Origin of the sequence: Rhodanobacter sp. C01, assembly GCF_002001045.1 — a bacterium.
Classification (GTDB): Bacteria; Pseudomonadota; Gammaproteobacteria; order Xanthomonadales; family Rhodanobacteraceae; genus Rhodanobacter.
The window spans coordinates 228,294-284,461 of the sequence record NZ_MUNR01000009.1; the positions used below are offsets into that span (position 1 = coordinate 228,294).

At 64.2% G+C, this 56,168-nt stretch carries 57 protein-coding genes, 1 tRNA gene and 1 pseudogene (2 of these 59 cut by a window edge); 32 read left to right on the forward strand and 27 right to left on the reverse strand.

Annotated elements, in window-relative coordinates; translation table 11 throughout:
* The 6 genes and pseudogenes from B0E50_RS07110 to B0E50_RS07135 all read right to left on the reverse strand — a co-directional run.
* Window positions 1-10, reverse strand: the start of a protein-coding gene (locus B0E50_RS07110) for an MFS transporter (RefSeq protein WP_077440488.1). Its footprint begins 1,241 nt before the window's first position; 10 of the gene's 1,251 nt are visible here — the first part of the coding sequence; the start codon lies at window positions 8-10; the stop codon falls past the left edge of the window.
* A 38-nt stretch (window positions 11-48) separates the two neighbouring features.
* Window positions 49-501, reverse strand: coding sequence for a hypothetical protein (locus tag B0E50_RS07115; RefSeq protein ID WP_139350787.1), 453 nt, complete (start codon window positions 499-501; stop codon window positions 49-51).
* Between the two features lie 314 nt (window positions 502-815).
* Window positions 816-1,862 (reverse strand): annotated as a pseudogene (locus B0E50_RS18375) (TOBE-like domain-containing protein); the annotation flags it as partial.
* An 8-nt stretch (window positions 1,863-1,870) separates the two neighbouring features.
* Window positions 1,871-2,728 (reverse strand): sulfate ABC transporter permease subunit CysW, encoded by an 858-nt coding sequence (gene cysW, locus B0E50_RS07125; RefSeq protein ID WP_077440491.1) that lies wholly within the window; start codon window positions 2,726-2,728, stop codon window positions 1,871-1,873.
* Complete coding sequence (cysT, locus tag B0E50_RS07130) at window positions 2,725-3,594, reverse strand: sulfate ABC transporter permease subunit CysT (protein ID WP_077440492.1); 870 nt, start codon at window positions 3,592-3,594, stop codon at window positions 2,725-2,727. Before cysT ends, cysW begins: the two co-directional genes overlap by 4 nt.
* Entirely contained in the window at window positions 3,557-4,555 is a 999-nt protein-coding gene (locus B0E50_RS07135; protein WP_077440493.1) for a sulfate ABC transporter substrate-binding protein, read from the reverse strand. The genes cysT and B0E50_RS07135 overlap by 38 nt, the downstream gene beginning before the upstream one ends.
* A 351-nt stretch (window positions 4,556-4,906) precedes the next feature.
* Here B0E50_RS07135 and B0E50_RS07140 point away from each other — a divergent pair, with 351 nt between their 5' ends.
* Window positions 4,907-6,121, forward strand: coding sequence for an alginate export family protein (locus B0E50_RS07140; RefSeq protein ID WP_168170836.1), 1,215 nt, complete (start codon window positions 4,907-4,909; stop codon window positions 6,119-6,121).
* Between the two features lie 60 nt (window positions 6,122-6,181).
* Here B0E50_RS07140 and B0E50_RS07145 read toward each other — a convergent pair whose 3' ends face one another.
* On the reverse strand, window positions 6,182-7,168 hold the full coding sequence (locus B0E50_RS07145; RefSeq protein ID WP_077440495.1) for a multidrug resistance efflux transporter family protein: 987 nt from the start codon (window positions 7,166-7,168) through the stop codon (window positions 6,182-6,184).
* Window positions 7,169-7,327: 159 nt separating this feature from the next.
* Between B0E50_RS07145 and B0E50_RS07150 the strand changes: the two genes are divergently transcribed.
* Window positions 7,328-8,077, forward strand: coding sequence for a nuclear transport factor 2 family protein (locus B0E50_RS07150; RefSeq protein WP_168170837.1), 750 nt, complete (start codon window positions 7,328-7,330; stop codon window positions 8,075-8,077).
* 78 nt (window positions 8,078-8,155) lie between these two features.
* Here the strand turns inward: B0E50_RS07150 and B0E50_RS07155 are convergent, their stop codons facing one another.
* Window positions 8,156-9,526 (reverse strand): HAMP domain-containing sensor histidine kinase, encoded by a 1,371-nt coding sequence (locus tag B0E50_RS07155; RefSeq protein ID WP_077440496.1) that lies wholly within the window; start codon window positions 9,524-9,526, stop codon window positions 8,156-8,158.
* On the reverse strand, window positions 9,523-10,209 hold the full coding sequence (locus B0E50_RS07160) for a response regulator transcription factor (protein WP_077440497.1): 687 nt from the start codon (window positions 10,207-10,209) through the stop codon (window positions 9,523-9,525). The genes B0E50_RS07155 and B0E50_RS07160 overlap by 4 nt, the downstream gene beginning before the upstream one ends.
* Before the next feature lie 153 nt (window positions 10,210-10,362).
* Here B0E50_RS07160 and B0E50_RS07165 point away from each other — a divergent pair, with 153 nt between their 5' ends.
* Window positions 10,363-10,857 carry a Spy/CpxP family protein refolding chaperone gene (locus B0E50_RS07165; RefSeq protein ID WP_077440498.1) on the forward strand — a complete coding sequence of 165 codons (495 nt, stop codon included), beginning with the start codon at window positions 10,363-10,365 and terminating at the stop codon, window positions 10,855-10,857.
* A 78-nt stretch (window positions 10,858-10,935) separates the two neighbouring features.
* Here the strand turns inward: B0E50_RS07165 and B0E50_RS18165 are convergent, their stop codons facing one another.
* Both B0E50_RS18165 and B0E50_RS07170 read right to left on the reverse strand, forming a co-directional pair.
* Window positions 10,936-11,106: a hypothetical protein gene (locus B0E50_RS18165; RefSeq protein WP_168170838.1), complete on the reverse strand. Its 171-nt coding sequence runs from the start codon at window positions 11,104-11,106 to the stop codon at window positions 10,936-10,938.
* A 161-nt stretch (window positions 11,107-11,267) separates the two neighbouring features.
* Window positions 11,268-12,638 (reverse strand): formimidoylglutamate deiminase, encoded by a 1,371-nt coding sequence (locus B0E50_RS07170; RefSeq protein ID WP_077440499.1) that lies wholly within the window; start codon window positions 12,636-12,638, stop codon window positions 11,268-11,270.
* Window positions 12,639-12,729: 91 nt separating this feature from the next.
* On the opposite strand from B0E50_RS07170, the gene B0E50_RS07175 reads away from it, so the two are divergent.
* Genes B0E50_RS07175 through hutI form a run of 3 tightly spaced genes read left to right on the forward strand, consistent with a single transcriptional unit; the run spans window position 12,730 to window position 17,040 of the window.
* A complete protein-coding gene (locus B0E50_RS07175) occupies window positions 12,730-14,289 on the forward strand; it encodes a bifunctional GNAT family N-acetyltransferase/carbon-nitrogen hydrolase family protein (protein WP_077440584.1) in 1,560 nt (519 codons plus the stop codon).
* Window positions 14,290-14,338: 49 nt separating this feature from the next.
* Window positions 14,339-15,814 (forward strand): chloride channel protein, encoded by a 1,476-nt coding sequence (locus tag B0E50_RS07180; RefSeq protein ID WP_077440500.1) that lies wholly within the window; start codon window positions 14,339-14,341, stop codon window positions 15,812-15,814.
* Window positions 15,811-17,040 (forward strand): imidazolonepropionase, encoded by a 1,230-nt coding sequence (gene hutI, locus B0E50_RS07185; RefSeq protein WP_077440501.1) that lies wholly within the window; start codon window positions 15,811-15,813, stop codon window positions 17,038-17,040. The genes B0E50_RS07180 and hutI overlap by 4 nt, the downstream gene beginning before the upstream one ends.
* Here the strand turns inward: hutI and lpxK are convergent.
* The 14 genes from lpxK to B0E50_RS18380 form a co-directional block, all read right to left on the reverse strand.
* Window positions 17,026-18,009: a tetraacyldisaccharide 4'-kinase gene (lpxK, locus tag B0E50_RS07190; protein ID WP_077440502.1), complete on the reverse strand. Its 984-nt coding sequence runs from the start codon at window positions 18,007-18,009 to the stop codon at window positions 17,026-17,028. The genes hutI and lpxK overlap by 15 nt on opposite strands.
* A 9-nt stretch (window positions 18,010-18,018) precedes the next feature.
* On the reverse strand, window positions 18,019-19,803 hold the full coding sequence (gene msbA / locus B0E50_RS07195) for a lipid A export permease/ATP-binding protein MsbA (RefSeq protein ID WP_077440503.1): 1,785 nt from the start codon (window positions 19,801-19,803) through the stop codon (window positions 18,019-18,021).
* Window positions 19,800-20,231 carry a biopolymer transporter ExbD gene (locus tag B0E50_RS07200; protein ID WP_077440504.1) on the reverse strand — a complete coding sequence of 144 codons (432 nt, stop codon included), beginning with the start codon at window positions 20,229-20,231 and terminating at the stop codon, window positions 19,800-19,802. Before B0E50_RS07200 ends, msbA begins: the two co-directional genes overlap by 4 nt.
* A 10-nt stretch (window positions 20,232-20,241) precedes the next feature.
* Window positions 20,242-20,889, reverse strand: coding sequence for a MotA/TolQ/ExbB proton channel family protein (locus B0E50_RS07205; RefSeq protein WP_077440585.1), 648 nt, complete (start codon window positions 20,887-20,889; stop codon window positions 20,242-20,244).
* A 128-nt stretch (window positions 20,890-21,017) separates the two neighbouring features.
* The gene (locus B0E50_RS07210; protein ID WP_077440505.1) at window positions 21,018-23,327 is read right to left on the reverse strand and encodes a DNA internalization-related competence protein ComEC/Rec2; all 2,310 of its coding nucleotides are present in this window, start codon (window positions 23,325-23,327) and stop codon (window positions 21,018-21,020) included.
* A 117-nt stretch (window positions 23,328-23,444) separates the two neighbouring features.
* Window positions 23,445-24,143, reverse strand: a complete 699-nt coding sequence (lolD, locus tag B0E50_RS07215) for a lipoprotein-releasing ABC transporter ATP-binding protein LolD (RefSeq protein ID WP_077440506.1) — start codon at window positions 24,141-24,143, stop codon at window positions 23,445-23,447.
* A gap of 7 nt (window positions 24,144-24,150) precedes the next feature.
* The gene (locus tag B0E50_RS07220) at window positions 24,151-25,392 is read right to left on the reverse strand and encodes a lipoprotein-releasing ABC transporter permease subunit (protein ID WP_077440586.1); all 1,242 of its coding nucleotides are present in this window, start codon (window positions 25,390-25,392) and stop codon (window positions 24,151-24,153) included.
* 97 nt (window positions 25,393-25,489) lie between these two features.
* A complete protein-coding gene (locus B0E50_RS07225; RefSeq protein WP_077440507.1) occupies window positions 25,490-25,927 on the reverse strand; it encodes a protein YgfX in 438 nt (145 codons plus the stop codon).
* Window positions 25,899-26,150: a succinate dehydrogenase assembly factor 2 gene (locus B0E50_RS07230; RefSeq protein WP_077440587.1), complete on the reverse strand. Its 252-nt coding sequence runs from the start codon at window positions 26,148-26,150 to the stop codon at window positions 25,899-25,901. The genes B0E50_RS07225 and B0E50_RS07230 overlap by 29 nt, the downstream gene beginning before the upstream one ends.
* Before the next feature lie 100 nt (window positions 26,151-26,250).
* Window positions 26,251-27,033: a succinate dehydrogenase iron-sulfur subunit gene (locus B0E50_RS07235; RefSeq protein ID WP_077440508.1), complete on the reverse strand. Its 783-nt coding sequence runs from the start codon at window positions 27,031-27,033 to the stop codon at window positions 26,251-26,253.
* A 23-nt stretch (window positions 27,034-27,056) separates the two neighbouring features.
* Window positions 27,057-28,844: a succinate dehydrogenase flavoprotein subunit gene (gene sdhA / locus B0E50_RS07240; RefSeq protein ID WP_077440509.1), complete on the reverse strand. Its 1,788-nt coding sequence runs from the start codon at window positions 28,842-28,844 to the stop codon at window positions 27,057-27,059.
* A gap of 19 nt (window positions 28,845-28,863) precedes the next feature.
* Window positions 28,864-29,247 (reverse strand): succinate dehydrogenase, hydrophobic membrane anchor protein, encoded by a 384-nt coding sequence (gene sdhD, locus B0E50_RS07245; protein ID WP_139350449.1) that lies wholly within the window; start codon window positions 29,245-29,247, stop codon window positions 28,864-28,866.
* A 17-nt stretch (window positions 29,248-29,264) separates the two neighbouring features.
* Entirely contained in the window at window positions 29,265-29,660 is a 396-nt protein-coding gene (gene sdhC, locus B0E50_RS07250) for a succinate dehydrogenase, cytochrome b556 subunit (RefSeq protein WP_077440511.1), read from the reverse strand.
* Between the two features lie 87 nt (window positions 29,661-29,747).
* Window positions 29,748-29,852 carry a DUF1674 domain-containing protein gene (locus tag B0E50_RS18380; protein ID WP_254427202.1) on the reverse strand — a complete coding sequence of 35 codons (105 nt, stop codon included), beginning with the start codon at window positions 29,850-29,852 and terminating at the stop codon, window positions 29,748-29,750.
* A 113-nt stretch (window positions 29,853-29,965) separates the two neighbouring features.
* Here B0E50_RS18380 and B0E50_RS07260 point away from each other — a divergent pair, with 113 nt between their 5' ends.
* Both B0E50_RS07260 and B0E50_RS07265 read left to right on the forward strand, forming a co-directional pair.
* Entirely contained in the window at window positions 29,966-30,826 is an 861-nt protein-coding gene (locus B0E50_RS07260) for a folate-binding protein (RefSeq protein WP_254427203.1), read from the forward strand.
* 478 nt (window positions 30,827-31,304) lie between these two features.
* Window positions 31,305-31,739, forward strand: a complete 435-nt coding sequence (locus B0E50_RS07265) for a cell wall hydrolase (RefSeq protein ID WP_254427204.1) — start codon at window positions 31,305-31,307, stop codon at window positions 31,737-31,739.
* 90 nt (window positions 31,740-31,829) lie between these two features.
* Here B0E50_RS07265 and B0E50_RS07270 read toward each other — a convergent pair whose 3' ends face one another.
* Together B0E50_RS07270 and B0E50_RS07275 are read right to left on the reverse strand one after the other, a co-directional pair.
* Complete coding sequence (locus tag B0E50_RS07270; protein WP_077440515.1) at window positions 31,830-32,315, reverse strand: glycine zipper 2TM domain-containing protein; 486 nt, start codon at window positions 32,313-32,315, stop codon at window positions 31,830-31,832.
* Between the two features lie 26 nt (window positions 32,316-32,341).
* Window positions 32,342-32,947, reverse strand: a complete 606-nt coding sequence (locus B0E50_RS07275) for a glycine zipper 2TM domain-containing protein (protein ID WP_077440516.1) — start codon at window positions 32,945-32,947, stop codon at window positions 32,342-32,344.
* 176 nt (window positions 32,948-33,123) lie between these two features.
* On the opposite strand from B0E50_RS07275, the gene B0E50_RS07280 reads away from it, so the two are divergent.
* The 24 genes from B0E50_RS07280 to B0E50_RS07395 form a co-directional block, all read left to right on the forward strand.
* Window positions 33,124-33,903: a TatD family hydrolase gene (locus B0E50_RS07280; protein ID WP_077440588.1), complete on the forward strand. Its 780-nt coding sequence runs from the start codon at window positions 33,124-33,126 to the stop codon at window positions 33,901-33,903.
* An 88-nt stretch (window positions 33,904-33,991) separates the two neighbouring features.
* A complete protein-coding gene (locus B0E50_RS07285) occupies window positions 33,992-34,516 on the forward strand; it encodes a MarR family transcriptional regulator (protein WP_077440517.1) in 525 nt (174 codons plus the stop codon).
* A 26-nt stretch (window positions 34,517-34,542) separates the two neighbouring features.
* Window positions 34,543-36,039: an efflux transporter outer membrane subunit gene (locus tag B0E50_RS07290; protein WP_077440589.1), complete on the forward strand. Its 1,497-nt coding sequence runs from the start codon at window positions 34,543-34,545 to the stop codon at window positions 36,037-36,039.
* Window positions 36,026-37,261, forward strand: a complete 1,236-nt coding sequence (locus tag B0E50_RS07295; RefSeq protein WP_077440518.1) for an efflux RND transporter periplasmic adaptor subunit — start codon at window positions 36,026-36,028, stop codon at window positions 37,259-37,261. Before B0E50_RS07290 ends, B0E50_RS07295 begins: the two co-directional genes overlap by 14 nt.
* A gap of 15 nt (window positions 37,262-37,276) precedes the next feature.
* Entirely contained in the window at window positions 37,277-38,845 is a 1,569-nt protein-coding gene (locus B0E50_RS07300; protein WP_077440519.1) for a DHA2 family efflux MFS transporter permease subunit, read from the forward strand.
* Between the two features lie 92 nt (window positions 38,846-38,937).
* Complete coding sequence (gene phaR / locus B0E50_RS07305; protein WP_077440520.1) at window positions 38,938-39,438, forward strand: polyhydroxyalkanoate synthesis repressor PhaR; 501 nt, start codon at window positions 38,938-38,940, stop codon at window positions 39,436-39,438.
* Between the two features lie 115 nt (window positions 39,439-39,553).
* Window positions 39,554-40,315, forward strand: coding sequence for an acetoacetyl-CoA reductase (phbB, locus tag B0E50_RS07310; RefSeq protein ID WP_077440521.1), 762 nt, complete (start codon window positions 39,554-39,556; stop codon window positions 40,313-40,315).
* An 88-nt stretch (window positions 40,316-40,403) separates the two neighbouring features.
* Window positions 40,404-41,807, forward strand: coding sequence for an NAD(P)/FAD-dependent oxidoreductase (locus B0E50_RS07315; protein WP_077440522.1), 1,404 nt, complete (start codon window positions 40,404-40,406; stop codon window positions 41,805-41,807).
* Window positions 41,800-42,207: a DUF3293 domain-containing protein gene (locus tag B0E50_RS07320; RefSeq protein ID WP_077440523.1), complete on the forward strand. Its 408-nt coding sequence runs from the start codon at window positions 41,800-41,802 to the stop codon at window positions 42,205-42,207. The genes B0E50_RS07315 and B0E50_RS07320 overlap by 8 nt, the downstream gene beginning before the upstream one ends.
* Window positions 42,208-42,267: 60 nt before the next feature.
* Complete coding sequence (gene ccmA / locus B0E50_RS07325) at window positions 42,268-42,903, forward strand: cytochrome c biogenesis heme-transporting ATPase CcmA (protein WP_077440524.1); 636 nt, start codon at window positions 42,268-42,270, stop codon at window positions 42,901-42,903.
* Window positions 42,900-43,586 (forward strand): heme exporter protein CcmB, encoded by a 687-nt coding sequence (gene ccmB / locus B0E50_RS07330; protein ID WP_077440525.1) that lies wholly within the window; start codon window positions 42,900-42,902, stop codon window positions 43,584-43,586. Before ccmA ends, ccmB begins: the two co-directional genes overlap by 4 nt.
* Window positions 43,587-43,592: 6 nt before the next feature.
* On the forward strand, window positions 43,593-44,351 hold the full coding sequence (locus tag B0E50_RS07335; RefSeq protein ID WP_077440526.1) for a heme ABC transporter permease: 759 nt from the start codon (window positions 43,593-43,595) through the stop codon (window positions 44,349-44,351).
* On the forward strand, window positions 44,348-44,551 hold the full coding sequence (gene ccmD / locus B0E50_RS07340; protein WP_077440527.1) for a heme exporter protein CcmD: 204 nt from the start codon (window positions 44,348-44,350) through the stop codon (window positions 44,549-44,551). Before B0E50_RS07335 ends, ccmD begins: the two co-directional genes overlap by 4 nt.
* Window positions 44,552-44,575: 24 nt before the next feature.
* Window positions 44,576-45,043: a cytochrome c maturation protein CcmE gene (gene ccmE, locus B0E50_RS07345; RefSeq protein ID WP_174575029.1), complete on the forward strand. Its 468-nt coding sequence runs from the start codon at window positions 44,576-44,578 to the stop codon at window positions 45,041-45,043.
* On the forward strand, window positions 45,040-47,016 hold the full coding sequence (locus tag B0E50_RS07350; protein WP_077440529.1) for a heme lyase CcmF/NrfE family subunit: 1,977 nt from the start codon (window positions 45,040-45,042) through the stop codon (window positions 47,014-47,016). Before ccmE ends, B0E50_RS07350 begins: the two co-directional genes overlap by 4 nt.
* Complete coding sequence (locus B0E50_RS07355) at window positions 47,013-47,558, forward strand: DsbE family thiol:disulfide interchange protein (protein WP_077440530.1); 546 nt, start codon at window positions 47,013-47,015, stop codon at window positions 47,556-47,558. Before B0E50_RS07350 ends, B0E50_RS07355 begins: the two co-directional genes overlap by 4 nt.
* A 170-nt stretch (window positions 47,559-47,728) precedes the next feature.
* Window positions 47,729-48,124: a cytochrome c-type biogenesis protein gene (locus tag B0E50_RS07360; RefSeq protein ID WP_254427207.1), complete on the forward strand. Its 396-nt coding sequence runs from the start codon at window positions 47,729-47,731 to the stop codon at window positions 48,122-48,124.
* Window positions 48,121-49,173, forward strand: a complete 1,053-nt coding sequence (locus B0E50_RS07365; RefSeq protein WP_077440531.1) for a tetratricopeptide repeat protein — start codon at window positions 48,121-48,123, stop codon at window positions 49,171-49,173. Before B0E50_RS07360 ends, B0E50_RS07365 begins: the two co-directional genes overlap by 4 nt.
* On the forward strand, window positions 49,173-50,300 hold the full coding sequence (locus B0E50_RS07370) for a homoserine O-acetyltransferase (RefSeq protein ID WP_077440532.1): 1,128 nt from the start codon (window positions 49,173-49,175) through the stop codon (window positions 50,298-50,300). The genes B0E50_RS07365 and B0E50_RS07370 overlap by 1 nt, the downstream gene beginning before the upstream one ends.
* Window positions 50,301-50,348: 48 nt before the next feature.
* Window positions 50,349-50,930: a cysteine dioxygenase family protein gene (locus tag B0E50_RS07375; RefSeq protein WP_077440533.1), complete on the forward strand. Its 582-nt coding sequence runs from the start codon at window positions 50,349-50,351 to the stop codon at window positions 50,928-50,930.
* 25 nt (window positions 50,931-50,955) lie between these two features.
* Window positions 50,956-51,041, forward strand: a tRNA-Leu gene (locus B0E50_RS07380).
* Window positions 51,042-51,252: 211 nt separating this feature from the next.
* Window positions 51,253-52,320: a glucokinase gene (locus tag B0E50_RS07385; protein ID WP_077440534.1), complete on the forward strand. Its 1,068-nt coding sequence runs from the start codon at window positions 51,253-51,255 to the stop codon at window positions 52,318-52,320.
* Window positions 52,317-54,662 (forward strand): family 20 glycosylhydrolase, encoded by a 2,346-nt coding sequence (locus tag B0E50_RS07390; RefSeq protein ID WP_077440535.1) that lies wholly within the window; start codon window positions 52,317-52,319, stop codon window positions 54,660-54,662. Before B0E50_RS07385 ends, B0E50_RS07390 begins: the two co-directional genes overlap by 4 nt.
* Before the next feature lie 190 nt (window positions 54,663-54,852).
* Window positions 54,853-56,168: the 5' portion of a TonB-dependent receptor gene (locus B0E50_RS07395; protein ID WP_077440536.1), read on the forward strand. Its footprint extends 1,888 nt past the window's final position; the window shows 1,316 of its 3,204 coding nt (coding positions 1-1,316); its start codon is at window positions 54,853-54,855; its stop codon lies off the right edge, out of view.

A 56,168-nucleotide genomic window follows, 5' to 3' on the forward strand; every position in this document is an offset into this window, starting at 1 on the left:
TGTCATTCATCGGGACAGTGTAATCGCCGCATCGTGCGGACGATCGCGCTATTCGGCGTACCCACGCGCAAAGAACGCCACGATCAGCCCGAACAACATCATCGCCAGAAGATTTTCGATCAATGATGTCGTGGTGAAATGCGCTTTCGGCCATGCGGCGGAAAGTGGCACGACCACGTATTCCATCACCACGAACACCACCACGCCGTAAAACGCACCGGCTATCGCCCAGCGCCGGTTCAACCAGGTCCATTGCCGCGCAGCGAACACGAAGATCGCCGCGATGAGCAGCGACATCGCCCATTGCAAACCCAGTCCCAGCAGCGAGACCGGCAAACCACCCTGAAACGCCGCCTTGCCCAGCAGGCCGCTGGCTATGGCGCGCAGGATCACCAACGGGCTGATGCCGTTGATCAGGGATGCGACACCAATGTCGATCGTGCCGGCGATGAAACCGCCGTAAAGAATCGCTATCCACGTCGTCGAGCGCGCGTTTGCCATGGGGATTCCTCATCGGGAGTTGTGCGGTGGCTTCGGCACGGACTGCACATCGCGATCCGCGCCATGTCCGTAGGGCGATGCCAACGGGCTGACCGCCAGGCGGTCAGCCTGATTGAGATACGCCAGCCCGGATGCACTCACATGTGCCAGCAGTCATGGCGCCCGGTCGACGCCGATCAGGAACAACGCCCCGCGCGTGCACGACCCTCGCCGATGGGAGAGACGCTGGTTGCCCTGGGTGCCGGCGGCACAGCATCCGCCGCCTGCCAGAACCAGCGCTCTTCAAACGACTGACTGCCTTCGGGCTCGCCCAAAGCGAACACCACGGCGCTACGCGGAGCCACGCGAAATTCGGCACCGACCTGCAGGCCCAGCCGGGCCACGTCTTCGCCGCCCACGTCGGCCTCCAGTGTCTGGCCGATCGAGGGAATGTGCAGTTCCAGATGCGCCACGCTGCCGGCCAGGTAGACATGCCGCAACCGGGCCGTCCATCCGGGCCGGGTTTCTGCCACACCCAGCGACAGATGTTCCGGGCGGACATAGGCCACCACCTGGGCGTGGTGATCGTTCCCGGGAAGCCCATCCAGCACCCAGTCGCCCACACTCAGGCGGCCGTCCGCGCTGGTCACGGCAAGCTTGTTCATCTTGCCGATGAATTCGCAGACGAAGGGTGTCGCCGGCTGCTGGTAGATGGCTTCGGGTGTGCCGACCTGTTCGATGCGGCCGTGGTTCATGACCGCGATGCGGTCGGCGAGCTCCAGCGCTTCTTCCTGGTCGTGCGTGACGAAGACCGTGGTCAACTTCAGTTCCTCATGCAGCTCGCGCAGCCAGCGGCGCAAGGTGACGCGCACTTGCGCATCCAGTGCGCCGAAGGGCTCGTCCAGCAGCAGCAGGCTCGGCTCCACCGCCAGCGCACGCGCCAGAGCCACCCGCTGGCGCTGGCCGCCGGACAACTGCGCCGGATAGCGGCGGCCGTAGCCCTCCAGCTGCACCCGCTTGAGCAGTTGCCCGACGCGCTCGTTGATCGCCGCGTTCGAAGGCCGCGATTTGCGCGACCGGACGCGCAGCCCGAACGCCACGTTCTCCGCCACGGTAAGGTGGCGGAACAGCGCGTAGTGCTGGAACACCAGGCCGACCTTGCGCTCACGCGCCTCCGCTGCCAGAAAATCACGGCCGTCCAGTTGCGCAGTCCCGGCATCGGGATAGTCCAGCCCCGCCAGGATGCGCAGCAAGGTGGTCTTGCCCGAACCGGATGAACCAAGCAGTGCCAGGAATTCACCGGGCGCCATGGCCAGACTGACATCGTCCAGCGCGGGGATGCCGGCGAAGCGGCGACTCAGATGCGAAAGTTGCAAGGTCATGGGCAGTCTCAATGGCCGCCGGGGGCATGCGCGGCAATCTCGTCACCGTAGCGCCACTCCAGCAACGTCTTGATCGCCAGGGTCAGCAGCGCAAGCAAGGCCAGCAGGGTCGCGACGGCGAAGGCGCCGACGTAGTCGTATTCGTTGTAGCGCATTTCCACTTCCAGCGGCATCGTCGTGGTCAGGCCGCGGATATGCCCGGAGACGACCGACACCGCACCGAATTCACCCATCGCACGGGCATTGCACAGCAGCACGCCATACAGCAGTGCCCAGCGGATGTTCGGCAGGGTCACCCGGAAGAACATCTGCCAGCCGCCGGCACCCAGCACCCGTGCAGCCTCCTCTTCGTCGCTGCCCTGCGACTGCATCAACGGGATCAGCTCGCGCGCGACGAACGGCAGCGTGATGAAGATGGTTGCCAGCACCAGGCCTGGCACCGCGAAAATGATCTTGATGTCGTGTGCGCCAAGCCACGGCCCGAACCAGCCCTGGGCGCCGAACAGCAGCACATAGACCAGGCCGGAGATCACCGGCGAAACCGAGAACGGCAAGTCGATGAAGGCGCCAAGCAACGCCTTGCCGCGAAACTCGAAGCGTGCCATGAGCCACGCCGCCGCGACGCCGAACAGCACATTCAACGGCACGGAAATCACCGCTACCAGCAAGGTCAGCCGGATTGCCGCCAGCGCTTCGTGCTGACCGATGCTCGACAGGTAGGCATGCACGCCCTGCCGCAGCGCCTCGACGAACACCACCGCCAGTGGCAGCAGCAAGAAGACCGACAGGAAGCCGACCGCCAGCAGACCCAGCAGGCCACGCCCGATCCGGCGCGGCCACGGCGGTTGACGGTCAAGCCGGCTCATCGCTGGAGCTCCGCCCAGCGCCCGCTCCAGCGCTGCAGTCGCGAGATCAGGATCAGCAAGGCGAACGAGGCAAGCAGCATCACCATGCCCAGCGCGGCGGCACCGGCATAGTCGAATTCCTCAAGCTTCTCCACGATCAGCAGCGGCGCGATTTCCGAGCGCATGGGAATGTTGCCGGCAATGAAGATCACCGAACCGTATTCGCCGACCGCCCTGGCCAGCGCCAGCGCGAATCCGGTCAGCAGGGTCGGCACCAGCACCGGCAGGATCACCCGGAAGAAGGTTTGCAGATGGCTGGCGCCCAGGCTTTCGGCGGCCTCCTCGACATCGCGATCCAGCGACGCCAGCACCGGTTGCAGCGTGCGCACCACGAACGGAAAGCCCACGAAAACCATCGCCAGGATCACGCCGGGCGGCGCATAGGCAATCTGGATACCCCATGGCGTAAGCCATCGGCCAAGCCAGCCATTGGGGGCATACAAGGCGGTCAGCGCGATGCCGGCAACTGCCGTGGGCAGCGCGAACGGCAGATCGACCAGGGCATCGAACAGGCGACGCCCGGGAAAGCGGTAGCGCACCAGCACCCATGCCACCAGCAGACCGAAACCGGCATTGATCACGGCGGCAAGCATGGCGCCGGCGAAGCTGAGCCTGAGTGCGGCCAGGGTGCGCGGGGAGCCCAGCAGATGCAGCATGCCGCCGATGCCGATGCCCGACGCCTTCCACGCCAGTGCGGCCAGCGGCAGCAGCACGATCAGGCCCAGATACGTCAGCGCATATCCCAGGCTGAGTCCGAAACCAGGCAGGATGCGCCGGCGCATGCTGGCCTCAGTGCCCCGGACCGATCTGGTCGAAGATGGCGCCATCGGCAAAGAACTTTGCCTGGGCCTGACGCCAGTCACCGAACACATCGTGGATGGTGAACGTGTTGACCTTCGGGAACTGCGCGGCATATCTGGCCGACACCTCCGGCAGGCGTGGCCGATAGAAGTTCTTCGCTTCGATGGCTTGCGCCTGCGGCGAGTAGAGGAACTTCACGTACGCTTCGGCCACGGCGCGGCTGCCGTGCTTGTCGACATTGCCGTCCACCACCGCGACCGGCGGTTCGGCGAGGATGCTGACCGAGGGCACCACGATGTCGAACGTGCCCTTGCCGAGTTCCCGCTGCGCCAGCAATGCCTCGCTTTCCCAGGCCACCAGCACGTCGCCGACGCCTCGCTGCGCGAAGGTATTGGTGGCACCGCGCGCGCCGGTATCGAGCACTGGCACATGCTGGTAGAGCGCCTGCACGTAGGCCCTCGCCTTTGCCTCGTTGCCGCCGGGCTGCTTCAGCGCATAGCCCCAGGCGGCGAGGAAATTCCAGCGCGCGCCACCGGAAGTCTTCGGATTGGGCGTGATCACCTGCACGCCCGGCCTGATCAGGTCGGGCCAGTCCTTGATGCCTTTCGGATTGCCCTTGCGCACCAGGAAGACGATGGTGGAGGTGTACGGCGATGCATGGTCCGGCAGGCGCTGCTGCCAATCCTTGGCAAGCAGCCCATGATCGGCCACCGCGTCGATGTCATAGGCCAGTGCCAGCGTCACGATATCGGCTGGCAGTCCGTCGACCACCGAGCGTGCCTGCTTGCCCGATCCGCCATGCGACATCTGGATAGTCACGGTATCGCCGTGCTGCGCTTTCCACTGTGTGGCAAATGCGGTGTTGATATCCCGATACAGCTCGCGCGTGGGATCGTAGGACACATTCAGCAGCGTGATGTCCTTGGCTGCAACCGATGCCGCGAACACGGTGCCAAGCAAGACCAGTATCACCCGTGATTTCTTCATTGCCATCTCCAGCCACGTAGCGGGAAGGCCAGCCTAGCCATTGCGGAATAAGCCTCGAAATGGCCAAAAGCGATTTGCTTATGTCCCGAGGCATGTCATGCAGCGTGGACACCGTCATTGCACCTCAAGCTTTCGCAGCGTCGAGGCACGCTGACGATGGTCGATCAGCCAAATGTGAACCCACAAGTATTTTACATTTGGACGTCTTTACTTCTTGGCGTCTGCATTAATTGCACAACATCCATCAAAAATTCGTTTGCCGGCATATTCATATGTCAACGCTTCATTTTTCCTCGCGACTGGCCCGTGCACAGACTGGATGCACCTCACCAAGCCAACGTCGAGACTTACATGAAGAGCCTGAAGTACGTTCTCCTTGCAAGCCTGCTGCTGTCCCAGATCGTTCATGCCGACGACACCCCGAACACCTATGTCAGTACGCCGTATATCGGCCTTCGCTATCGCGACAGCACCTTGCACCAGGACAACCTGGCCGATACCGGCCATGCCCATACGCTGCGCCTGCAACTGGGCTATCTGTGGGCATTGACGCCGCACCTTGCCGCGTATGCGGAGGGCACGAAGGTATGGTCATTGTTCGGCCAGCAGTACAACGACACGACCGGACGACGCACGCCATACCCGGCCGAGCCCGATCCCCGCTCGACGGAACTAAGCAGTGCCTGGGTCGGCTACACCGATGACTGGTTCGAAATCCGCGCCGGACGGCAGTACTTGAACATCGACGACAAACGCTTCTTCAGCTCCAACGCGTGGCGACAGAACCCGCAGTCGTTCGACGGCATCACCGGCAAGTTGAAACTAGGCAGCACCACCACGCTCGGCCTCGACTGGATCGACCAGGTCAACCGCACCGTGGGCGCGGATTTCCCTGATGTCGACCAGCGTCGCTGGAAACTCGACGGGAAGTTGCTGCATCTGGACCAGGTACTGCCCTTGGGCACCCTGACCGTCTACGGCTACTTCATCAAGAACTTCACCCTGGCCGCCGATTCCGTGCGCACCGAAGGCGCACGCTGGGTCGGCAACCTGCCTCTGCAGGGCGGCTCCACCAGGTTGAGCTGGACGCTGGAAGGCGCGCATCAGAACAACTACGACAACAACCCGGCGCACTTCAGCCTCCCCTATCACTTCTTCGAGCTCGGCTATGGTCTGCCCGCGATCTCGGCGCGGCTGGGCGAGGAGTCGCTCGGCGGCAACGGCCACACCGCATTCAACATCGCCTACGGCTCGGGCCACAGCTTCGACGGCTGGGTCGGTGTCTTCAGCATTCCTCCCCATGGCCTGCAGGATCGCTACGGCGGCGTCTACGGCGACCTGCCATGGCACAACCTGAGCTGGCTGCTTACCTACCACGACTTTGCGCCCGTGACCGGCGATGGTCGGCGCTATGGCGACGAGATCGACTTCGGCCTGCGCGCCAACGTCAATACCCGCCTCAGCCTGGAGCTGCAATACGGCGACTATCGTGCCAACAGTTTCAGTGTGAGCCAGCGCAAGCTGTGGCTGCTGGCGGAATACCGCTATGGCAAGCAGCAGATCTAGCGGGTCCTGTTTGCCGGACGCACGCATGGGCCGTCTTGAGCAGCGACTGCCTCGTCGGTATCAGGCGCTTCGATCGCTGCGCAATACGCGTACCGCTTCATCATTGCCAGCCGCACCACGCCCGCTGACCCAACCAAAAAATGCGATGCCGACGATGATCGCCAGCGCTCCGAACAACGCATAGCCATGCGGCCACGCCTCGCCGAGAAACAGCACCCCGAGCATGGTGGCGAACAGCAGCTCGGCCGCCTGCATGGCCTCGACCGCAGCCAAGGCAGTCGGCTCGCTGCGCACCATGTCGGTGGCGCGGAAGAACAACACCGTGGCAACCGTGCCCGACGACAGCGCTACGCCACCGGCCAGCAACGCCTCGCGCAGGGTCGGCGGTCCGATCGTGCACCAGGCAATCACGGTGAACACCAGCCACAGCGGCCAGCTGCACAAGGTCATGCCGAATACCCGCTGCACCGCATTGATATGGCTTTCGCCATGCTCCAGGTGCAGCAGCAGCTTGCGGTTGCCCAGCGGGTAGGCAAACGCGGAAAGCACCACCGCAGCGATCGCCAGCCAGTCACCGGCATGCAATTGACCTTGCGCATGACCCCATTGCAGGGCGAACACGCCCGCGACGATCAGCGCACCGATCGCCAGCGTGCGCCATGCCAGTCGGCGTCGTTCGTCACGATAGATCAGTGGTGCCAGCAACGGTCCGGCCAGCACCGTGGTCTGGAAGCTTCCCGCGATCAGCCATGACGGCCCGCTGCTGGCTGCCCAGGTCAACGGGATGCCGAACAGCACGAAACCGACGCTGCTCCACAACAGCCAGGCGCGCGAATGCCGACGCAGTTCGCGCGGCAACTCGCCGAGACCGCCCTGCATCGGCAACACCATGGCGAGCAGCGGCAGCGTGATCAGGTAACGCAGGATCACCGCCCATGCCCAATGGCCGCCCCCGGCAACCAGGCTGCGGTTGAGCACATAGGTCAGCGTGAAGAACAGCGCTGCGCACAGTGCGAGACCCACGGCGGCAAGCGAGGACGAGCGCATGAAAAATCCGGTCAATGTCACGGCTATGCAGTGTTGCAAATCGGCTGCCGCTTGCGAAGCGTGTCGGCAGCATTGAAAACCGGCGCCGACGTGACTTCGTGCACATGCCTGTTCCACATATCGACTGCAGACTCATGCACATATCGTGGAGAAGTGATCATGCGGACGCACTGGCTGGTATCGGCACTGGCATGCCTCACTGCGCTGCAGGTCCCGACGCTGGACGCTGCAGAAGCACCCACCGTGCTGCGCGATCAGCTGGTCGCTATCACCCAGGCCTGGGTGGACGCGATTCCACTCGGCAAACAGGATGTGTGGCAACGGACGCTTGCCGATGACGCAGTGCTCATCGACGAATTCGGTCGCATCCAGCACAAGAAGGATGCCGTGGCGTCGCTGCAACCTTTCCCGGCCGGGTTTTCCGGCAGCATCGAACTGCGCGATCCGCATGTACAGCAATACGGCGATACGGCACTGCTGCGCGTCGAAGAGTACGAACGCGAGAGCATCTTCAACCAGAAATTCGTGGTGCGCTATCAGTCGCTGCTGACTTTCATCAGGCAAGCCGGCACGTGGAAGCTTGCCGGCTATGCGGATGTGACGATTCCGACACCGCCACCGAAGCTTACGGTCGGCGGACTTGCGCTCGACGATTACACCGGTAGCTACCGTTATGGTCCCGATCGTGCGTGGTCGGTCAGCGTGAAAGATGGTGTGCTCGGTTACGTCACCAAGGCCGGTCGACCATTCAACCGGATCGAACCGATCGCCCGGGATGTATTCATGGGCACCGACGACGAAAGAAACCTGCTGATCTTCCGTCGCGATGCCGCCGGTCATGTCACTGAACTGGTCGAACGGCGCAAGTTCAACGACCTGCACCTTGCGCGCGAGACTGGAACCGGCTGAACTCCCCTTGTCACTCGCGCATACGGCGTCGCTGGCGACTTGGTGTCGAGGGTGATCGCCAGACGGTGTCTCACTCCATCACGCCGTCCCGACGGAAGCGGCCAATGGCAGCCGCAGCAGCACTTCAAGACCACCGCCTTCGCCGTTGCGGGCGTGGATCTCGCCGCCGTGCACCTTTACCACGCGTTGCACGATGGCAAGGCCCAGGCCATGCCCATCGGTGAGCGCGGCGTTGCTGCCGCGGAAGAAGGGTCGGAACAACGAATCGAGTTCAGCCTCGGGCACACCTGGACCATGATCGCGAATGGACAGCTCGGCGATGCCATCGTGAACCTGCACGGCGAGTTCCACGCTGCGGCCTGCGGGGCTGAACTTGATCGCATTGGTGATGAGGTTGTCCAGCGCGCGCTCCAGCAGCAGCGCGCTGCCGAGCACGAAGGCCGTCTGGCTGGGCATCAACTGCAGCCGCACCTGACGTGCATCGGCTTCCAGACCGGCCTGGGCGATGCAACCCTGCAGCAGCTCGACCAGTGCCAGACGCTCGCGCTCGATCCCCGGGATGCCCCCTTCCAGACGCGACAGCGTGAGCATTTCCCCGGTCATCCGATCGAGTCGGGCGATCTCCTGCTCGGCCTGGCGAAAATACGTTTCCGCCTCATTGGCATCGGTGCTGCGTTGTGCAAGATCGAGAATCAGATGCAGGCGTGCCAGCGGCGAACGCAGTTCGTGCGACAGGTCCTGCAGCACGCCACGATCGTGCGTCACGAGCGCCTCGATGCGTTCCGCCATGGCATCGAAATCGAGTGCCAGATGAGCCAGTTCATCGGTTGCCATGCTGCCCTCGTGGCCGACCCGGGCTGAAAGATCGCCGGCGGCCATCCGCCGGGTCGCATGGCGCAACGCCTCGACCGGCCTGGCCACGCTGCGCGCGACCCACCAGCCCAGCAATGCGATGAACAACAGCGACAACACCAGCTGGACACCGAGCACGATCGCCTGTCGGGTCCGCGGTGGCAGCCTTGCGTGGGTCCGGCTCAACGCCACCAGTTGCCGGACCTGACCGTCGCTGCCGACCACCTTCTGCACGGCGACGTAAATGCCTGGCCACGGCTGCAGCACAGTATCGCTGTCCGCACCGAGCCAGTCCGGCAACGATTTCGCGATGGATGCGTGCAACCGAATCGGATACAGCGGCTGTCCCTTTTCGTACAGGGTGGCTTCGATGCCATCCTGGCGTTGCTGCACGGACCAGTCGGCGAGAGCCGCTGTGCCGCCACCCTCATAAGCCTGATCCGCACCCTGGGCCAGCGCGCTCCAGTTGATCTCGCGCGCCGTGGTGTAGTCGATGAAGCCACGCGTCAGCAGGCCGCCCAGGAACAGTACCGACAGGTTGGCTACGCAGAACCAGACCAGCAGGCGCCAGTACAACGAGCTTTTGAACGGATTCATGGCGCACCCACGACCAGCACATATCCCGCCCCGCGTACCGACTCGATCCGCGGGGCCTGCGCCGAAGCCTCCATCAGCTTGTGGCGCAGCCGGCTTACATGCACGTCGACGCTGCGATCGAAGCGTTCCAGCTCGCGCCCGAGTGCCATGCGCGTCAGCACCGCCTTGTCGACCAGTTCGCCCGCGCGCTGCGCCAGCGCCTGCAGCAGCAGGAACTCGGCGCCGGTCAGCGACAGCTCGCTGTCCTCGGCATACGCGCGTCGTTCGGCAAGCTGAAGGCACAGGGTGCCCACCTGCAGGGTCCCGGCCACACCCGGTGCATTGCGTCGCAGTTGTGCACGCACGCGTGCCAGCAATTCGCGCGGCAGGCAGGGCTTGGCGAGGTAATCGTCCGCGCCCAGCTCCAGCCCGATCACCCGGTCCACCGCTTCGCCGCGTCCGGAGAGCATGATGACCGGAAGCCGGTATTGCCGCCGCAGTTCGCGCAGGGTTTCCAGGCCGTCACGGCCCGGCATCATTACATCGAGGATCAACAAATCAGGTCGCAGCGCCTGGCTGTGCAGCTGTGCCAATGCCGTCACGCTGTCATGCGCGACATCCACGACAAAGCCTTCACGCTGCAAGTATTCGGTCAGCAGGCTGCACAGTGCGCGGTCGTCGTCGACAATCAGGATTCTGGACATGGTGGCCGCTTGGTTTCCATTCATTCAAGCCGCGTGCGGGCACTAGCACCACGGTCTTTACCCATCTTTACCCTTCGGCAAAGAACATATACGCAGCATGGTCGTCTAATGGACGTAACAGATCACTCCCCCCAACGACAAAGGGTACTACCCATGCGCAAGAGCATCTTTCTCGGCCTGATTCTGGCATCGGCCGTAGCCGCCACCTCATTCACTGTCGCAGCCCAGACGGGCGGTCCGCACGGCGGCTGGCATTCCCATGGACATGGCCAGTTCCTGGCCTTGAACAAACTCAACCTGACCGATGCCCAGCGCGCCAGCATCAAGCAGATCGTCACGACCAGCTTCACCCAGAACAAGACACAGCGCCAGGCACTCCAGCAGCAGCGCAGCGCGTTCAGGTCGATGACCCCGGACCAGGTCGGCTACCAGGCCGCAGCAGCCAGCCTGGCACAGGCTGAGGGCACGGCTGCGCAGGCACGCGTGCAGCAGCGTGCCAACATCACGGCGCAGATCTATGCCGTGCTGACCGCACCGCAGAAGGCACAGCTGGCCACGTTCAAGACCCAGCAGCAGGCTCGCCAGCAGCAGTGGCAGCAGTTCAAGGCTCAGCACCCGGTGTCATCGACTTCCTCGACGACCCCGTAAGCAGTTCAGGCAGCAAGCGGAAGGGGGTTGCGCCAGCGGCAGGGCTGGCGCAACTTCTGGCAGGCAATCGCAGCTTCATCAACGATAATGCCAGTGACCACCGACCCAGACATGCGTCGGACCCCAGTATCCAGGCACCCAGACGCGCGCCGGATAACCGCGAGCCGGCACCATGATGCAGCCGGTTAGCGAGACACTGCCGATCAACAGCAGTGCGGAAAAGAACAAGGCCGAGACGACGCGACGCATGGGGATACTCCTCCTTGGGGATGTGTCACCAGAAACGTGTGCTCATTCTCCGCGATGACCTGCACGCCAATCGCCGATGGCTGGTGTTCATCTCGATCACCTGAGCCTGAACAGGAAACTCGTCCCTTTCAGCCCCTGGCGCCGACACCGGTCCTGCATCGTCAACTGCCGGCGAGCCGCCCCACCACCTCGCGATAGCGTGCCGCAATGCGCTCTTCATCGCGGTGGCGGAAGTTGCGTACCTGCCAGCGGCCACCGACCATCACGTCACGCACCAGTGGCGTGTTGCCCGCGAACAGGAAGCTGTCGAGCAACGAACGCGCATCGCGCGCGGCAAGCAGCGGCGAAGTTTCGTCCAGCACGATCAGGTCGGCGCGCGCACCCTCTCGCAACTCGCCGATCGGCAGGCCCGACGCTCGCGCACCGCCATGCAGTGCGGCACGCCACAGCGTTTCACCGACACTGTCGCCTTCGCGACGTGCGGCGATATTGCGATGGCGCGTCGACAGGCGTTGTCCATATTCCAGCCAGCGCAACTCCTCGACTGGCGAGATCGAGATGTGCGAATCCGAGCCGATACCGAGCACGCCACCGCCATCCAGATATTCGGCCAGCGGAAACAGGCCGTCGCCGAGGTTCGCTTCGGTGGTAGGACACAACCCCGCCACCGCACCGCTGTGCGCAATCTGCGCGGTCTCCGCGGCGGTCAGATGCGTCGCGTGTACCAGGCACCAACGCGCGTCCACCTCGGCATGATCGAACAGCCATTCGACTGGACGTGCGCCACGCGTGGCGAGACAGTCCTGCACCTCACCAATCTGTTCGGCGATGTGCATATGGATCGGACAGGTCTTCGCCAGATCGCTGGCGAAGATTTCGCGCATCGCCTGTTCCGGCACTGCGCGCAACGAATGCAATGCGATGCCGATGCGCAGATCGGCACTTTCGAGTTTCTGCAACGTGTCGAGAAGGCGCAGGTAACCTGCCACGCCGTGGCCGAAGCGGCGCTGCCGCGCAGTAAGCGCGCGGCCGTCGAAGCCGCCGCTGATGTACAGCACCGGCAGCAGGGTCAGCGCGATGCCGGCTTCGCGCGCCGCCTCGATCAGCGCCAGCGACATCGTCTCCGACTGCGCGTACGGCGTGCCATCCGGCTGGTGATGCAGGTAGTGGAATTCGCAGACCTGGGTGTAGCCCGCCTTCAGCATCTCGACATAGAGCTGGGCGGCAATTGCCTTGAGTTCATCCGGACCGATCGCGGCGGCGAACGCGTACATCGTCTCGCGCCAGCTCCAGAAGCTGTCGTCGACTCTGCCCTTGCGTTCGGCCAGCCCGGCCATCGCGCGCTGGAATGCATGCGAATGCAGGTTCGGCATGCCGGGCAGTGCCCATGCGCCCAGCGGCTCGGCTGGAGTAGCCGCAGATTTGACCAGACGTCCACCCGCATCGACGCCAAGCACGTCATCAGCTTGCCAGCCGCCGGGTTGCCAGAGCTGGCCGGCCTTGAAGCTGCGGATGGCTGCGCTATCACTCATGAATCTGCTCCCGTTCTGGTGTCGCGCAGTGTAACCGGGCTGATGACATCCTCTTCACTCGAGCCTGCGCCGCCCTATGCATAATCGTGTGATGGCCAAGAAGACGAATGAGCACACACCCAAACTGCTGTTGCGGCAGGCGACTCCTGCCGACGTGCCGGCCCTGGTTGAACTCACCGGGCGAATCTACACCCTGGAATGGGGCCACTCGGCGGAGATGCTGCGCTCCCAGCAGACGCACTTCCCCGAAGGCCAGTTCGTGGTGGAATACGAGGGCACGATCGTCGGCTATTGCGCGACGTTCCGCATCGACGAAGCCACCGCACTGGCGCCGCACACCTGGATGCAGATCACCGGCGGCGGCATGGGCTCGCGCCACAAACCCGATGGCGACTGGCTGTACGGCATGGAAGTGGTGGTGCATCCTGACTACCGCGGCATGCGCATTGGCCAGCGGCTGTATCAGGCGCGCAAGCGCCTGTGCATCGACCTCAAGCTGCGCGGCATCGTGTTTGGCGGCCGCATCCCGGGCCTGGCGAAGAACATGGCGCGTTACGGGACCGCCGATGCGTACGTGCAGGCCGTGGTGGAGGGCAAGCGGCGCGATCTCACCCTGAGTTTCCAGCTCAACAACGATTTCGAGGCGATCGGGCTGCTGCGTGCCTATGTGCCGTCCGACTACGATTCGCTCGGCTATGCCGTGCACCTGGTCTGGCGCAACCCGCGCCTGCTCGACCACCCGGACATGCCGTCGATCCCCTCGACCCAGCGCCTGCCCGATTCGGTGCGGGTGGCCTCAGTGCAGTACCAGCAGCGACGCATCAAGTCGTTCGAGGAATTCGCCACCCATGTCGAATACTTCACCGACATCGCCGCCGACTACAACGCCGACTTCGTCACCTTCCCCGAGCTGATCACGCTGCAGCTGCTGTCGATCGAGAACGAGGAGCTGTCGCCGTTCGACACGATCCGCAAGCTCAGCCATTACACGCCGCAGGTGAAGGAACTGTTCAGTCACCTGGCGGTGCACTACAACATCAACATCGTCGCCGGCTCGCATCCTACCGAGCAGCCGAACGGCGACATCCACAACGTCTGCTACGTCTGCCTGCGCGACGGTTCGATCCACGAGCGCGAGAAGCTGCATCCCACGCCGAGCGAGCGCAACGTGTGGAACATCACCGGCGGCGACAGCGCGGCGACGGTGCTTACCGACTGCGGGCCGATCGGCGTGATGATCTGCTACGACTCCGAATTCCCGGAAGTCGCGCGGCATCTCGTCGACCAGGGCGCGCTGATCCTGTTCGTGCCGTTCTGCACCGACGTGCGCGAGGGCTATCTGCGCGTGCGCTATTGTTCGCAGGCACGCGCGATCGAGAACCAGTGCTACGTGGTGCTGTCCGGCAACGTCGGCAACCTGCCCGGCGTCAACAATTTCGACATCCAGTACGGCCAGAGCTGCATCCTCACCCCCAGCGACTTCCCGTTCGCGCGCGACGGCATCGCCGCCGATTCCACGCCGAACATCGAGACCGTGCTGTTCGCCGACCTGCGGCTGGAAAGCCTGGCCCGCGCGCGCAACGCCGGCGCGGTGCAGAACCTGAAAGATCGCCGCTTCGACCTGTACGAGACGCGCTGGCGGCCACGTTAGTTGACAGGTTGCCTGTCGATCGCGACGCAGGGTCTGCGATAATGAGTAAATGACCGAGCCAGCCCAGTCCGCTTCACCCTCTTCGAATCCGCGCCTGCAGGCTCTGCTCGGTCACGAGTTCTTTGCGCCCAACCAGTGGAAACGACGCCTCGCACTGTGGATCGGCGCGGTCGTGGTGGCGCTTGCAGCCATCCTGTTTGCCAAGGCCAGCGACTGGTCCTACCACCTGTTTCAGCGAATGCTGAGCTACGGCGCATGGATTCCGCTGATCGTCACGCCGGTCGTGTTCGGCCTGCTCGCCTGGGTCACCGAGGGGCGGCTGCGCGCCACCCGCGGCAGCGGCATCCCCCAGGTGATCGGTACCTTGCATATTGAAGACGAAGGCTTCCGTGCCCGCATGCTGGCGCTGCCGATCGCGGTCGGCAAGATGGTGCTGACCCTGATCGCGCTGGCCGTCGGTGCGTCGATCGGGCGCGAGGGGCCGACCGTGCATGTCGGTGCCGGCCTGTTCTACTCGCTCGGCCGGCGCTTCGGCTTCAGCGACCCCAAGGCGGCATCGCGTTTCATCCTTGCCGGCGGCGCTTGCGGCATCGCCGCCGCCTTCAATACCCCGCTGGCCGGCGTGGTGTTCGCGATCGAGGAGCTGGCCGGGACGTTCGAACATCGCTTCAGCGGTCTGCTGCTGACTGCGGTGATCGTCGGTGGCGTTGTCTCGCTCGGCATCATGGGCAATTACTCCTACTTCGGCCAGGTGCAGGCCAGCCTGCCCTTGGGTCATGCATGGCTGGCCGTGCTGCTCACTGGTGTCATCTGCGGCTTGCTGGGCGGCCTGTTCGCACGGCTGATCCTGCTCAGCCGACACGGGCCGCTGGCCTATATCGGCCGTCTGCGCTCGCATGCGCCCGTACTGTTCGCCGGCGGCTGCGGCTTGGCACTGGCGCTGATCGGGCTGTTCTCGCACAACAATGTCTATGGCACCGGCTACGACCAGGCACGCGCCTTTGTACAGGAAGCAGCCGTCACGCCGGGGCAGACCTTCGGCATTGCCAAACTGCTTGCGAATGTCTTTTCGTACTGGGCTGGCATTCCTGGCGGCATTTTTTCGCCCGCACTCGCGGTCGGCGCCGGGCTTGGCCACAACATCGCCTATTTCCTGCCCAGCGTGCCGGCCGGCACGGTGGTGCTGCTGGGCATGAGTGCCTATCTCTCGGGGGTCACTGGCGCGCCACTGACCTCGGCGGTGATCGCGATGGAACTGACCGACAACCAGGACATGGTGATCCCGATCATGGCCGCCTGCCTGCTGGCGCGCGCCGCGGCATCCTTGTTCTGCCCGACTCCGGTCTACAAGGATTTCGCCGAGCGCATGGTGCAGGACTTTGAGAAGCAGCAGGCCGCCCATGCGGAAAACGCAGAAAAGGCCCGTCTGGAAGCCGATGCGTTACAGCACGTCGGCAATACGAGCGCCTTCGCCGAGACGGCTGCGCCAGTGGACGATGCACCCACCGAGCCACCACAAGCATGAGCGAACCACGCTGGGATCGACTGCTGTTGAATGCCACGCTGGCGACATTCGTTGGCGACGCACCCTGTGGCCTGATCGAACATGGCGCCATCGCTCTGCATCACGGTCGCATCGCCTGGATCGGCCCCATGGACGCGCTGCCGGCGGCACCGAACGAGCTGGCCATGGCCGTGGAATCGCTGGATGGTGCATTGGTCACGCCGGGGCTGATCGACTGCCATACCCATCTGGTGTTCGGCGGCGATCGTGCGCAGGAATTCGACCTGCGCCTGAACGGCGCCAGCTACGAGGAGATTGCGCGCGCCGGCGGCGGCATCGTTTCCACCGTCAATGCCACCCGTGCCGCCAGCGAGGAGCAGTTGTTCGCGCAGTCGCTGCCGCGTGCACAGGCCCTGCTCGCCGACGGCGTAACCACGCTGGAGATCAAGTCCGGCTATGGCCTGGAGCTGGAAAGCGAGCGCCGCATGTTGCGGGTGGCACGGCGTATCGGCCGCGAGCTGGGCATCAGCGTACGCACCAGCTTCCTGGGCCTGCATGCGCTGCCACCGGAGTACAAGGATCGTCGCGACGACTATGTGGCCCTGGTCTGCGACGAGCTGCTGCCAGCTCTCGCCGCCGAAGGCCTGGTCGATGCTGTGGATGCGTTCTGCGAAAACATCGGCTTCACCCGCGAGGAAACCCGTCGTGTGTTCGAGCGTGCGCAGCAGCTCGGGCTGCCGGTGAAACTGCATGCCGAACAACTTTCCGATCAGACTGGCGCTGCACTGGTTGCCGAGTTCGGCGGACTGTCGGCCGATCATCTGGAATACCTGAGCGAATCCGGCATCGCGGCGATGGCGCGAGCCGGCACCGTGGCGGTGTTGTTGCCCGGCGCGTTCTACGCGCTGCGCGAAACGAAGCTGCCGCCGATTGTGCTGCTGCGTGAGCACCGGGTACCGATCGCGATCGCCACCGACTGCAATCCGGGTACCTCGCCGCTGCTGTCGCTGCGACTGGCTGCCGGCATGGCCTGCACGCTGTTCCGACTCACGCCGGAAGAAGCACTGCGCGGCATCACCGTGAACGCAGCACATGCGCTGGGCTTGCACGATCGCGGCACCCTGGTTGCCGGTCAGAGGGCGGATCTGGTGGTGTGGCAGGCAAAGCGCCCTGCCGAGCTGTGTTACTGGATCGGCGGATCGCTGGTGCGCGAGGTCTATGTGGGCGGCGAGTCAGTGACGATTTGACGCCTCGATGCGCTGGTCCAGCGCATCGAAAAAGGCAGATGGCAATTCGGCTTGCACTGGCACCCGCCACCAGTGCGGCTGGGTGAACTGCCGGCACTTCACCGCATCCTTGTCGGTCATCAGCACCGGCAGATCTTCCGCAAAGGCCAGATCGGCCGCCGCGAACCGATGATGATCGGCAAATGCATGCTCGATGACTTCGATGCCTGCCGCATGCAGGCTGTCGAAGAAGCGCTGCGGATTGCCGATCGCAGCCACCGCATGCACACGTTGGCCAACGAAACTGACCAAGGGCTGCCGTCGGGCATCCGCCAAGGCCAGCACCTCGCCACCGCGCAGCTGCATCGGGTATTCACCCGTCGCTGCAACACCGCCATTGCAGACGCGAAGATCGACTCGCTGCAATCGGCTCAATGGCTCCCGCAACGGACCGGCCGGCAGCAGTCGGCCATTGCCGAGACGACGCACGCCATCGATCACGCAGATCTCGACATCCCGCGCGAGCGCGTAATGCTGCAAGCCGTCGTCGGCCACCACCACATTGCAGCCAGCGTCCAGAAGCAGCCGTGCGGCGGCCGGACGATCACGCCCAACCGCCACGGGGATGCCACTGGCACGAATCAGGCAAGGCTCATCGCCAACCTGGGCAGGATCGGGTGCTTCACTCAGCAGAAGCGGTTCACGCTGACTGCCGCCATGACCACGACTGACCACGCCAGGGCGATAACCGCGGGCGCGCAAGGCCTCGACCACCGCGATGGTCAGCGGCGTCTTGCCGGTTCCACCCACGCTGACATTGCCGACGACCACAACTGGCACCGGAAGGCGCGTACTGCGCAACCAGCCATGCCGATAAAGCCCACGACGCAGGCGCATCGTGATCCCATACAGCGCGGCCAGTGGCCGCGCCCACCACGGTGCGGAGCCGTTGCCGTACCAGGCTGATTCGAGCGTGTCGACCAGCGCCATCGATGGTCCTCAGTCGCCAGCCTGTTGATCGGCATGATCGTGGAATTGCATGCGGTGCAGCGCGGCGTACTGTCCGTTCAGCGCGATCAGCTCGGCATGCGTGCCGCGCTCGATGATGCAGCCCTGGTCCATCACCGCAATCTGTCCGGCGCCTTCCACTGTCGACAAGCGATGCGCAATCACCAGCGTGGTGCGATCTTTCATCAGGCGCTGCAGGGCCTGCTGGATCAGCCGCTCCGATTCGGTATCGAGTGCGCTGGTGGCTTCGTCGAGTACCAGGATCGGCGCGTTCTTGAGGATCGCGCGCGCAATGGCGAGGCGCTGCCGCTGTCCCCCGGACAGCGTATTGCCGCTCTGGCCGATCTGCGTATGGATGCCTAGCGGCATGCGCGCAATGAACTCCATCGCGTTCGCCGCTTCGGCGGCAGCCACGATATCCGCCTCGCTTGCACCAGCCAGCTCGCCATAGGCAATGTTGTTGGCGACGGTGTCGTCAAACAGCACCACACTCTGCCCTACCCAGGCGATCTGCCGGCGCAGCGAATCCAGTGTGTATTCCTGGTAGTCCTCGCCATCCAGCACGATCCGACCGGTAGTCGGCGCATAGAAACGTGGAAGCAGGCTGGCCAGGCTGCTCTTGCCGCTGCCGGAGCGTCCAACCAGTGCAGTCACTGTGCCGGCCGCGCAATGCAAGTCGATCCCGCGCAACGCCTCGAAGTCATTGCGCGGATACATCAAGGTGACTGCCTCGAAATGCAAATCGCCATGTGTGCGTGTCAATTCGCGACGGCCGTGGTCCACCTCCGGCGGCATGTCGATGACCTCGAACAGATCTTCCGCAGCGGACAGGCCGCGCTGGATATTGCCCTGCACGGTAGTCAGGCGTTTGAGCGATGGCATCATCGAGCCCATTGCCGTGAGCACTGCAAAGAACACGCCCGGCGACATTACGCTCAGGATCTGCGGACGCGTACCCAGAAACACCAACGCGGCCAGCGCAGTCGCGGCCACCATCTGGATGGTGGAACTGGATGCCGCATTGGTAGCTGCAATCTTCAGATTCAGCCGACGGGTGTGCCGGGTAATTTCGTCGAAGCGGCCGGCCTCATGCTCCTGTCCACCGTAGATACGCACTTCGCGATGCGCACCCACGGATTCTTCCACGGTGCCGGTGACCGAACCCATGCTGCCCTGGATGCGTCGACTGATCTGCCGGTAACGGCGACTGACCACCGTGGCAACCACGGCAATCGCAGGCACCATGATCAGCAACGACAGCGTGAGGTAGGCGCTGTTGTGCAACATGACCAGCAACATGAAGATCACGGTGAAGCCATCGGTCACCGCCACTTTCAATGCGTCGGTGGCCGCCGACGCGACCTGCTCGCTCGTATAGGTGATGCGCGAAACCTGTTGACCCGAAGGTTCCTTGCCAAAAAAGGCGGCCGGCAGCTTCAGGTAGGCGGCGAAGACATCGTGCTGCATCGTCTGCACCACGTGGCGACCAATGTACGAGATGCCGTAGTCGCTCACGAAGGTACCGCAGGAGCGCACGAAGAAGATGCCCATGATCCAGATCGGCATCCAGAAAATCAGATAGGCGTCTTTCCGGGCAAACAGATCATCGATCATCGGCCGCAGCAGATTGGTAAAAATCGCCAGGCCGCCGCCGTCGAGGATCATGCCGACCAGCGCAACCAGGCCGATGGCCCAGTATTTTCGCGAGTAGCCGAGCAGGCGCTTGTAGACGCGCCAGCTCTCAGCATCCCACACGCCGGTTTTCTGGCTGCTCACTGATCCGCGCCCGGCTTGCTCGGCGTGGTGGCGATCGACAGCCTGGTGAAGCCGAGCTGGCCCAGTGCATCCATCGCGGTCACCACATCCTGGTTCGGAGTCATCGCGTCGGCGCGGATCGTCACCGGGCGATCGCGGTCACTGCCGGCGTTGCGCGCGATGGCCTGCTTGAGCGGCTCGATGCCCTCGCCCATCACCTCGTCGCTGCCCACATAGAACCGACCGTCACGGTCGATCATGATGGTCAGCGCCGGCGCATTCATGTCGCGATCCTGCGTGCTGGCCTTGGGCAGCGTCACCTGCAAACGCGAGTGCTGCACGAAAGTGCTGGTCAGCACGAAGAACATCAGCAGGGTCAGCAGCACGTCGATCAACGGAATCACGTTGATCTCGAAATCGTCCCCGCGGCGGTCATTGCTGATACGCATCGGTATGCGCTCAACCTGCGCGCGGCGCGGTCGGCGTCGCCGCACGCCGCGTCCGTGGCGCTGCCGCGGCAGGCGACAGGGTCAGGTCATCGAGCAACGCGGTGGCCTGCTTCTCCATCTCGACGCAATACCCGGCTACGCGCGAGCGGAAATAGCGGTGCAGCACATAGGCCGGAATCGCCACGGTCAGGCCCGAGGCAGTGCAGATCAGTGCTTCACCGATGCCGCCGGCCATCTTGGCCGGATCGCCGATGCCTCCGGCCATCACCTCCATGAACATGCGGATCAGGCCGATCACGGTGCCGAACAGGCCCAGCAGCGGACCGATTAGCGCGATCGTGCCCAGCGTGTTGAGATAGCGCTCCATCCGGTGGATCACATGCCGGCCGGTGTCCTCGATGCGCTCCTTGATGATGTCGCGCGGCTGGTTGCGCACGGTCAGCGCCGAAGCCAGCAACTCACCCAGCGGCGAGCCATTCGTCAGGGCGTCCAGGTGTGCCGGGTTCAGCTGGCCCGTGCGAGCCCATTCGCGAACCTCGTCGCCCAGACCCGGCGGCAGCACCGATCTGCGGCGCAAGGTCCAGCAACGCTCCAGCACGATCGCCAGCGCGACCGCCGAGCAGATCAGGATGGGCACCATCGCCCAGCCACCAGCCATCAGGATTTCCAGCACTTTCGACCCCGTCTCGCGACCTGTCAGGAAGCGCGCATGATAGCAGTCCCTTCCCGTCGTACTGCGGCACCCGTGGCAATACCTCATTCACGCCACTTGTGGCAAACCACAAGTCACTCCCGCCAGTAACGCGGCTGCCGCCCGCGCCAGCCCGGTTCACGCCGTACGGGCGAATCGGCGGGAAAATCCAGCGGAATCGCCCCCTCGATGGCAGTATTGAACAGCGGGACGCCAGCCTCGGCATAGCGTGCAAGCACCTCCGGCTTCGGGTGTCCGAAACGGTTGCGCCAGCCGGCCGAAACCAGTGCCATGGTTGGCTGAAGCATGGTGATGAAAGCCGTGCCGGACGAGGTCTTGCTGCCGTGATGCGGCACCAGCAGTACTGGTCGCGCTCCTGGCCCGAGCGCGGCAACCACCTGTGGTTCCATCTTCGAACTGATATCGCCGGTCAGCAACATGCGTCCACTACGCCCCTCGACCAGCAGCACGCACGAACTGTCGTTGTCCCGATCGCCTCCGCCATCGGCGGGGCTCAGCACGCGAAAATCCACACCGTCCCATTGCCACGACTGCCCGGCGACACACTGGCGCATCGGCAACTTCATCCGCGCCATGCGCAATGGCTCCCCGGTATATCGCTGCGCCTGCGGAAAGGCTGTCACGACCGCCTCGGTACCCCCGGCATGATCATTGTCGCCGTGGCTGATCATCAGCATGTCCAGCCGGGAGATACCCAGTGCATGCATTGACGGCACCACCACGGCCTCGCCCAGGTCGAAACCGGACGGATAACGCGCACCTGCGTCGTACGCCAGCACATGCCCGCGCGTGCGCAACAACACCGACAGCCCTTGCCCCACGTCCAGCACCCACACCTGGAACGCTCCCTCGGCCGGCAGGCTGCGCGGCGGCCACAGCAGTGGCAGGAACAGCAGCACGCCGAACCAGCGCAGTGGCACACCACGCGGCAGGAACAGCCAAAGCGCCCCCAGCAACGCCAGCAACAACGCCCATGGCTGCACGGCAGGCAGATACCAGTGCGCACCCGGCCACGTCGCCATCTGCTCCAGCAGCCACCATTGCGCATGTGCCAGTTGCGCAGCCAGCCACAGCACCGGCGTAGCCAGCGGTGGGCAAAGCCAGAGCAAAAGCGTGCCGACCAACGCGCTCGGCACGATGACGAAACTGACAAACGGCACGGCGATCAGGTTGGACAGCGCACCGACCAGCGAAGCCTCGCCGAAAAACCACAAGGTCAACGGCAACAGCGACAACGTCATGACCAATTGCCCTGCTGTCAGCTCATGCAGAAACGCGCGCAAGCCACGTCCACGTGCCTGCAGGCACAGCATCAGGAACGCCACGCCGACAAACGACAGCCAGAACCCGGCGGCCAGCGCTGCCAGCGGATCGAACAGCAGGATCGCGATCATCGCCAGCGCCAGCGACTGCGCGCCACCACTGGCACGTCGGCTGCAGCGCGCCAGCGCCACCACAAAAATCATCAGCAGCGTGCGCACCGTCGGCAGACCGAAACCGGCCAAGGCACTGTAGATGCCAGCCACCAGCAACGCGGCAGCGGCCTGTGCCTGCGGTAGCGGCAGCCAAAGCGCCAGACGCGGAAACAGCGCATAAGCCAGTATCGCCAGCCAGACTCCGCCCACCGCGGCAACGCCGACGTGGAAGCCGGAAATCGCGATCAGATGCGACACGCCGTTGGCGCGTGCCACTTCCCAGTCGTGCTGCTCCAGGCCACGCGTATCGCCGACCGAAAACGCCTGCAGCAAGGTCGCATCATGCGGATCACGCACGCGCGCAGCGATGCTGCGGGCGACCGCATCACGCACGCCGTCGATGCACCAGTGCGAGCCAGCGAGTCGTGCATTGCCGGGATCGTCGCGTACATAGCCCGTGGCCACGATGCGACGCTCCAATGCCGAGCGCTCGCTGTCGGCGACGCCGGGATTGAGCAGACCACGCGGCCGTTTCAACCGCAGCAGGAGATGCCAACGGGTACACGGCTGCAACATTGGCGCGTCGTCATACCACGACGCTGACACGCGGCCGTGCAGCGCGACAGGGTGGCCATCCAGCGTGGCCTGTTCCACCCGAAGCATGAAGTGGCTGGCATCGTCACCGGCCTGCGGCAAGTTGACGATGCTTCCCGTCACCGCGATGTCGCGGCCTTCCAGCGTGCGCGGCAGGCGCGCCTCCATCGCCATCGCGCCATGCCACGCGGCCCACGCGACGCCGAAGCATGCCCACGCCAGCCAGCGACAACGTGGCAGGCACCATGCCAGCAGCCACGCTCCCGCCAGCAGCAAGAGCAGCCACCAGCGTGGTGGCAAGCTCGGCAGCCACTGCACAAGCAATACGCCGGACAGCAATGCCAGTGCTGCCGTGATCGCCGTTGTTCGCGCCATGCCGCGCCCCGCTCCATCGTGGATACGGTCGAGCCTAGCGCGACCCCGGCGGCATCGAGGATGAAAAGCGTGTAGGCAACCACCGCATATGCAGCGGCGTCACTATAGAGCCGACGATCAGTGCTTCGGGCTTTCCTGCAGCACGCCGTTGTGCAGCACCAGGGTGCGATCCATCCGTCCTGCCAGATGCGTGTCATGAGTGACCAGGATGAAGCTGGTGCCGATCTCCCGATTGAGTTCCAGCATCAGCGCATAGACCTGCGCGGCATTGCCTTCGTCGAGGTTGCCGGTGGGCTCGTCACCGAGCACGCAAGCCGGTCGGGTCACCAGTGCGCGCGCCACCGCGCAACGCTGGCGCTCGCCGCCGGACAGTTCCGACGGCTTGTGGTGGCTGCGTCCGCCCAGGCCCACTCTTTCCAGCAGCGCGATGGCCTGGCGCTGTGCCTCGGCAATCGCGGTGCCGCGGATCAGCAGCGGCATGCACACGTTCTCCAGCGCGGTGAACTCGGGCAGCAGGTGATGGAACTGGTAAATGAAACCGAGCGAGCGGTTGCGCACCCGGCCACGCTCGGCGTCGGAGAGTTTCGACAGCACACGGCCATCCACCTCGACCTCACCGGCGGTCAGCGTATCGAGACCGCCGATGATGTGCAGCAGCGTGCTCTTGCCCGAACCGGAGGCGCCGACGATCGCCATCGTCTCGCCGCGCTTCAGGGCAAAGCTGACATCGCTCAGCACGTCGGTGCGCAGACCGCCTTCGTCGTAGGTCTTGGCGACGTGGCTGGCGCGCAGCACGTTTTCACTATTCGGAGTCATGGCAGTCTTATTCATAGCGCAGCGCCTGCGCCGGCTGCGTGCGCGACGCGCGCCACGCGGGATAGAGGGTCGCCAGCAGCGAGAAGGCGAAGGTCAGCAGCGCGGTCCAACCGACATCGTGCCAGTCCAGTCGGCTCGGCACTTCGCTGATGTAGTAGACGTCTGGCGACAGGAAGGTCACATGGAAGGTGTGTTCGATCCACTTGATGATGCCCGGCAGCTTCCACGACAGCAGCGAACCGAAGCCCACGCCGAAGCCGATGCCGACGAAACCCACCAGCACGCCCTGCACCATGAAGGTGCCCATGATGCTGCGCGGCGTGGCGCCAAGCGTGCGCAGGATCGCGATATCGGCCTGCTTGTCGGTGACCAGCATCATCAGCATCGAGATCAGGTTGATCACCGCCACCAGGATGATCAGTGACAGGATCACGAACATCACCATCTTTTCCATCGACAGCGCGGCGAACAGGTTCGCGTTGGTATCCATCCAGGTCTGTACCCGATACACCTGCCCCAGCTTGTCGGCCAGCTCGCGCGCCACCGGACGGGCATTGAACATGTCGTCGAGGCGAAGACGGATGCCGGTGGGGCCATCCATGCCATTGAGCTTTTCGGCATCGCTCATGTTGACCAGCGCCAGACCAGAGTCGAACTGCTCCATGCCCAGTTCGAACAGGCCCACCACATGGAAGCTGCGCATCTTCGGTACGCCACCCATCGGGGTGGCATACAGCTGTTGCACGATCACCGTCACCCGATCGCCGACACCGATACCCAGTGACATGGCCAGATCCTTGCCCAGCACGATGTTCCAGCTGTTCGGTGTCAGCTCGTTCAGCGAGCCCTCGACCATGTGCTTGCTGATATCGACGACCTTCGGCTCCTGCGCCGGCTCGATGCCGCGGAGCAGTGCAGCGCTGGAATGACCTGCAGTCAGATAGGCCTCGGCTTCCACATAGGGTGCGGCACCCAGCACGTGCGGATTCGCCTCGGCAACCTGCAGCGCCCGCGGCCAGTCCTGCATGCTCTCGCCGACCCCGGAAACCGTCGCATGCGAGATCGCACCGAGGATGCGCGACTTCATCTGGTAATCGAAGCCGTTCATCACCGACATCACCGTGATCAGCGCGATCACGCTGATCGCGATGCACACGATCGATACAGTGGAGATGAACGAGATGAACTGATTGCGGCGTTTGGCGCGGGTATAACGCAGGCCGATGAAGAGTTCGAGCGGTCGGAACATGGGTGGTCGCTTGTGGTGGTCGCAGGGCAGGCCGCCCGGACGGACGGACATTATCCGGTATTCGGTAAGACCGCGCTGGCCCGGTGAAGTTGCCTGATCAAAGCCGCGGCACAGCTTCGCCCGGCTGCACCGTCGCCAGCCGCATGCGCAGACGACGACGGATATCCGCATCGCTGTTGTCAGGCGCGAGCAGCAACACCTGCGTGCCGTGCTCCGCAGTCTGCAGGCGCAGCAGCACGAAACCGCCCAACACTCGGAACGAAGCCAGCACGGCCGGCACGTCATCGTTATCAGCCAGGTGCAGTGTCCAGTTGTTGTCAGCACTCCAGCCCGCGGCCGCTACCGGGGAACCTGCCGCCTTGCGGGCGGATTGCCATGTCGCCAGCAGTACTCCGGCGATCAGCAGCAGTTTCAACCACGGCGCCAGTGCACACAGCGCGACAGCCAGCACCGCCAGGGCAGCAACCACCAGCAACATGCGTTGCAGCAGGCGCGACGTCCGATACTCAAAGCCGATGGCGGGTGCGGATGTCATCGATGATCCCCTGCCAGTCCGCGCGCTCCGGGCGCGCATGACCCATCACCCAATCCCACAGATCCGGATCCTGCACGTCCAGCAGTTCGTCGAAGGCTTTCCGCTGCGTTTCGTCGGCGTCGGCAAAGCGCTCATCCAGCCAGCCACCGAACAAGGCGTCCAGCTCGCGGGTGCCGCGACGGGTGCGCCAACGCAGGCGCCTGAGGCGGCCGTCGTCCGGCATGGCGTGATCGTTGCTCATGTCCGGAAGTGTAACGTCAGCCCGTCAGAACGCGACAGGCCGCACGAGGCGGCCTGTCGTGGCAAAACAACGAAAGAAGTAATCAGGGCGAGCGCCGTTCCACCATCAGCTTCTTGATCTCCGCAATCGCCTTGGCCGGGTTCAGACCCTTCGGGCAGGTGCGCGTGCAGTTCATGATGGTGTGGCAGCGGTACAGCTTGAACGGGTCTTCCAGATCATCCAGCCGCTCGCCGGTGGCCTCGTCACGCGAGTCGACGATCCAGCGGTAGGCCTGCAGCAGGATCGCCGGGCCGAGGTATTTGTCGCCGTTCCACCAGTAGCTCGGGCAGCTGGTCGAGCAGCAGGCGCACAGGATGCATTCGTACAGGCCGTCGATCTTCTTGCGCTCTTCCGGCGACTGCAGCCGCTCGCGATCCGGTGCCGGACTCTGCGTGCGCAGCCATGGCTTGATCGAGGCGAACTGCGCGTAGAAATGGGTCAGGTCGGGCACCAGATCCTTCACCACCTGCATGTGCGGCAGTGGATAGATCTTCACGTCGCCCGACGCGCATTCCGAGATCGCCCGGGTGCATGCCAGCGTGTTGGTGCCGTCGATGTTCATCGCGCACGAACCGCAAATGCCTTCGCGGCAGGAACGACGCAATGTGAGCGTCGAATCGATCTCGTTCTTGATCTTCAGCAGCGCGTCCAGAACCATCGGGCCGCACGCGGCAAGATCGACCTCGTACGTGTCGATACGCGGGTTCTGGCCATCATCCGGCGACCAGCGATAGATGCGGAAGGTGCGCGGATTCTTCGCGCCCTTCGCCGGATAATGCTTGCCCGGCTGGATCTTGGAATTCTTGGGTAGCGTGAACTCGGCCACGGTTGCCTCTCCAGTCGAAAACTTTAGTAAACGCGCTTCTTAGGCGGCACAACCTCAACCTCATCGGTCAAGGTGTACATGTGTACCGGACGGAAGTCGAAGCTGCTCTTGCCGGCCTCGTCCACCTTCACCAGCGTGTGTTTCATCCACTCGGTGTCGTTGCGATCGGGGAAGTCCTCGCGCGCATGACCGCCGCGGCTTTCCGTGCGCTGCTGGGCCGAGTGCATGGTGGCAATGGCCTGATCCAGCAGGTTGGCCAGCTCCAGCGTCTCGATCAGGTCGGAGTTCCACACCAGCGAGCGATCGCTGACGCGGACATCCTTGAACGATTCGCGCACCGCGGAAATCTTCTCGGAACCTTCCTTCAGCGTGGTACCGGTACGGAACACCGCCGCATCGCTCTGCATGATGCGCTGCATCTCCAGCCGGATCTGCGCGGTCGGCTTGCTGCCGTTCGCGTTGCGCAGCGCGTCGAACCGGGCCAGCGCCTTGTCCAGCACGTTGGCCGGCAGATCCCGATGCGCCGTCTCCGGCTTGATCAGTTCGGCGCAGCGATGCGCCACCGCGCGACCGAACACCACCAGATCGAGCAGCGAGTTGGAGCCGAGGCGATTGGCGCCATGCACCGACACGCAGGCCGCCTCGCCGATCGCGAACAGGCCCGGCACGATCGCGTCGACATCGTCGCCCTTCTTCTGCACGACTTCGCCGTGGTAGTTGGTCGGAATGCCGCCCATGTTGTAGTGCACGGTCGGGATGACCGGGATCGGCTCCTTGGTCACATCCACGCCGGCGAAAATGCGCGCCGACTCGGCGATGCCCGGCAGGCGCTCGTGGATCACCTCGGGACCGAGATGCATCAGGTTGATGAAGATGTGGTCCTTGTGCTCGCCGACGCCGCGGCCTTCGCGGATCTCCATCGTCATCGCGCGGCTGACCACGTCGCGTGAAGCCAGATCCTTCGCATTCGGCGCGTAGCGCTCCATGAAGCGCTCGCCCTCGGAGTTGGTGAGGTAACCACCCTCGCCACGCACGCCCTCGGTGATCAGGCAGCCCGCGCCATAGATGCCGGTCGGATGGAACTGCACGAACTCCATGTCCTGCAACGCGAGACCTGCGCGCAGCACCATGCCGCCACCGTCGCCGGTGCAGGTATGCGCCGAGGTGGCGCTGAAGTAGGCGCGACCGTAACCGCCGGTCGCCATCACCACCGCGTGACCGCGGAAGAAATGCAGGGTGCCTTCGTTCATGTCGAGCGCAAGTACACCGCGGCAGACACCTTCCGCGTCGAAGATCAGGTCGATCGCGAAGTATTCGATGAAGAACGTGGCGTCATGCGCCAGCGCCTGCTGGTACAGCGTGTGCAGGATCGCGTGACCGGTGCGATCGGCCGCGGCGCAGGTGCGCTGCGCGGTGCCCTTGCCGTAATGCGTGGTCATGCCGCCGAACGGACGCTGGTAGATCTTGCCTTCGTCGGTGCGCGAGAACGGCACACCGTAATGCTCCAGCTCGATGATCGAGGGAATCGCCTCGCGGCACATGTACTCGATCGCGTCCTGGTCACCGAGCCAGTCGGAACCCTTGACGGTGTCATAGAAATGGAAGCGCCAGTCGTCCTCGCCCATGTTGCCGAGCGCAGCCGAGATGCCGCCTTGCGCCGCCACGGTGTGTGAGCGGGTCGGGAACACCTTGGTGATGCAGGCCGCCTTGAGGCCCTTCTCGGCCAGGCCGAAGGTGGCGCGCAGGCCGGCGCCACCAGCGCCGACCACGATCACGTCATACAGATGTTGCTGGATCTTGTAGCTTTCCATGAAATCTCGGCCTCGCGTCTTATGGGGTCAGCGCAATGCGCAGCACGGCCAGCACGCATGCCAGCGCGCCCAGCACCGCGAGGAACTTGATCGCCACCAGCAGGACGACTTCCTTCCAGCGGGTATGCACGTAATCCTCGATCACCACCTGCAGGCCGAGCACTGCATGCCAGAACATGGTGAGCACGAACGCGATCAGCAGCAGCGCGTTCCACGGTTTCGCCACCGCCGCATGCGCCGTGGCGTAGTCGGCATGCAGCAGGCATAGCACGGTGGCGACGAACCACAGGCCGAGCAATACCAGCGCCGCGGCGGTCACCCGCTGGGTCCACCAGTGGCCTACGCCGGACTGCGACGAACCCAGGCCGAGAGCCGTCTTCAGCGGATTGCGCCGGTCTTTCATGACGGTGTCCTTCGTGCTCATGCCGCACCTCCGGCCATCAATACATAAGCCCACACCAGCACGGTAAGCACGATGCTGCCCGCCACCGACAGCCAGCTGGAGCGCACGAACTGGGGAATCGCATAACCGGCACCGGCATCCTGGATCAGGTGACGGATGCCGTTGCACAGGTGATAGAACAGCGCCCAGCTCCAGCCGAACAGCAACACCATGCCGACCGGGCTGCCGATGATGCTCTTGAACTGGTTGAAGCTGTCTTCACCCGCCGCCAGATGCAGCAAGCCGCCAACCACCAGCACGCTGCCGACGGCCAGGGCGATGCCAGTGGCTCGATGCACGATGGAAGTCATCATCTGCACTTGCCGCTTGTAGATCTGGAGATGCGGGGAGAGCGGTCGTTGCGTGTCTGCCATGGCGGCTATCCTGTGTGGAATCGCTGATGTCCGTACCACATCGTCCTCTGCCCGCTGCACGGCGACCACGATCGCAGCGATGGCCGCTCAGAAGTCGATGCAGCGCCCGTTCTTTTCCCAGTCGCCATAGCGGGTGGGATCAGGAACCGGTTGCTCCACCGTCACCTTGTCCTGTGCCGGTCGCTCGGGCACGGCAACTGGCTCCGTCGGAACGGAAACAGGTTGAGACTCGGCTGGGGAGGAGATATCGGACATGGTTTTTGTTAGCCGCCAAAGGTTAATACTTGCGGCAAAGCAGCACAACCTTGAGCCAGCCCATACCACTTGTGCTTGAGTCCGATCGCCCCAACCTCACTCTGCCTATGCCGATACCTTTTCCTGCGGAAACCCTGCTGCTCGAAGGCCCGGACGCCATTGCGTTCGCGCAGGGCCAGTTCAGCAGCAAGGTCAGTTCACTCGAAATCGGACAATGGCAGTTCAGCGCTTGGCTCGATCCACAAGGTCGCGTCCGTGCGCTGTTCCAGCTTGCCAGACTCGCCGACGACCGTTTGCTGCTGCTGTTGCGCGGCGGCAGCGCTGCCGCACTGGTCGATGCACTGCGGCGTTTCGTGTTCCGCTCGAAACTCACGCTGACAGCATTGCCGCTATGCGCGTTGACCACCGGCCCCGCCCAACCGATACACGCGATCCAAGGTGAAGCGGAAACACTTTCATTCGGTTGCGGCACGCACAGCATGCAGATCACGATCGAAGATGATGGCAACGATGCATGGCGCCTGCTGCAACTGCGCGCAGGCTGGCCGTGGCTGCCCACGCAGATATTGAATGAATTGCTGCCACCGGCACTGTCGCTGCACCGCCTGCACGCCGTCGCCATCGACAAGGGTTGTTATCCAGGCCAGGAAATCGTTGCACGACTGCACTATCGCGGCGGCCACAAGCGTCACCTGCATGGCGTCACGTTGTCGCAGATGGCGAGCCCCGGTGAAGCACTGCGTTTCGATGGACGTGAAGTCGGCTGCCTGCTTGATGTCATCGACACGGACTCTGGTGTCGAAGCACTTGCGGTGTTGAGTGATGACGTTTTTGCACAGGTTGCGAATGGACGTCTAAATGCATTTGAGGACAACCTGGTGGTTAGCCTCGACACACAATGGCCGGCATGAGTGATGCTTGACATCGACAAGAAAATTCGTCATGGCACTTGTCAACGCAAGATGAGCATCAGTTAAACTTCAACCACTCGGCACTTGCCAGCGGATATATCCGCCGTTACGCTCCGCCGACTGAATATCGCGACATCCGGAACACGGGGTGTCGAAGTACGCGACGAACCGGATGTATCCGACATCGGCGCGACCCGGCAGCATGATCGCCGGATGGCATACCGCCTCGCAGCAACGAGTGCGGATGAAGTTGCAGGCAACACGGCCGACCCGGCCAGCGCATCGCCTTTGCAGCACTCAATCCAGATCGGCACAGACTCCGCCGCTCTTACCGCCACAATCCCGTGGCAAAGCGTCCAGCCACAAGTTTCGGCTGCGGCGATCAATCCAGATGGAACGGCCTGCCAGCCCGTCCATCGCAACGGCGCACAAGACCTGCAAACCGGTTTTGCGCGTACAGCACGTTGGAGGCAGATACATGAAACTTTCCATGCTGTTGTGGCTCACCTCGCTGATGCCCCAGCCCGTCGCAGACCATGCATGTCTGGCCACCACCGTATATCTGGAGGCCCGCAGCGAACCCACCATCGGTCAGCTCGCCGTGGCCGAAGTCGCATTGCGTCGCCGTGATCGCGGCCAGTGGGGCAACACCGTATGCAAGGTGGTCACTGCTCCACATCAGTTTGCCACCACTACCACGTCAGGTTCGTTCGAGATCGACAACCTGGAATCATTCAGCAAGGCGTGGCAAATCGCCGGGCGATCACTTTACAACTGGCAACTGCCCGTAGCCGAACGACACATGCTGGTTCCGCATGCCGATCATTTCGCCACGACCGCGATCAGCCCTGCCTGGTCCCGCAACCGCCCGAGCGTCACGATCGGCGAACATGCGTTTTATGCAGTGAATTGAGCGCCATGGAAATAGCGAAACAAAAAAGGCCCTCATGCGAGGGCCTTTTTTGCTTATGGACGTCCATATGAATGGACGTCTGTTTGAAACTCATCGGGCGTAGACCAGTCCGTCACGCACCTCGACATAGTCGCCGTTGCGCACGCCAGGATTGGGACGTTGGGTTACCGTTGCATACTGCCCGTTGTCCAGGCGCACGACGATTCGCCATCCTGTGCCATTGCCATCACTGCGCTGACCGACCTGGTTGCCGACAGCGCCACCCGCCACGGCACCCACTACCGTGGCAGCCGTGCGGCCATCACCCTTGCCGATCGTGCTGCCCAGCACACCGCCGGCTACCGCGCCGATGATCGTGCCGAGCGCGGTGTTATTGGTGCCATTGCTCAGGTAGACCTGCTGCACGTCCTGCACCACGCCACAGGCCTGGCAACGGACATGGCCGCCATACCCGGCGGGCGGCGGCGGTGGCGGGTAGCCGTAGCCGTTGTTGTACGGCTGGGTAACGCAGCCTGCCATCGCGAGAGTGCCCGTCACCGCGGCGGCCAGGGCAAATTTGCTTATCAATGCGTTCATGACCACTTCCTTTTCAGTAGACCCGCTCAGCGGGCATCGGATACCGCAGTCACACCTTCCTGAACCTGCACCCGGTCACCCGGATCGTGGTCCATGCGTACAGTACGGGTGACCCCGTTGTACACGTAGCGCACATCATAAGCGACGACCTGTGAATCGGCGCCTTGCACGGTACTGCACTGACGCTCCACTGATGAAGTCACCTGTGGCTGTTGGCGGCTGGCCTCGATGCGATTGCCGGCGTACCCGCCGCCGACGGCACCTGCGACCGTGGCCAGCGTATTGCCCTTGCCGCCACCGACCATGTGGCCAAGCAGACCACCGGCAACGGCACCGATCGCGGTACCGGCAATTCGATGCTGATCCTTCGGCGGAGCCGTGTGGGTCACCGTCTGATCGTGACAGACCTGCCTGGGACTCGTTGCCTGGCGCACCGGGTCGACACTGACGACCTTGGCGTACCTGACGCCATTATCCGCATTGCCCCCGGCATCTCCCGGCGCTGTTGCCGCATCGGTCGCCACGGCGCCGCTGCCTGTCACGGCATCCGCATTGCGGTTGCACGCAGCCAGCCCCATCGCGAGCGCCGCGGCGATGCCGATATTGAGTGCATTCACCATCAACCTGTTCATCTCGATACCTCTCCTTCTGTGATGCATTGTGTAATGTCGATACGGCGCATCATCGCAATTACCTGCGCTGCCTATTGAACCGCCGCGCAACTGAATCGGGGCTAGCTCGCATTCATTACATTATCTTCACATCGGGATCGCGGAACTTTCGATTGCCGCACGACACGGAGTACACCATGCCCCAGCTTGTCGACAGCCATGTACACCTCGATGACAACAGTTTCGCGATTGACCGCGATACCGTGATCGAGCGTGCCCGTGATGCCGGCGTCAACACGATGATCCTGCCTGCGGTGGATGCGGCCAGCTGGCCGAAAATCCAGACGCTGTGCACAAGCCATCGCGGATTGTTTCCGGCATTCGGCCTGCACCCGATGTTCCTGGCCCGACATGCACCAGAGCATGTTGACGCGCTATCCACCTGGCTTGATGGGAGCAGCGCGGTGGCCGTCGGCGAAATTGGCCTGGACTTCCATGTGGAAGGCCTCGACCATGACCAGCAGCGGCATTACTTCGCGTGCCAGCTGCAGCTGGCGCGCGAGCGCAAGCTGCCGGTCATCGTGCATGCACGCGGTGCGCTGGAAGAGGTAACCCTCACCCTGCGCCGGACCGGCGGCCTGCACGGCGTGGTGCACAGTTTCTCCGGCAGCGAACAACAGGCCCGGCATTTGTGGGACATGGGCTTTTGCATCGGCATCGGCGGCCCGGTGACCTACGAGCGCGCCCAGCGCCTGCGTCGCATCGTGGCGCAGATGCCGATCGAGTTCCTGCTGCTGGAAAGTGATGCGCCGGACCAGCCCGATGCCGCCCATCGCGGCGAGCGCAACGAACCTGCCCGTATCACGGAAGTATTGCGCTGTATCGCAACGCTGCGAGGCGAGTCCGAAGCTGCGATTGCCGCAGCTACAACGGCCAACGCCCGTCGCCTGTTCGAACTGGACCGGTGCAGCAACTAGCCAGACTGTCGTCTTGCACGATGACACTTGCAGGCAACGACTTGCGCTTGCTATATTTTATTTCACCAGTGAAATATGACTTGATGAAATGGCTCGGTTGACAAATTGCATCGCGATGATGAACGAGGGCATCGAACGGGTGAGTCAGATCATCCCGCAAATGCCTGCCGTTGAAGCGCGACTGTGCCGGTTGATGCTGATGGTAGGCAGCAGCCTCGAAGAAGAGCTTGAGTTCAAGCTGAAGCCACACAAGTTGAATCACAGTGACTTCCTCACCCTGATGATTCTGTACAGCCGACCGGATGGCAGTTCCACGCCAGGCGAACTGTGTGAGTTCGCCACCCAGGGCGCCACCAACATGACGCGCATCACCAATTCGCTGGTCAAGCGCGGGTTGATCACCCGCGGTGCCAGCGCAGAAGACCGGCGCCGGGTAGTGATTCGCATCACGGCTGCCGGAAAGCGCTTTGTGCAAAAGATGCTGCCGCCGATGTTCCCCCGCGTGGGTGCGATGTTTGCCGACTTCAGTGATGCCGACAAACGCAACCTGAGCCGCCTGCTGAGCAAGCTCGCCCACAATCTCGATCAACTGGATCCGGGCACCCAGCCATGAAGGCCACGAAATTGAAGAAGATCCTGATGAAACATTTGCCATTTCATCGCACTGCCATCGCGACGGCATTGGCTCTTTTGCTGGCCGCATGTGCAATACCGGCAAAGCTGAATCACCCAAACCTGCGTGACGACGTGCCGCTCGCGGGTCTGCAGGCACCTGCCCGCGCCGGCTGGCCAGATACCGACTGGTGGCGCGCCTATGGCGATCCACAACTTGATCAACTGATCGCGATCGCGATGAAGCAGTCGCCGGACCTGGAGCAGGCGCACAGCCGCGTGGTCAATGCCGAGCAATCGGTACGGCTCGCCGCTGCCCAGGCTGGCCTCAACGTCAATGGCAACGCGCAGTTCGAGCGTCAGCGCATGAGCGAAAACGGCATCCTCAGCCTGCTGCCCTCGAACATCCCGATCGATCCCTGGTACAACCAGACCGACCTGGGCCTGCAGGCGAAATACACCTTCGACTGGTGGGGCAAGAAGCGTTCGAGCATCGAGGCCGCACTCGATCAGGCGCATGCCGCCGAGGCGCAGCGCAGTGCTGCCGCACTGACGATCCAGAACACCGTGGCCGACACCTACTTCGGCTGGCAGGGCGATCAGGCACGCCTCGCACTCTCCTCACAGTTGGTCACTGCGCAGGAAAAGTTGGTGCGCATCGCCGAGCTGCGTGTGGCACAGGGCGTGGACCTCACCGATACCGCGCAGCAGGCCAGGGCACAACTCGCGGCAGCGCGTGAGATGCATGTCGCCCTGCAAGGCTCGGCCGCCATCCGCAAGGTGGCACTGGCTTCCCTGCTCGGCATTGCGCCAGCCGACCTGCCTGCTTTGCAGCCCCGACCGTTGCCCGAAGTGGACAGCCGCATTCCCGCCAACGCGCGGCTCGACCTGATTGCGCGCCGCCCCGATATCGCGGCGAGCCGCTGGCAGGTCGAAGCGGCGCTCAAGCAGACCGACGTTGCACGTGCGCAGTTCTTCCCGGACATCGGCATCAGTGCCATGGCCGGTCTGTCCAGCCTCGACATGGGCAAGCTGCTCGAAGCCGGCAGCCGCACCTTTGCATTGACCCCCGCGCTGCATCTGCCGATCTTCGAAGGCGGTCAGCTGAAGGCCAATTACGGCGTCAGCAAGGCCCAGCTGGCGGCTGCGGTGGCGGAATACGACAGCACCGTGGTGAGTGCCGCACGCGACGTGGCCACCCAGGCGCTCACCGCCCAGCAGATCGCTGCACGGCGCAAGGAACAGTCCGCGCAGATCACCGCCAACGAACGCCTGCTCGCCACCGCACAGGCGCGCGCCCATCAAGGTGTGCGTGACGCACGCGAAGGCCTTGCTGCGGCAGCGCAGCTGCTGCAGCAGCAAGACGATGCCGCCAGCCTGCAGGCCCAGGCCGTTTCCACTGACCTGGCCCTGATCAAGGCACTCGGCGGCGGCTACCAGACCACCGGCGAGATCAGCAACGCCAGTCCGACCTCCCCTTCACTTTCAAATCCGTCCGGAGACGACGCCGATGAGCGCCACTGAGTCCGACAAGACCGCCAACAAGACCGCTGACGACAACGACAGCGGGCTGACGGCGAAGAACCCGGCCAAGCGCCGCAAGACGCTGTTGATCATGCTGCTCGTGTTCGTGCTGATCGGCGTGATCTGGTTCCTGCTGTGGACGCTGGTGTTTTCCCGGCGCGAGACCACTGACAACGCCTATGTGAATGGCAACCAGGTGGCGATCTCGGCCCAGGTGCCCGGTACCGTAGTGGCGATTCTTGCCGATGATACCCAGCACGTCGACGCTGGCCAGATCCTGGTCAAGCTGGACAACACCGATGCCAGCGTGCGCCTGAGTCAGGCACGCAGTGCGCTGGCGCAGGCGGTACGACAGGTGCGCCAACAGACCGACTCCGCCAGCGGTAGCGATGCCGCAGTCGCCGCCCGACAGGTCGACCTGAAAAAGGCTGAAGCCGATCTCAAGCGACGCCTGCCACTGATCGCCCAGCAGGCCGAGGCGCCGGAAACCATCCAGCACCTGCGCGATGCCGTCGATCAGGCGCGTGCCGCGTTGACCTCCGCCCAGGCGCAGGCATCGGCCGAGCACGCCTCGATCGAAGGCACCGACATCGCCAACAACCCGGCCGTGCTGCAGGCGCGCGCGAATTTCCGTGCGGCCTGGGTGGCGGCGCAGCGCAACACGATCTACGCGCCGGTGTCCGGTTACGTGGCACAGCGCAGTGTGCAGCTGGGCAACAGCGTGCAGCCCGGTCAGCAGTTGATGACCGTGCTGCCGTTGCACGACCTGTGGATCGACGCCAACTTCAAGGAAAACCAGCTACGCCACGTCCGCATCGGCCAGCCGGCCAAGATCGAGACCGACCTCTATGGTGGCAACGTCGAATACCACGGCAAGGTAATCGGCCTGGGTGCCGGCACCGGCAGCGTGTTCTCGCTGCTGCCTGCGCAGAACGCCACCGGCAACTGGATCAAGGTGGTGCAGCGCGTCCCCGTGCGCATTGCGCTGGACAACCAGGAACTGGACAAGCATCCGCTGCGCATTGGTCTGTCCAGCGATGTCACCGTCGACATCACCGACGACCGCGGCGCCGTGCTGGCACCGCAGGCCGAGCATCCGGCCGTGGTGGCCGAAACCACGGTGTACGAGCAGATGGCCAGCCAGGCTGACGCCGAAGCCGATCAGGTGATTCGCGCCAACCTGGGAGCCTCCGGCAACACCGGTGGCAACCACTCGAACTGAGGCTGAGTCCAATCCATGGCTGCCATCTCCTCCGACGCCGCTCCCTCCGACGCCGCTCCCCTGAAGCCGTTGCAAGGCGGCATGCTGGCCCTGATGACGATCGCCGTCGCGTTCAGTACCTTCATGGAAGTGCTGGACATGACCATCGTCAACGTGGCCGTGCCGCATATCGCCGGCAGCCTGGCGGTGAGCCCGAGCGAAGGCACCTGGGCGATCAGTTCGTACTCGATGGCCAGCGCGATCATGCAGCCGTTGACCGGCTGGATCGCCAGGCGCTTCGGCGAGGTGCGCACCTTCGTGGTCTCGGTCGCGCTGTTCGTGGTGTTTTCGATGCTGTGCGGCCTGGCCACCAGCATGCCGATGCTGGTGGTGGGCCGCTTGCTGCAGGGCGCCGGTTCCGGCCCGATGGTGTCGCTGGCATTGGCGCTGCTGCTGGCAAACTATCCCAAGAGCAAGCAAGGCATCGCACTGGCGCTGTGGGCGATGACCGTGGTGATCGCGCCCGTGCTGGGCCCGATCCTTGGCGGCTGGATCACCGACAATTTCACCTGGCCGTGGATTTTCTACATCAACCTGCCGGTTGGCATCGGCGCCGCCGTAGTTACCTGGTTCCTGCTGCACAAGCGTGAATCGAAGACGGTGAAGGCTCCGATCGACGTGATCGGCCTGGTGCTGCTGGTGGCAGGCATCGGCTGCATGCAGTTCATGCTGGACAACGGCAACGACCACGACTGGTTCGCCTCGCCGCTGATCCTCACGCTGGGGCTGATCGCCCTGGTAAGCCTGAGTTTCCTGATCGCCTGGGAGCTCAACGCAAAGCATCCGGTGATCGACCTCTCGCTGTTCAAGCAACGCAACTTCACCATCGGCGTCAGTGCCATGTCATTCGGCATGCTGGCATTCTTCGCGATCAACGTGGTGTCGCCGCTGTGGCTGCAGACGACACTGGGTTTCACCGCCAGCTGGTCCGGCATGACCAGTGCCTGGGTCGGCGTGCTCGCCTTCCTGCTGTCACCCGTGGTCGGCAGCATGCTGGGCAAATTCGACCTGCGCGCGATGATCACAACGGCTTTCGTGATACTTGCCGGCACCTCGTTCTGGTTGTCCACCTACGACAGCAGCGCTTCCTACATCAGCATGGTCTGGCCGCGACTGGTGATGGGTCTGGGCATTCCACTCTTCTTCATTCCGCTGAACCAGATCTATCTTTCGGGCCTGCCAGCTGATCAGATCGCCAGTGCCTCGGGCCTGGCCAATTTCTTCCGCACGCTTGGCTCCAGCGTCTCCACGGCCCTGACCGTGACGCTATGGCAGCACCGTACCGAGTTCCACCATGCTTCGCTGACCGAAAACATCACCGCAGCCGCGCCCGCGGCCACCGGATTCCTGCAGCAATTGAAAGGTGCCGGACTGGTCGGCCAGCGCGGACTGGCCGTGGTCGATCAACTGATCAGCCGGGAAGCGGCCACGCTGGCGGTCAACGACGTGTTCTGGCTGTGTTCGGTCATCTTCATCTTCATGATTCCGTTGCTATGGCTGGCCAAACCGCCGTTCGGCAGTGCCGGTAGCCCCGGAGGCCATTGACCAAATGCTGCAGATTGCTGCAGCCATAGGCTGCAGCATGAATACCGGCCCACGGCTGGTGCGGCGCAATATCTTCTGCTAGCGTTCGCCGCATGGCACAAACTAAACGCACCATCAAGAAGTATCCGAACCGGCGTCTTTACGACACGGAAATCTCCAGCTATATCACGCTGGAGGAAGTCCGCCAGCTGGTGCTGGACAACGAGGATTTCGAGGTCCGCGATGCCAAGACCGGCGAGGATCTGACCCGCTCGGTCCTGCTGCAGATCATCTCCGAGCACGAGGACAAGGGGCAGCCGATGCTGTCGCCGCAGCTGCTCAGCCAGATCATCCGCTTCTATGGCGATTCGCTGCAGGGCTTCATGGGACCCTATCTGGAGCGCAGCCTGCAGGTGTTCCTGGATCAGCAGACCCAGTTCCGCAGCCAGCTCAACAGCCTGATGGGGCAGACCCCGTGGAACACGCTCAATGAGATGACCGAGCGCAACATGGCGGCCTTCCAGGCCATGCAGCGCGGACTGATCGATACTGCTGCCAAGGTCATGCCCACGCCGGCTGCCAGCAGCCGCAGCGGCAGCAAGAAGTCCGGCTGATTCCAGCCCTACGACGGCGCGTCTGACGCGCCGTTTGCTTGTTATTCCGGGTCGAGCGCTGCAGCACAGCATGTGCTGCCTTGCCGCATGACTGAAACCAAGGGGACGAAAACCCATGAGCGAAACGGCTCTCCCAAAGCGGGTGGCGGTGGTTACCGGCGGCATCGGCGGACTCGGCACGGCGATCTGCCGCCAGCTGGCCCAGGCCGGCTGCAAGGTCATCGCAGTGGATCTGGCCGCACGCGATGAGCGCGTCGTGGCATTTCACCAGGAACTGGCCGCTTTCAACGGTGCGATCACCTTCGAGGCCGCTGACGTCAGCAACTTCGACGACTGCCTGCAGTTGACCGCGCGCATCGAGCAGGAGCATGGCAGCATCGACGTGCTGGTCAACGCCGCCGGCATCACCCGCGACGCCAGCCTGCGCAAGATGTCGCCGCAACAGTGGCACGAGCTGATGCGGGTGAATCTCGACGGCGTATTCAACATGTGCCGCAACGTGGTCGACGGCATGACTACGCGCGGCTTCGGCCGCATCGTCAACATCAGCTCGGTGAACGGCCAGACCGGCCAGTTCGGCCAGACCAACTACTCCGCCGCCAAGGCCGGCGTGCACGGCTTCAGCATGGCGCTGGCGCGCGAAACCGCACGCAAGGGCGTCACTGTAAATACGGTATCGCCGGGTTACTGCGACACGCCGATGGTCGCCGCAGTCGCCGACGACATTCGCGCACAGATCATCGCCGACATCCCGGTAGGCCGCCTCGGCGCTCCGGCCGACATCGCCCGCGCGGTGAACTTCCTCGCCGCCGACGACGCCGGCTACATCACCGGCATCAACCTGCCGGTCAACGGCGGCTACTTCATGAGCTTCTGAGCGGGCCCCCACAGATCCCGGCACTGCCGGGATTGCAGTCACGCGCCGCTTGCGGAACAGTGGGCGGACACTCTTCACGGATCGCAACATGGCGCAGCAACCCATCACCCTTATCGGCGGCGGTCTGGTTGGCGCCTTGCTGGCGCAGCAGTTGGCGCAGCGCGGTTTTGCTGTCGAAGTTTATGAAAAGCGTGCCGACCCGCGGCTGGCTGGCTTTCTAGGCGGTCGTTCGATCAACCTAGCATTGGCCGAACGCGGCCTGCAGGCCCTGCGCACGGCAGGGCTGGCCGACGACGTATTGCAGCGGGCAGTGATGATGCGCGGTCGCATGGTGCATACCCGCGATGGCGACAGCGGTCTGCAACGCTATGGCGTCGACGACAGCGAAGTGATCTGGTCGGTCTCGCGCGGGGCGCTCAACATGCTCTTGCTGGATGCCGCCGAGGCAGCCGGCGTGCGGTTTCATTTCGGACAGTCGCTGGTACATGCCGACTTCGACCAGCAACGCATCCGGCTGGCCGATGCATCAGGCGTGGAACGAGACCTTTCGATCAGCATGCTGATCGGTGCCGACGGCGCCGGCTCGGCGGTGCGTGCCGCAATGAACGCATGCAGCCCATTGGCCGAGCGCATCGAGTCGCTCGGCCACGGCTACAAGGAACTGGAAATCCCACCTGCGGGCGAGCTGCCTGCCGCCGTGCTGCAGCTCAGCGGCGGCCACGCCCAGTTCGCGCTGGAACCGCACGCGCTGCACATCTGGCCGCGCGGCGGCTACATGTGCATCGCGCTGCCGAATACCGAGGGCAGTTTCACCGTCACCTTGTTCCTGCCGGCGCAAGGGGCGGCACCGAGTTTCGCCACCCTGCCCGATGCAGCCGCCGGCGCCGCCTTTTTCAGCGAACAGTTTCCGGACCTGCTGCCGCTGATCCCGAACTTCCATGAGGACTACGACAGCCATCCGGTCGGCACCCTGTCCACGCTGTATCTGGATCGCTGGCATCTGGACGGTCGTGCCCTGCTGATCGGCGATGCCGCCCACGCGATCGTGCCGTTCCACGGCCAGGGCATGAACTGCGGATTCGAGGACACCGTGGTGCTGGCGAACCTGCTGGCTGCCGCACCGGACGACGGCGCCGAGGTCTTCGCCGAATTCCAGCGCGTGCGCCAGCCGAACGCGAACGCCATCGCCGCGATGGCTCTGGAAAACTACATCGAGATGCGCGACTCGGTGGCCGATCCCCACTACCTGGCCAAGCGCGAACTCGGCGCGCTGCTGGCCACCCGCATTCCCGCCCACTACATGGCACGCTACCGCATGGTGACCTTCACCCATCTTCCCTATGCGTATGCGCTGGAACGTGGTCGTGCACAGGATCAGTTGCTGGAGCAGCTGCTGCGCGAAAACCCGAACGTGGCGACCATCGACATCGACGCCGCTGCCCAGCTGTTCCAGACCACGCTGGCCCCGCTACCGGCGCTGCGCCATGGATGAGGCCCTGCTGGAAGCGTTCCGCTCCACGACCTACCACGTCTGCATCGACACGGTGAACTGGGCAACCCTGCGGATCGACCTGCCGTTGCCAGTCGCGCTTGCCGGCGTGGTCGGCATGCGCTCGTGGGCTTTCATCACCGCCTGGAATCCACAGGCGCGACGACGCCCGCCGGCAGAGAACCTGGCCGCCCAGCGCGAGCTGCTGGCGGCTCTGCAGGCGCAGCCTGCCGCCGTCGTGCTGCCCGCCATCGGCGTGGGCAGCAGTGGCTGGAGCGAGCCCAGCCTGTTCGCCATCGGTCCCGACGTCGCCACGTTCGACAGGCTGGCCAAGGCACACAGACAACTGGCTTACGTGCACGGCGAGGCTGCCAGCGCCGCTCTTTTGCGCATGCTGGACTGAGTCTTCAGCGGCAGTGCGCCGCATGGACAAGCACCCACGGCATTGCGGACAATCAAGGCAATGACCGCCGCAAACACCGCCGTGCCCCTGCTCGAAGCACGGGCCTTGAGCTTTCTTCGCCAGGACGAACCGGTGTTCGCGCCGCTGGATTTCCAGCTGCATGCGGGCGAACTGGCACTGGTCGAAGGCGACAACGGCAGCGGCAAGACCACCTTGCTGCGCATCCTCGCCGGGCTGCTGCATGTCGGCGAGGGTGAGTTGCACTGGCGCGGCGAACCGATGCAACGCGATACCTGCACTGGCGAAATCCTGTTCCTCGGCCATCAGCTCGGCCTCAAGGCCGACCTCAGTCCACGCGAGAACCTGCGGATCGCCGCCGGCCTGTTCGGTTGCCGCGACGGTATCGGCGTGGCGATGGTGCTGGATCGGATCGGCCTGCGCGGCTACGAGGACGAACCGGTGCGTCGGCTGTCCGCCGGCCAGAAGAAACGCGCCGCACTGGCGCGGCTGCTGTTGCTGCCGGCCACGCTGTGGTTGCTTGACGAGCCCTACGCCAATCTCGATCGCATCGGCATCGCCCTGGTCAATCAGCTGCTGGAAACGCACACCGCCGCCGGCGGTGCCGCGCTGGTCACCAGCCACGGCGCGGTGAGTTTCCATGGCGGCGAACCGCGGCATATCCGGATGCACGCATGAACCGTCCAGGCGTTGCCACCGCCTGCGCCGCGATGCTGCGGCGCGACCTCACCCTGGCCTGGCGCCGGCGCGGCGATATCGCCATGCCGGTGCTGTACGCGCTGATCGTGACGATGCTGTTCCCGTTTGCACTGGGGCCGGAGGACACCCTGCTGCAGCGGATCGCCGGCGGCGTGGTGCTGGTCACCGTGCTGCTGGCGATGCTGCTGGCGCTGGATGCGATGTTCTCCAGCGATATCGAGGACGGCTCGCTGGAGCAACTGGTGCTGGCACCACAACCGCTGGCGCTGATGCTGGGCATGAAGATCCTCGCCCACTGGCTCACCACCGCGCTGCCGCTGATCGTGATCGCGCCGCTCCTGGCCGCGATGCTGCACCTGCCCGGCGCGGTGATTCCGGTGCTGCTGCTGGCCCTGTTGCTGGCCACGCCGCTGCTCAGTCTTCTTGGTGCCGTACTGGTCGCGCTAACGGCCGGCACACGGCGCTCTGGTATGCTTCTCGCCTTGATGTTGCTGCCTTTGTGCATGCCGGCCGTGATCTTTGCCGCCGGCGCCGTGGCAGCCGCCCAACAGGGACTGCCGTGGCTCGCGCCGATCGCCTGGCTCGCGGCCGCCTTGGTGCTGGCTGTGGTGCTGGCGCCGCTGGCCTGCGCGGCGGCCCTTCGTATTGCCCTGGATGCCTGACTGTTTATGTCTAGCTGGATCCCCCTCTGGTTGCACAAACTCGGCTCACCGCCGACGTTCTACCGCTTTGCCGGCACGCTGCGGCCGTGGGCAATGGGGCTGGCGCTGCTGCTCGGCGCCATCGCGCTGTACGGCGGCCTCGTGCTGGCGCCAGCCGACTACCAGCAGGGCGATGCCTACCGGATCATCTTCATCCACGTGCCCAGCGCGTGGATGAGCATGTTCATCTATGCGGTGATGGGCGTGGCCTCGTTCATCGCGCTGGTATGGCGGATCAAGCTGGCCGAGGTGGTGGCGATGGAATCGGCGCCGATCGGTGCGGCGTTCACCTTCATCACCCTTGTCACCGGCTCCCTGTGGGGCAAGCCGATGTGGGGCACCTGGTGGACGTGGGATGCGCGGCTCACGTCCGAGCTGGTGCTGCTGTTCCTCTATCTGGGCGTGATCGGGCTGTACCACGCGTTCGAGGATCGTCGGCAGGGCGCGCGCGCCGCCGCTTTCCTGGCGATCATCGGCATCATCAACGTGCCGATCGTGCATTTCTCGGTGAACTGGTGGAACACCTTGCACCAGGGCAGCACGGTCAACATTTTCGGCAAGTCGAAGATGTCCTGGGACATGCTGTGGCCGCTGCTGACGATGATGCTGGCGACCAAGTTCTATTACGTCGCCAGCCTGTTCAACCGCGTGCGCACCGACCTGCTGGCGCTGGAAGGCGGCAAGGACTGGGTGCGCAAGATCGCCGAAGACGAGGCAAAGTCATGAGTGCCTTGCAAGCCTTCTTTGCGATGGGTGGTTATGCGATCTACGTGTGGCCAGCCTACGCACTGTTCTTCATCGTGCTGATCGCCGACACCATCGCACCTGGCGTGCGCCGCCGCCGCGTACTGCGCGAACTTCGCGCCAGGCTGGCGCGTCAAAGCGTGCGTCAGAATCGCAACTCTCCTGCCCCGCCGTCGCCCTGACCGGAACGATCCACGAGCATGCCCATGAACCCCACCCGTAAACGCCGGCTTACCATCGTCGTCCTGATTGTCGCGGCCGCTGCGCTGGCGGTTGGCCTGGGCGTATATGCGCTGCAGAACAACATGAACTACCTGCTCACGCCGAGCCAGGTGCAATCGGGGCAAGCCAACGATTACAAGACGTTCCGCCTCGGCGGCATGGTCAAGGCCGGCTCGATCCAGCGCAGCAGTGACTCGCTCAAGGTCACCTTCACCGTGGTCGATGCCGGCGGCGCGATGCCGGTGGAATACACCGGCATCCTGCCCGACCTGTTCCGCGACAACCAGTCGGTGATCGCCACCGGCCACATGGACGGCGCGCGCTTCGTCGCCACCGAAGTGCTGGCCAAGCATGACGAGACCTACATGCCGAAAGAGCTGAAAGACGCGATGGCCAAGGCGCACGCGGACAAGAAAGTCAGCGAAGAATCCGCGCAGGGCGACATGCCATGACCCCGGAACTCGGCCAGCTCGCGCTGATCCTCGCCCTGCTGCTGGCGCTGGCACAGGGCATCCTGCCGATGCTCGGCGCGTGGCACGGCAACCGCGCATTGATGGCGGTGGCGCGTCCTGCTGCGGCTGGGCAGGCCGTGTTCGTGGCGCTCGCGTTCGGCATCCTGGTGTGGGCGTTCGTGCATTTCGATTTCTCGGTGCAGTACGTGGCCGACAATTCGAACCTGGCGCTGCCGTGGTACTACCGCATCGCCGCGGTGTGGGGCGCACATGAGGGTTCGCTGCTGCTGTGGATCTTCATTCTCAACGTGTGGACGGTGGCACTGGCCGCGTTCAGCCAGAAGCTGCCGGAAGTGTTCGCCGCGCGCGTGCTGGCGGTGATGGGACTGATCGCGGTGGGTTTCCTCGCCTTCATCATCTTCACCTCGAATCCGTTCGGACGGCTGCTGCCGATGCCGGGCGACGGCGCCGACCTGAACCCGGTGCTGCAGGATCCGGGCATGACGTTCCACCCGCCGGTGCTGTACACCGGCTACGTCGGCTTCTCGGTGGCGTTCGCGTTCTCGATCGCCGCCCTGCTCGGTGGTGGGCTGGAGCAGGCCTGGGTGCGCTGGGCGCGGCCGTGGACGAATATCGCCTGGGCCTTCCTCACCCTCGGCATCGTCGCCGGCAGCTGGTGGGCGTATGCGGAACTGGGCTGGGGCGGCTGGTGGTTCTGGGATCCGGTGGAAAACGCCAGCTTCATGCCCTGGCTGGTCGGTGCCGCGCTGATCCACGCGCAGGCGATCACCGAGAAGCGTGGCGGCCTGCGCGCCTGGACGATCCTGCTGTCGATCTTCGCGTTCTCGCTCTCCCTGCTCGGCACCTTCCTGGTGCGCTCGGGCGTGCTCACCTCGGTGCATGCATTCGCCTCCGATCCACGCCGCGGCATCTTCATCCTGATTTTCCTGACCCTCGTGGTCGGCGGCTCGCTGCTGCTTTACGCACTGCGTGCGCCAAAGGTAGCCAGCGGCAAACCGTTCAAGCCGGTCTCGCGCGAAAGCGCCCTGCTGATCGGCAACCTGATGTTCGCGGTGGCCGCGGCGATGGTGCTGCTGGGTACGCTGTTCCCGCTGATCGGGGATGCGCTGAACCTGGGCCGGATCTCGGTCGGGCCGCCCTACTTCGGCTTCCTGTTTCCGTTGCTGATGCTGCCGGTGGTGTTGCTGCTGCCGTTCGGGCCGTTCCTGCGCTGGGGCAAGGGCGAAGCGCTCATGCTGAAACAGATCTTGCTGCGTGCCGGCATCGCCGCCGCGGCGTGCGCTATCGTGGCGGCGTTCTTCGTCGACGGTCAGCTCAAGGCGATCGCCGGCGTGGCCGCCGCGGTATGGATTGTCGCCGGCGTGCTGCTGTATGCGTACAAACGCTGGCGCGAGATGCCGCGCGGCCGGCGTTATCCGGCCGAGATGGCCGGCATGCTGCTCGCGCATCTGGGCGTGGGCGTGTTCATGGCCGGCGTGCTGCTGTCCGAGTCGCTCAGCGTGACCAGCGACGTGCGGATGGCGCCGGGACAGACCGAACACATCGGCGGCTACGACTTCCGCTTCGACGGCGTGCATCGCGCCAGCGGACCGAACTGGCGTGCCGATCAGGGCGTGATCACGGTGACCCGCGATGGTCGCCAGCTCACCGTGATGCATCCGCAGAAGCGCACCTACCTGCGCGGCCAGGTGCAGACCGAATCGGCGGTGGACGCCGGCATCTTCCGCGACCTGTATGTGGCGCTGGGCGAGCCGATGGATGCGAACAAGGTCGAGGACGCGTGGTCGCTGCGGCTGTACTACAAGCCGTTCATCCGCTGGATCTGGGGTGGCGGCCTGTTGATGATGCTGGGCGGTTTTGTCTGTGCTGCCGACAAGCGCTTCCGCCTCAAGCGTGCAGCCGCCGATGCCGTAGCCGCCGAAAGTCTGCAGGTGCAGGAGACGCATGCATGAACCGGTTGCTGCCGTTCATCGGCTTCATGTTGCTGGTGGCTCTGTTCGGTTTCGGTATCTGGTGGAACTCGCGGCACGATCCGAATGCGATTCCGACACCACTGTTGAACAAGCCGGCACCCGCGTTCGTGCTGCCCAAGCTGTACGAACCCACGCAGACGGTGAGCAAGGCGGACTTGCTTGGCAAACCCTACCTGCTCAACGTGTTCGCCAGCTGGTGCGTGGAATGCGGCGCGGAGCATCCGGTACTGGAAGCCGAGGGCCCGACGCTGGGTGTACAGCTGGTTGGCTACAACTACAAGGACGCGCCGGCCGATGCCAAGCGCTGGCTGGCTGAACACGGCAACCCCTACAACGTGTTGATTGCCGATGAACCGGGCAACACCGCGATCGACTTCGGCGTGTACGGCGCACCGGAAAGTTTCCTGATCGATGCGCATGGCGTGATCCGCTACAAGCACATCGGTCCGCTGACGCCCGATGTGGTCGCCGGCGAACTGAAGCCGGCGATCGCGGCGTTGCAGAAGGAGGAGACGCCATGATTCGGCTATTCCGTTCCACAGGGACTCCCTGCGGTCGTAGGAGCGCACCCTGTGCGCGATGGCTCTTGATCACCGCGAAAATCTTTCGCGCACAGGGTGCGCTCCTACCGGTGTTGTTCGTGGCCTTGCTGGCATTTGCCGGCGCGACCCACGCGCAGGCGATCGAGCCGATGCCGTTCGCCGACCACGCGCAGGAACTGCGCTTCCAGCACCTGACCCAGCAGCTGCGCTGCCCGATGTGCCAGAACGAGACGCTGGCCGATTCCAACGCATCGATCGCACGCGACCTGCGCAACCAGATCTTCCAGTTGATGCAGCAAGGCAAGAGCGACGACGAGATCAAGCAGTACCTGGTCGCCCGCTATTCCGATTACGTACTGTACGACCCGCCACTGAAACCCGGCACGTGGCTGCTGTGGTTCGGTCCGCTGCTGATCCTGTGTGCCGGCACCGGCGTGGTGCTGGTCGCGATCCGCAAGCGCGGCCGTGACGGCAGCGCCACCGACACAACATCTGACCGCATGCCGCTCGACAACGAACCGGCCGACAACGGGGACGACTGGTGAAGATCGCGTTTTTCATCGCCGCTGCAGTGATGATCGCTGTGGCGCTGGCCGCCTTGCTGCTGCCGCTGGTACGCCAAGGCCGCAAGTCGGGACGCTCGCGCGGCGTGTTCGCGCTGACGCTCGCGATCGCCTTCGTGCTGCCGCTGAGCGCGGGCGCGTTGTACCTGCTGGTGGGTACGCCGGCTGCGCTGAATGGCGTCTCCGCCGAGGCCGAACGGCCGCTCACCCTGTCGCAGGCGATCGATGAGCTGCACGCCCATCTGGCCCAGCAGCCCGACGATGTGCAGGGCTGGATGCTGCTGGCCCAGACCAGCACCATGCAGCGCGATCCAGCCACGGCGCGCGACGCCTACGACCACGTGCTGAAGCTCGCCCCCAACAACGCCGAGGCGATGGTGGGCTGGGCCGAAACCGATTCGATGACGCGCGATGACCACATGATCGAGGGTCGTGCGCTGGAACTGCTCAAGCGTGCCGTGCAATTGCAGCCGGACAGCCAGCGCGGCCTGTGGCTGCTCGGCATCAGCGATTTCCAGCATGGTCAGTATCGGGAAGCCGCTGCCACCTGGCGCGTGCTGCAGCCGCAGCTGGAACCAGGCTCGAAGGTCGCCCAGGCGGTAGCCCAGCAGATCGCCGTGGCCGATACACGCGCCGGCGGCGCACCAGCCAATGCGTCGACCGCAGCACCGGTCGCCGCGCCGCAAGGTGCAGCCTTGCGGGTACAGGTCTCGCTGGCAGCAGCGTTCAAGGGCAAGGTCGCTGCGGGCGACACGCTGTTCGTCTACGCTCGTGCCGAGAACGGCCCCCCCATGCCCCTGGCCGTGGCCAAACTCGACGCCAGCCAATTGCCGACCAGCGTTACCCTTACCGATGCGATGGCAATGACGCCGGCGCTGAAACTGTCGTCCGTGGCGCGTGTCTTCGTCGGCGCGCGGATCAGCCACAGCGGCCAGCCGATCGCCCAGCCTGGCGATCTCGAAGGCGATGCCGGCATCGTGCCGGTGGACAGCAAGACGCCGATCACGATCAGTATCGACAAGGTGCATTGATGAGCCAGGACGCGCGCCGTTATTTCAGCCTGCCCTCGCCGTTCGCGATGAAACGCGGCGGTGAATTGCACGGCGCGCATGTCGCCTATGAAACCTGGGGCGCGTTGAACGCCGCACGCGACAATGCCGTGCTGGTGCTGACCGGCCTGTCGCCCAGCGCGCACATGACCTCCTGTGCCGCCGATCCCACGCCCGGCTGGTGGGAGGACATGGCCGGTCCGGGCAAGGCGATCGACACCACGCGCTGGTTCGTGATCTGCGTGAACTCGCTGGGCAGCGACAAGGGCTCGACCTGCCCTGCCTCGATCGACCCGGCGACCGGCGAAGCCTATCGGCTGACCTTTCCCGAGCTGGCGCTGGAAGACGTCGCCAACGCCGCGCACGCCGCCGTCAGCAGCCTCGGCATCACCCAACTGGCCTGCCTGATCGGCTGCTCGATGGGCGGCATGAGCGCGCTGGCCTACATGCTGCTGCATCCTGGCAGCGTGCGTGCGCATATCAGCGTGGATACCGCACCTCAGGCACAACCGTTCGCGATTGCGATCCGCTCGCTGCAGCGCGAGGCGATCCGGCTCGACCCGCAGTGGAACGAAGGTCGTTACGACATCCATGCCGAACACGGCGGAGCCTACCCCGACATGGGCATGAGCATCGCACGCAAGCTCGGCGTGATCACCTATCGCTCGGCGATGGAATGGAACGGCCGCTTCGCGCGCATCCGGCTCGACCCGGAGCAGCGTGAGGACGAGCCGTTCGGCCGCGAGTTCCAGGTCGAGTCGTATCTCGAAGGCCATGCGCAGCGTTTCGTGCGCAACTTCGATCCCAACAGTTATCTGTACCTCTCGCGCGCCAGCGACTGGTTCGACATCGCCGAATACGGCCACGGCAGCGTGCTGGAGGGACTCAAGCGCATCCACATCGAGCAGGCGATGGTGATCGGCGTTAGCACCGACATCCTGTTTCCGCTGCAGCAACAGGAACAGATCGCCGAAGGCCTGCAGGCCGCCAGCGCAGAGGTGGAATTCGTGGCGCTGGATTCGCCGCAGGGCCACGACGCGTTCCTGGTCGATATCGAGAACTACAGCCGCGCCATCGGTGGTTTCCTGAACCGACTGCCGGCCGCTTAACCGCGCCGCTGCTAAGATAGCCAGCATCGCGCACCACCCGAGACCATCATGCTCACCCTGGATTTCCCCGGCAGCCGTACCCTGATCGACGCGATCGACACCGCCGTGGCCAAGCCGACCACCCACGAGCTCACCGACAGCCTGCGCAACAGCCTGTGCAAGCTGATCCGCGACAACGAAGTGAAGTTGCCCGACTGCGTGTTCGAAGCCAATCCGGAGCACTACGCCCGCCGCGAGCTTTACCGCAGCGACGAGCACGGGTACTGCGTGGTGGCGATGACCTGGGGGCCCGGCCAAGGCACGCCGATCCACGATCACGACGGCATGTGGTGCGTCGAGGGCGTGTGGAACGGTGCGCTGGAGATCGTGCAGTACGAGCTGGTCGAGCACGATGCAAAACGCTACTGCTTCCAGCCAGTCGGCTCGATCCAGGCCGGCGCCGGCTCCGCCGGCAGCCTGATCCCGCCACACGAATACCACAGCATCCGCAATCCCAGCGACAGCAGTGTCACTGTCAGCCTGCACATCTACTCCGGCCCGATGACCCGCTGCGCCGTGTTCCAGCCGCTGCCGGAAGACCGCTGGTATGGCCGCGACGTACGCCAGCTGGGGCTCGACCGCGTCCACTGAACCCGGCATAATGTCGCGCTCACATGCCGGTGTGGCGGAATGGTAGACGCGGCGGACTCAAAATCCGCTGGCAGCGATGTCGTGTAGGTTCGAGTCCTATCACCGGTACCAAGTGAGGGTTTCAGGCGATACCAGCGAGACCCGTGGAATACCCCAAGCCCGCATCACAGCGGGCTTTTTCATGCCTGAAGATCGCCACCGGGGTCATCCAAGTCTGTAGACACCCCCGTTCCCATGCCGTTTCCGTGCATGGTGCGTCACCGCTTGACACCGGTGTCAATAGTACCCAAGCTGGATGACAGTTCTATTGCGGGGGAGCGCGATGGACGTGGCAATCGGCCATCTGGATCAATCGGAAGGAGCTCCGGCGTCGCCGTTTCTTGCGGCGGATGTCGGCGGAACGCACGCGCGTGTCGCGATGCTGCGGGCCTCGCGGGATGCGGGAGGCGAAGTCGAAGTGCTCGCCTATCGCAAGTTCGTGTGCGCCGACTTCCCGGGGCTGGCGGAGCTGCTGCAGGCGTTTGTCGATGCCGACGCGCGGACACCGGTACGGCACTGCGTGCTCGCCTGCGCGGGGCAGCTCATGGCCGACGAGGTCGTGAACGACAACCTCGCCTGGCCGATCCATCTTGCGCAACTGCGTCAGGCACTCAGCCTGGACGACATTGCCGTACTCAACGACTTCGAAGCGCTGGGCTACGCGCTCGATGGCCCCCTCGCCCATGGCAGTCGCCATCTGTGCGGACCCGTTACCCATGCCGAAGGCCCAACCCTGGTGATCGGCCCGGGCACCGGTCTTGGCGCGGCGGTGCATGTGCCCGGTCCCGCAGGCGGTTTCGTGCTGACGACGGAAGCCGGCCAGATGGATTTCGCACCGAACTCGATTCGCGAGCGCGAAATCCTCGCGCACATGGCACCACATGGCGGTTATGTGGAGTTCGAACGCATCGTGTCGGGCCCCGGCCTGATGACCGTGTACGCAACCCTGTGTGCACTGCATGGAGAAACACCGAAGCTTGCAACACCGGAAGCCGTGACCACAGCGGCAGCCGCGTGCAGCGACGTGCACGCCGTGGAGGCCGTGGATGTTTTCTGTGCGTCGCTGGGCAGCCTTGCCGGCAACCTCGCGATGACCTTCATGGCCACCGGCGGCGTGTACCTGGCCGGCGGCTTCCTGTTCTCCATGTTCGCACTGCTCCAACGCAGCGCTTTCGAAGAACGATTCCTGCACGGGCGCAGCGCGCGCGTGCTGCTGTCGCAGGTTCCGGTGTGGGTAACGGAGCACGGTCGTCATGGCGTGCTGGGGGCAGCCCGGTGGTATCTCCGGCGCGGCATGCCTGGTGAGGAGGCCACGGCGCGTCATGCCGTGGCCAGCGGAGTGACGGAATGAGCAACGGCACGGCATCGAAGCTTTTACGGGGCATAGTCGGCGCGTGGTTGACGGCAACTGGCGTGGCCGTTGCCGCGCCCGCCACGCCAGCGCTGCCCGCATGGTCGCTGATGCCGCAACCTGCCCAAATGCATCCCGCTGCGTCGGGTTCGCTCACTATCGCGGATAACGCCGAAGTCGCGGTACGTGGCGCCGATCTTCAGCAGATGCAATCCATCGCGGGGCGCTTCGCGCAGTTGCTGGCCGACACCGGCGGATTGCACCTGCACGTGGCGAATGCAGCTACCGCACATCCCGCCATCACATTCGAGCTGGATCCGCACGCCGATGTCGTCGGAGACGCCGGTTATCGCATCGTGGTGGGTGACCAGGGCATCCATGTCGTCGCCCGCACGCCGCGCGGCGCGTTCTACGGCAGCGTCACCCTGTGGCAGTTGCTGACACCGCCTGACTGGACGCGCGGTGCGCCGGTCGAGGTGGCTGATGGCGTCATCGACGATCATCCGCGTTTCACCTGGCGCGCACTGCTGCTCGACTCGGGGCGGCACTACCAGAGCGTTGCCGACATCAAGAAACTGATCGACTGGATGTCGCTCAACAAGCTCAACGTGCTGCTCTGGCACGTGACCGAAGACCAGGGCTGGCGACTCGAGATTCCCAAGTATCCCGAGCTTACGAGAGTCGGCGCATGCCGCAAGGCCGTCGGCCTCGATGCCGAATTGACCGGTTCTGCCGACAAGCCTTACTGCGGCTACTACACCGAAGCCGAAGTACGCGACATCGTGCGTCATGCCACCGAACGCTACGTGGATGTGGTGCCGGAAATCGATCTTCCCGGCCATTCGCAGGCGGCCATCGCCGCGTACCCATGGCTCGGTGTCACCGGCCGGCGTCCAACCGTGTGGACCGATTGGGGGGTCAGCCCGCGGCTGCTCAATCCAAACGAAAGGACTCTGAAGTTCGTCGATGACGTGCTCGACGAAGTGATGCGGCTGTTCCCATCGAAGTACATCTCGCTCGGCGGCGACGAGGCCGACAAGCAGCAGTGGAACGCATCGCCCGAAGTGCGTGCGCAGATGCACAAACTGGGTCTGGCGAACATGGATCAGCTGCAGGGCTGGTTCATCAGCCAGCTGGCCGATCATCTCGTGAAGCACGGACGCACGCCGGTCGGCTGGGACGATGAACTGGTCGCGGGCGCGACGCTGCCGGCATCGCAAGTGGTGATGTCCTGGCACGGCAACGACGACGAACGCGTGGCGCTGCAAGCGATCAGGCAGGGCCACGACGTGGTGATGACGCCACAGGAGTCGCTGTACTTCGATCACTACCAGTCCGACCTGCTCGACGAATGGGCCGGGCCGTCGCCCATGGCAACATTGCGGCAGGCCTATGACACGGTTGTCATTCCGAACGGTGCAAGCGCAACCGAAGCCAGACACATCGTCGGCGTGCAGGCCGGCCTGTGGACCGAGCAGATGCTCACCTTCGCGCACGACCAGCATGCGGTGTTTCCGCGCATCGCGGCGCTGTCGGAACTCGCCTGGTCGCCTGCAAGCGCGCACGACTGGAACGGCTTCCTGCAACGCATGCCGGCCGAGCTGGCACGCTACCGCGCACTCGGCATCGGCTATGCCGACAGCGCGTTTGCTCCCGCCTTCCAGGTAACTGCAACAACGAACGGCGCGTTCCTGGTCACGCTGTCCAACCAGGCGCGATTCGGAACGATCCGTTACACCACGGACGACTCCGCTCCGACCTCACGCTCTGCGCAGTACATCGGGCCACTCACGCTTCCGGGCAAGACGATGTTGCGCGCCACGACATTCGCAGCGGACGGCTTCGAGCTTGCCGCACCACGCACGCAGGTGCTGGATGGCACAACGCTGTCGAGCCGTGGCGGCAGCGCGCTTGCAACGTGTTCCAGCCAACCTGCCTCACGTTTGGATGGCCGTCGACCGGCACAGGGGCCAAGGCCGGTTTATTCGGTGGATATCGGCAACGCGTGCTGGCTATGGCCGCAGGCATCGCTGCAGGGCATCACGCATGTCGTGTTGACCGTCGAGCGCGTGACGTGGCGCTTCGGCGACGAGGCCACGGATGCCGTTGTTCGCCACAAGGCCAGCCCGGTCGGCGAGTTCGAGATCCATGCCGATGCCTGCAAAGGGCCGTTGCTTGCCACCGTGCCCTTGGCGCCTGCAGCGCAGGCGCAGGGGCAAACCCGTCTCGATGCAAACGTGGCGGTACCGGTGGGGGCCGGCATTCGCGACCTGTGTGTCTTTGCTACCGGCGATCCGCGCGATGGCCAGTGGGCGTTGGCACGAATGACGTTTTCGAAATAAGTGGCATGCGGGGCACGCCCCGTGCAGTGGCACCGAATGAAACAGCCGTGGCCCGGAAGGCCATGGATGGGACATCGATGGATTGCATCACGACAGCGCGCAAAGCAATAGGCGCCGCTGAACTACACGCATTTTGGAACACCGCGGAGCACCTGAGGTTCGACAGGCACCAACAACGAGGTTAACGCCCATGCCCACCGTACATCGCAAGCATCCCTTGTCATTTGCCATCACCATGTCGCTGTTCGCCGTCGTGTCGACATCGGCCGTGGCGTCGCCATTCACGGACGCCCAGACGGACAGCCCGGCAACGCAGGCCACCACGGTGCAAACTGCACCGGCACCAGCGGCACCGACGCCCGGCGCCAAGAAGACCAATGCCACGGACAAGAGCACCACCGCGGACAAGAACGCGGTCACGCTGTCGACCGTGAGCGTCTCCGGCGTGCGTGCGTCGCAGATGCGCGCGATCGACCTGAAGCGCGAAGCGCCGAACATCCAGGACAGCATCACCGCGGAAAACATCGGCGCGCTGCCCGACGTGACCATCACCGATTCCCTGCAGCGCGTCACCGGCGTGCAGATCAACCGCGATGCCGGCGTCGGCACCTCGGTGGACGTGCGTGGACTGCCGCAGGTCGGCACCATGTTGAACGGCGAAGTGTTCATCACCGCGGACCAGATCGACTCGCAACAGCCCGACTTCACCATGTTGCCGTCCACGCTGTTCCACGGCGTGGACGTGGTCAAGTCTTCCACGGCCAACGAGACCGATGGCGGCATCAGCGGCGCGATCGACCTGCACACCTATCGCCCCTGGGATCTGCCCAGCGGATTCACCTACAGCTATTCCGCCGATGGGGAGCGCGGCACCACCACCAACCACCTGGGACCCGAGGCCAACGGCCTCGTCTCGTTCAACGACGATGGCCACTGGGGCCTGCTGGTATCGGCGGATTTCTCCAACACCACGCGGATGAACTCGACCGAGGGCCTCGACCAGTACGGTGTCGTGCTGAACGGCGAGAACGCGGCCAGCGCGGGCGGCTACAACGGCTTCCTGACCCCGTGGAACGGCGCGCCCATCCCGTCACAGATCCACCAAAACGCCGACGGCAGCGTGGACGTCAATGGCGACGGCAAGTCAAACGGCGTCTTCATGGGCAGCCAGGACATCAGCATCTACGACACCACCACCCAGCGCAAGCGCAAGTCCGGCAATGCCTCGTTCCAGATGGACCTCGGCAACGGCTTCAGCCTGACCAGCGACTACTTCTACTCGCAACAGCGCGAGTACGACCGCAACGTCGGCATCCAGTTCAACTCGACCAACTGGCAGGGTGCGACCTACGTGCCGCTGCAGTCGCGCAATACCGGCAGTCCCATCGCCGGAGCCTATGGCACACCCGATCCGGACTGGAGCGGCATGCAGATGTACACCACGCAGGTGTACGAGAAATGGCCGGGCGACGTGGAGTCGTTCTCGCAGATTACGCAGAAGAGTTC

Coding starts and splice junctions, on each gene's coding strand:
- B0E50_RS07115 (WP_139350787.1), bottom strand. CDS start 501: ATGGCAAACGCGCGCTCGACGACGTGGATAGCGATTCTTTACGGCGGT.
- cysW (WP_077440491.1), bottom strand. CDS start 2,728: ATGAGCCGGCTTGACCGTCAACCGCCGTGGCCGCGCCGGATCGGGCGT.
- cysT (WP_077440492.1), bottom strand. CDS start 3,594: ATGGCGCCATCTTCGACCAGATCGGTCCGGGGCACTGAGGCCAGCATG.
- B0E50_RS07135 (WP_077440493.1), bottom strand. CDS start 4,555: ATGAAGAAATCACGGGTGATACTGGTCTTGCTTGGCACCGTGTTCGCG.
- B0E50_RS07140 (WP_168170836.1), top strand. CDS start 4,907: ATGAAGAGCCTGAAGTACGTTCTCCTTGCAAGCCTGCTGCTGTCCCAG.
- B0E50_RS07145 (WP_077440495.1), bottom strand. CDS start 7,168: ATGCGCTCGTCCTCGCTTGCCGCCGTGGGTCTCGCACTGTGCGCAGCG.
- B0E50_RS07150 (WP_168170837.1), top strand. CDS start 7,328: ATGCGGACGCACTGGCTGGTATCGGCACTGGCATGCCTCACTGCGCTG.
- B0E50_RS07155 (WP_077440496.1), bottom strand. CDS start 9,526: ATGAATCCGTTCAAAAGCTCGTTGTACTGGCGCCTGCTGGTCTGGTTC.
- B0E50_RS07160 (WP_077440497.1), bottom strand. CDS start 10,209: ATGTCCAGAATCCTGATTGTCGACGACGACCGCGCACTGTGCAGCCTG.
- B0E50_RS07165 (WP_077440498.1), top strand. CDS start 10,363: ATGCGCAAGAGCATCTTTCTCGGCCTGATTCTGGCATCGGCCGTAGCC.
- B0E50_RS18165 (WP_168170838.1), bottom strand. CDS start 11,106: ATGCGTCGCGTCGTCTCGGCCTTGTTCTTTTCCGCACTGCTGTTGATC.
- B0E50_RS07170 (WP_077440499.1), bottom strand. CDS start 12,638: ATGAGTGATAGCGCAGCCATCCGCAGCTTCAAGGCCGGCCAGCTCTGG.
- B0E50_RS07175 (WP_077440584.1), top strand. CDS start 12,730: ATGGCCAAGAAGACGAATGAGCACACACCCAAACTGCTGTTGCGGCAG.
- B0E50_RS07180 (WP_077440500.1), top strand. CDS start 14,339: ATGACCGAGCCAGCCCAGTCCGCTTCACCCTCTTCGAATCCGCGCCTG.
- hutI (WP_077440501.1), top strand. CDS start 15,811: ATGAGCGAACCACGCTGGGATCGACTGCTGTTGAATGCCACGCTGGCG.
- lpxK (WP_077440502.1), bottom strand. CDS start 18,009: ATGGCGCTGGTCGACACGCTCGAATCAGCCTGGTACGGCAACGGCTCC.
- B0E50_RS07200 (WP_077440504.1), bottom strand. CDS start 20,231: ATGCGTATCAGCAATGACCGCCGCGGGGACGATTTCGAGATCAACGTG.
- B0E50_RS07205 (WP_077440585.1), bottom strand. CDS start 20,889: ATGGCTGGTGGCTGGGCGATGGTGCCCATCCTGATCTGCTCGGCGGTC.
- B0E50_RS07210 (WP_077440505.1), bottom strand. CDS start 23,327: ATGGCGCGAACAACGGCGATCACGGCAGCACTGGCATTGCTGTCCGGC.
- lolD (WP_077440506.1), bottom strand. CDS start 24,143: ATGACTCCGAATAGTGAAAACGTGCTGCGCGCCAGCCACGTCGCCAAG.
- B0E50_RS07220 (WP_077440586.1), bottom strand. CDS start 25,392: ATGTTCCGACCGCTCGAACTCTTCATCGGCCTGCGTTATACCCGCGCC.
- B0E50_RS07225 (WP_077440507.1), bottom strand. CDS start 25,927: ATGACATCCGCACCCGCCATCGGCTTTGAGTATCGGACGTCGCGCCTG.
- B0E50_RS07230 (WP_077440587.1), bottom strand. CDS start 26,150: ATGCCGGACGACGGCCGCCTCAGGCGCCTGCGTTGGCGCACCCGTCGC.
- sdhA (WP_077440509.1), bottom strand. CDS start 28,844: ATGGAAAGCTACAAGATCCAGCAACATCTGTATGACGTGATCGTGGTC.
- sdhD (WP_139350449.1), bottom strand. CDS start 29,247: ATGAAAGACCGGCGCAATCCGCTGAAGACGGCTCTCGGCCTGGGTTCG.
- sdhC (WP_077440511.1), bottom strand. CDS start 29,660: ATGGCAGACACGCAACGACCGCTCTCCCCGCATCTCCAGATCTACAAG.
- B0E50_RS07265 (WP_254427204.1), top strand. CDS start 31,305: ATGAAACTTTCCATGCTGTTGTGGCTCACCTCGCTGATGCCCCAGCCC.
- B0E50_RS07270 (WP_077440515.1), bottom strand. CDS start 32,315: ATGAACGCATTGATAAGCAAATTTGCCCTGGCCGCCGCGGTGACGGGC.
- B0E50_RS07275 (WP_077440516.1), bottom strand. CDS start 32,947: ATGAACAGGTTGATGGTGAATGCACTCAATATCGGCATCGCCGCGGCG.
- B0E50_RS07280 (WP_077440588.1), top strand. CDS start 33,124: ATGCCCCAGCTTGTCGACAGCCATGTACACCTCGATGACAACAGTTTC.
- B0E50_RS07285 (WP_077440517.1), top strand. CDS start 33,992: ATGGCTCGGTTGACAAATTGCATCGCGATGATGAACGAGGGCATCGAA.
- B0E50_RS07290 (WP_077440589.1), top strand. CDS start 34,543: ATGAAACATTTGCCATTTCATCGCACTGCCATCGCGACGGCATTGGCT.
- B0E50_RS07295 (WP_077440518.1), top strand. CDS start 36,026: ATGAGCGCCACTGAGTCCGACAAGACCGCCAACAAGACCGCTGACGAC.
- B0E50_RS07300 (WP_077440519.1), top strand. CDS start 37,277: ATGGCTGCCATCTCCTCCGACGCCGCTCCCTCCGACGCCGCTCCCCTG.
- phaR (WP_077440520.1), top strand. CDS start 38,938: ATGGCACAAACTAAACGCACCATCAAGAAGTATCCGAACCGGCGTCTT.
- phbB (WP_077440521.1), top strand. CDS start 39,554: ATGAGCGAAACGGCTCTCCCAAAGCGGGTGGCGGTGGTTACCGGCGGC.
- B0E50_RS07315 (WP_077440522.1), top strand. CDS start 40,404: ATGGCGCAGCAACCCATCACCCTTATCGGCGGCGGTCTGGTTGGCGCC.
- B0E50_RS07320 (WP_077440523.1), top strand. CDS start 41,800: ATGGATGAGGCCCTGCTGGAAGCGTTCCGCTCCACGACCTACCACGTC.
- ccmA (WP_077440524.1), top strand. CDS start 42,268: ATGACCGCCGCAAACACCGCCGTGCCCCTGCTCGAAGCACGGGCCTTG.
- ccmB (WP_077440525.1), top strand. CDS start 42,900: ATGAACCGTCCAGGCGTTGCCACCGCCTGCGCCGCGATGCTGCGGCGC.
- B0E50_RS07335 (WP_077440526.1), top strand. CDS start 43,593: ATGTCTAGCTGGATCCCCCTCTGGTTGCACAAACTCGGCTCACCGCCG.
- ccmD (WP_077440527.1), top strand. CDS start 44,348: ATGAGTGCCTTGCAAGCCTTCTTTGCGATGGGTGGTTATGCGATCTAC.
- ccmE (WP_174575029.1), top strand. CDS start 44,576: ATGAACCCCACCCGTAAACGCCGGCTTACCATCGTCGTCCTGATTGTC.
- B0E50_RS07350 (WP_077440529.1), top strand. CDS start 45,040: ATGACCCCGGAACTCGGCCAGCTCGCGCTGATCCTCGCCCTGCTGCTG.
- B0E50_RS07355 (WP_077440530.1), top strand. CDS start 47,013: ATGAACCGGTTGCTGCCGTTCATCGGCTTCATGTTGCTGGTGGCTCTG.
- B0E50_RS07360 (WP_254427207.1), top strand. CDS start 47,729: ATGCCGTTCGCCGACCACGCGCAGGAACTGCGCTTCCAGCACCTGACC.
- B0E50_RS07370 (WP_077440532.1), top strand. CDS start 49,173: ATGAGCCAGGACGCGCGCCGTTATTTCAGCCTGCCCTCGCCGTTCGCG.
- B0E50_RS07375 (WP_077440533.1), top strand. CDS start 50,349: ATGCTCACCCTGGATTTCCCCGGCAGCCGTACCCTGATCGACGCGATC.
- B0E50_RS07385 (WP_077440534.1), top strand. CDS start 51,253: ATGGACGTGGCAATCGGCCATCTGGATCAATCGGAAGGAGCTCCGGCG.
- B0E50_RS07390 (WP_077440535.1), top strand. CDS start 52,317: ATGAGCAACGGCACGGCATCGAAGCTTTTACGGGGCATAGTCGGCGCG.